Raw genomic sequence first — 55323 nt, 5'->3', positions numbered from 1 at the left:
ACTTGCCACCTGTGCTCACAGGTGTGAACCGGCGGAGGATGACCTACGGGATTGATGCGGGAGCAGGACCTCGTGAAGCGCGATCGTCGCGCGTGACGCGCAAGAGTCCTCAGTGGACTTCGATCGGGCAGCCCGCGGTTTCGTCGAACCGCGTTCGGCGTCGTGAACGCTCCTGGGCGTTCACGACGCCTCGATCGCCGACCGTCCGGGGTGAGCCGGTCAGTCCTCCAGGCCCGCGCCGACGAAGGTCGGCACTTCGGCGATCATCGCGGCGACCTCGGGGTTGTGCTCGTTGCGGCGCCGATGCAGCTCCTGGATCTTGGAGCTCAGCTCGGGGTCGTCGTCATCGCTGATGTCGAAGATGTCGAGCCGCTCGGCCAGGTGCAGCCCGATGCGGTCGGACTCGTAAGTCGACGGATGCGTCAGGTACGCGAAGAGCCCGTCGAGGTCCTCCACGGCGAACACCGCGCTGTACTCGAAGTCGCCTCCGTGGTCGCGGCCCACCACGAACGACTTGACGGCGGGGTTCGACCGGCCCTGGTTGCGCCAGGACTCCAGCGCCACCTCGATCTGCTCGGGCGTCGCCGTGGCCTTCAGGGTGGCTCGGTTGATGTGGTAGATCATTGCTCACGCCTCATTTTCTAACGTCGTTAGATCTTCTAACGTCGTTAGACTATGCATGGTTTCACACCCTTGTCAAGGTGGCGTCTAGGGTGCGAGCACTCCACTGAAAGCGAGCGACGACCATGGCGACGAGCACGAGGCGGGCCCTCGAACGAGCGCGCACCCGTGAACGGATCATCGAAACCGCGCTGCACGTCCTCGAGTCCGAGGGGGTGGCGGCTCTGACCATCAGGCGCATCGCGACTGAGATCGAGTACACCGCACCCATCGTCTACCAGTACTTCGCCGGCAAGGACGAACTCGTGCTGGAGCTGGTCACGCGCGGTTACCAGCTTCTGCTGAACGACATCCGGCTCGCCTCCGGGGAGCCCGACATCGACCGGCGCATGCTGCGGCTGGCGTCCGAGTACGTCCGGTTCGCCGGTGAGCACCCGTACCTCTTCCAGGTCATGAACGACGCCACGGTGAATGCGGACGAACGCCGGCGTGCGGCGGAACCGGGCACCGAAGTCCTCAGAGAACAACTCGCCTCTTGGGCGAGCGAGCACGATGTGGTGCTGACCGACTTCGACGAGGCCTGCGAGATCGTGTGGGGGACGCTGTACGGAATCGCCTCGCTCGGCCACCTCGGCACCGTCGGCAACGAGCGGGCCAGGAAGCTCGCCGAGCAGGCGTTTCGCGCGATACTTTCCGGCTGGTCGAACGGAGCACCGGGAACCGAGCAACCGGATCAGGGTGAGCCCGCGGAGTGATGTCCTACCTGCGGCTCACGGTTTCACAGCCCGGCGACCGACCCGACAGACGGCATGCACACGATGGATCGCCATGACGGTGTTATCGTCCGCACGCGGAGGCGGCCGCTTCGCACAAGCAGCCGGGCGAACGGAGGGTGGCTCCAGTGCCGGATCTCGCGGCGACAGGAGGCCGCACCCTGCTCCTCGCCCTCGAGGAGACGCCCGGCCATCTGATCCGCCGCGTGCAGCAGCGCCACACCCAGCTCTGGAGCCGCGAGTTCGACGGCACCATCACGGGCCCGCAGTACGCGGTGATCAGCGCCATCGGCGGTGATGGCGGACTGGATCAGCGAGAGGTCGGCCGGCGCGCGTCGCTGGACAAGTCCAGCACGGCGGACATCGTCGCCCGGCTCGAAGAGCTGAGCTGGCTCCGGTTCACCAAGGACCCCGCTGACGGGCGCCGCAAGTCGCTGCGCCTCACTCCTGTTGCCCGCACAGCGCTCGGCGAAGTCACCCGGCGCGCCGGGCTCGTCCAGGAGCGCCTGCTCGCGCCGCTCGCGCCGCAGGCCGTCCCCGCGTTTCTCGCGGCGCTGCAACTGGTCGCCTATGACGGAGCGCCTCCGGTCGCCGGGTCGACGGAGGAGGAGGTCCTGCTTCTCGGAAGCACGCCGGGGCACCTCATCCGGCGCGCTCAGCAGAGGCACACGGCGGCGTGGGGCGAGGAGGTCGGCCGAGCGCTGACAGCACCCCAGTACGCGGTGCTCAGCGTGCTGGGTGCCCGCCCGGAGGGTGCCGACCAGAGCACCGTCGGCGAGCTGGCGTCGCTCGACAAGTCGAGCATGACGGACATCGTCGCGCGGCTGGCGAAGCGAGGCTGGATCGCCCGCACCCGTGACCCGGCGGACGCACGGCGTCGCCTCCTCAGCCTCACGGACCTGGTCCGCGACGATCTGCCGGAGTTCACGCCCGCGGTTCGGCGCGTCCAGGAACGCCTGTTGCGACCGCTCCGGTCGAGCGCGGAACGCGCCGCGTTCCTCGACGGGCTGAAGACGCTCGCCTTCGACGACGACGTTCCGCCGGGAGCCTGACGGGCCAACCGGCCGAGTTCGTTCCGCATACGGATGATCTCGCTCTTCGATCTCCCTGCTGTGCCCTCCCTTGTCATGCTTCACACGCCAACCTACAGTGACCTTAAATTAGTACGTGTACGGACTATATGGCGCGGAGGGAAGATGACCACACGGCAGTTCAGTGCGGCCGATCACGAGCTCGACGGGCTGTACGCACAGCTCGCCGAACAGTCGTTGCAGCCGTTGTGGGAGCTGTCCGGCCTGCTCACCGAGGAACCGCGGACCCGGGCGATCCCCTTCCGGTGGCCGGGCCGGGAGCTTCGCGAGCTGGGCCGGCGCGCCGGTGATCTGGTGCCCGTCGACCGCGGGGGCGACCGCCGGGTGCTCGCCTGCTGCAACCCCGGGCTCGGCGGCGCGCCCTACGCGGTGCCGACGCTGTGGGCGGCCGTTCAGCACCTGCGGGGGAACGAGGTCGCGCCCGCTCACCGGCACACGCCTTCAGCCCTGCGGTTCGTCGTCGAGGGCGAGGGGGTCTGGACCGTCGTCGACGGGGACCCCCTGCACATGGGTGCCGGGGACCTGATCCTGACGCCGAGCTGGACCTTCCACGAGCACCACAACCCCGGCGACCGGCCGATGATCTGGCTGGACGTCCTCGACCTCCCGATCGTCTCCGCCCTGGACGCCGTGTTCTTCGAGGAGGGTCCGGACGGGCAGGACGGCCGGACCGGCTCCCGTTCGGCCTCCGAGAGGTGGTTCGGCGGGGGTCCGGGGCTCGTTCCCGTGGACGGCCCCGCCCTGCCCGAACACCGATCACCGCTGCTCGCCTACCGCTGGGCGGACACCGATCGCGCGTTGGCCGCACTGCTCGACGTCACCGGGTCGCGGTACGCCACCCTCCGGTACAGCGATCCCGTCCGCGGCGGCGACGTCATGCCGACGATGCGGTGCGAGATCAGCCGTGTCCCGGCGGGAATGGCGACCGACACCCTCAGGCAGACCGGCGGACGCGTGCTGTGCGTGCTGCACGGCTCCGGTGAGATCCGGATCGGGGCGCGGCGGTTCGCCGCCGAGCCCGGTGACATCTTCGCCGTTCCGTCCTGGACACCGTGGGCGGTGCACGCCGGCACCGAGATCGACGTCTTCAGCACCAGCGACGCACCCGTGCTCGAGGCCCTCGGCCTGATGCGCACGCAGAACCTCACCACCGGCGGGAACGGCGGAGTGACCGCACAGCTGACCGGTGCGGGCGAGTGACCGGCCACCGCGACATCCCCGCACTCGTGGTCGGCGGCGGCATCGGCGGCTTGGCCACCGCGCTCTCCCTCGCCCGGAGCGGTCAGCGCGTTCACCTCGTCGAGCGGGCGCCCGAGTTCGCCGAGATCGGGGCCGGCCTGCAGTTCGGCCCCAACGCCAGCCGCGCCCTCGACGCCCTCGGGGTCCTGGAGGACATTTTGCCGCTCGCCGTCGCACCGGCGCGGGCGGTGATGGTGGACGCACGCACCGGGCGGCGCCTGACCACGCTCGACTTCGGACCCGCGTTCGTCCGGCGCTACGGCTATCCCTACCTCGTCCTGCACCGGCACGACCTGCTCGAGAAGCTGGTCGAGCACTGCCGCAGACACCCCCTGATCACGCTCGAGAACAACCGCACGGTCGCCGATGTCGACCTGCGCGCCGACGGCGCGACGGTGGTGTGCACCGACGGCACGCGCTACGAGACCGCGGCCGTGATCGCCGCGGACGGACTGCATTCCGCACTGCGCCGGCACGTCGTCGACGACGACACCATCTGCAACGGGTACGTCGCCTACCGCGGCACCGTCACCCGGGAGCGAGCCGGCCGGTCCGCCGACGACACGTCGGTCCTGCTGTGGGTCGGCCCCGGGATGCACCTCATGCAGTACCCGGTCCGCCGCGGCGAGCTGTACAACCAGGTGGCGGTCTTCCGCAGTCGCCGGTACCGGCCCGGGCTGGAGCCGGGGACGTGGGGAGGCCACGACGAGCTCGACGAGGCCTTCGAGGACGCATGCCGGCCGGTGCGCGAAGCGGTGGCCCGGATCGGCCGCGCGCGGCATTGGGCGATGTTCGACCGCGAGCCCGCGACGACCTGGGTCAACGGCCCGCTGGTGCTGACCGGCGACGCCGCTCACCCGATGTTGCAGTACCTCGGCCAGGGTGCCTGCCAGGCCTTGGAGGACGCCGTCGAGCTCGGCCACCGCTTCCGGCTCCACACCCACGGCGGCGTGGTGGACCTGCGCCGGGCTTACCGGGAGTTCGAGCAGGTCCGCATTCCCCGGACGGCGCGGTGCCAGACCAGCGCACGGCCTTGGGGCGAGCTGTGGCACACGGACGATCCCACCGTGCTGGCGCTGCGCGACAGGCTGTTGGCCCGGCGCCCCGCGGACGACTACGACGAGCTCGACTGGCTCTACGCGCCCGCACCGGAGGCGACCGCCGGCTCGGCGCCGGACGCCGCCGAGCGGATCGACGCCACCCCCAGGACCTGACGTTCGGAGAGCGACCATGCGCTACCTGTCTTTTCTCGACGCCGCGAACCGGCCGCGGGTCGGTGCCGCCGACGCCGCGGATGTGCGCGATCTGACCGATTTCCTGCCACCGGGGGACACCAGCCCGATGCGCAGGCTGATCACCGCGGCCGCCACGAGCGACTTCGGCGCGCTGCTCGCCCGCGCGCCCGTCGTCGCCGGAGCCGACGTCCGGCCGCTGCCCGTCGTGCCGGACCCCTCCAAGATCGTCGCGGCACCGGTGAACTACCGGGCGCACCAGGCGGAGATGAACGAGGCCGCCCACATCGACTCGCTGGGTGTCTTCCTGAAGGCCCCCAGCTCCGTGCTGGGCGACGGCGGCACGGTCCGCCTGCCCTACGACGACCGCAGGTTCGACCAGGAGGGCGAGTTCGCCGCCGTCATCGGCCGGGTGTCGCGGAACCTGACCGAGGCCGAGGCCCTCGACGCCGTCTTCGGCTACACGTGCCTGCTGGACATGACGATGCGGGGCGGCGAGGACCGGTCCGTGCGCAAGTCGTTCGACACGTTCACCCCGATCGGCCCCACGATCGTCACACCGGACGAGCTCCCGCCGATCGACGAGCTGCAGATCCACCTCTGGGTCAACGGGGTGCTCCGGCAGCGCGCCGATCTCAGCGATCTCCTCTGGGGGCTGCCCCGCCTGATCGCCTACGCGTCCTCGGTGATGACTCTCCTGCCGGGGGACATCATCACCACGGGCACCCCCGAGGGCGTCGGGGAGGTGTTCGACGGCGACCGGATCGACCTGGAGGTCACCGGCATCGGCCGCCTCACCGCGCAGGTGTCCACCGCTGGAGCCACGCCGTGCCCGACCAGGGGAGCCAGGAGCGGTCCGGTCCCGCCCAAGACGTTGAGCCGCGTCGCGGAGCGCACCTCCGCACCGGCGAACCCGTAGCCGGGCTTCGTGTTTGCAGGTCACAGCGGAGCATGTAATCATTGATACCCTCAATGATTGAGGATGCCACATGACTGTGCGAACACGAGAACCCGAGCAGGCCCGGTCCCCCCTGCGCTACGACAACCGCATCACGCTGCAGAAGCTCGAGGTGTTCTGCTCCGTCGTCGAGCTGGACGGGGTCTCCAAGGCCGCCGAGCACCTCTGGGTCGCCCAGTCGGTGGTCTCCGGGCACCTGCGTTCCCTGCAGGAGCGGCTCGGGGTTCAGGTGCTCTACCGGGACGGTCAGAAGATGAAGCTGACCGCGGCCGGCGAACGGGTGTACCGGTGGGCGCGCGAGACCCTCTCCGAGACGCGAGAGCTCATGCGGCACCTCGAAGACCTGACGTCGGCCGAGAACGAGCGGCTCGTGCTGGCCGCCAGCATGACGACCGGCAGCTACCTCCTGCCGGCGGTCCTGGCCGAAATGGGCCAGGACCGGCCCGGCGCGGTCATCACGATGAGCGTCACCGACACCGACTCGGCCTTCGCCGCCGTCGCGTCCGGTGAGTGCGGCATGGGCATCGTCATCGCGGAGGAGGAGTACGGGCACCCTCATCTGCGGTGCGAGGAGATCGGCCGGGAGGAGATCGCGCTCGTGGTGGCAGCCAACGGGTTTCCGGGCGTCGGCCAGTTGCCGCTGGCCGACGTCGCCGCGCTCCCCCTCGTCACCGCGCCGGCCGGGAGCCGGGCGCGCAAGGCCGTCGACGGCCTCCTGGCCGGGTTCGGCACCGTCCCGCGGAACGTGGCGATGGAACTGGGGCACCCCGAGGCGATGAAACGCGTGCTCCGCAGCGGCACCGCCGCGTGCCTGCTCTTCCGGTGCTGCGTGCAGGACGAGCTCGCGGCCGGGACCTTGCGCGAGATCCCGGTGACCGACGCCCGCCTCACGCTGCCGGTGGTCAGCATCGTCCGCGCCGATCGGCGGCTGCCGTCCCTTCCCGCCCAGCTGGTCGAACGAACCCGTGCCCATCTGGCCGGACGGCGCCCGTCGTGACCGAGGACGTGAACCCCGGCTCGGTACGCCCGCCGACCCTCCTGGGCATCCCCTCCTACCTGGCCGGGAACGTCGCGCGCGCCACCACGCGGACCCTGACGCGCAGCCTCGCCGAGCACGGCCTGAGCCTCAACCAGCACGCCGTCCTCGTCGCCCTCCGCGACTTCGGCCCGATGGCCTCGCACGAGATCGCCGACCGCCTCGACGTGGACCGCAGCCAGGTCGTCGGTTTCGTCGACCGCCTCGAACGCGACGGCTTCGTCACCCGCAGCCGCGAGGCGCACGACCGCAGGCGCGTCCTGATCTCGGCCACCGCCAAGAGCGTCGAAGCCGAACGGCGGATCACCGAGGCCGCACGGGCCGCCGGGTCCTCCTTGTTCGACGTCCTCTCACCGGACGAACTGGCCCAGCTCGTCCGGCTGCTCCGGAAGGTGCTCGACGCGCACGACGACGCCCGGCTGGGGTAGCGGTCATCCGGGGACGACGGGCAGGAGCAGGTGACTGTCGGCGGTGCCGCCGGTGTGAACGCGATGCCGGCCGCGGTTGACCGACTGCTCGTGCGCCTGCGCCGGCCCGATGTCGTACCGGTGGACGTCCCGGCCCTGGACGACGAGCCGCACCGTCTCCCCTGCCTCGAACAGCGTCGACGACGGCCAGATCTCGATCTCGACGGGTTCGCGCTCCCCCGGCCGCAACGGCAGCAGCCGTTCGTGGCGAAGCCGTGGCTGCCACGGGGTGGACCGTTCCTCGTCGAGCTCGCGGTGGCTCGCGCGCAACCACCCCAGTGCGACCTGACCATCGTCCATCATGGACCAGTACGGGAAGTGCACCTGGCGACCGGCGCGGTCGAGCTTCTGCAGGGCGACGAAGAGGTCCATGTCGTCACCCTCGTCGGTCTCGACCCACAGTCGCAGCTTCGCGTGGCCGGTGATCTCGGTGCGGGTGTCGAACCGGAGGTCGAACACCGCTCGTCCGTCCGGGGCGTCCGGGTCGTAGTCGGTCACCGCTTCCACCGGCGCCGCCCCGGGAACGAGACGGCCCTCGCGGGCGTCCAGTGCGTAGCGGCGGTAGCTGGTGCGGGCCAGGGGCCATTCGTTCTCGGCCCGCTCGACTCCCTCGTAGTAGCGCTCGCGGACCTCGATGCGCACGGGTGGCCAAGTGCCGACCTCGTCGCCCGCGGCCTTGAGGAAGTGGTCGAAGAACGCCAGTTGGCGGCGCAAGCTCTCCGGGCGGTAGTAGTACTGCCACTTCTTGCGTCCGTGGACCTCGAGCCACCGGTGCTCGGAGCTGATCTCGCGCCAGGCTTCGATCGTCCCCCGCGTGTGCAGGCCGTGGTCCCCCCAGTCGGTCACGCAGTAGGCGGGCACGTCGATGACGGAGAGGTCGGCGACCGACTTGCTCAGGTTGTAGTCGTCGAGCAGGAGATGGGCTTCGTGCATCGCGGGCAGGTCCTCGACCCGCCCCGGCCCGCACCGGCAGGACCACTGGGTGAACCGGACGAACTTGGTCTCGGGAATGCCGCCGTGGAAGAAGTACTCGCGGTAGCAGTCGCTCCAGCCTTCCCACGGGTTGATGGCCGCGAGGTGCGGCGGCCGCGTCGCGGCGACGCGCCACTGGACGACCGCGAGGTACGAGACGCCCGTCATGCCGACCTTGCCGTTGCACCACGGCCGTTCCGCCACCCACTCGACGAGGTCGTGGCCGTCCTCGCCCTCCTGCTCGCTGAGCACGACGAGGTCGCCCTCCGACATCCACGAGCCGCGGGAGTCGGCGTTGACGACCGCGTACCCGCGCTTGGCCCACCACATCGGGTCGGGCCCCTCCCAGACGGTGTGCGAGGAGATGACGTCGCCGGGCACACCGGCGCCAGGGAACAGGTGGAAGCCTTTCGGCGCGTGCTTGCCGTAAGGGCTCAGCGTCAAGATCGCCGGGATGTCCGTCGTGAGGGGCGGGCGGAAGATGTCGACGTAGACCGTGACGCCGTCGCGGAGCACCACGGGCACGTCACGCTCGATGCGGACGCCGTCCTCTTCCTCGACCACGCCTGTCCGAAGGCCGGGGTGGCCGCCCTCGGCGGGATCGAGGCCGTCCATCCAGATCATCCCGGACAGGACGCGGTTCCCTCGGCGAGACGGTCGCGGTGAGTCGCTCATTGCTGTTCGAGCTCCGTTCCTGGCTTCACAACAGCTTGTCCAAGGTGATGGGGGCGATCGCCGCGCCCACCCCGGTGATGCCGATCTCGCCGGCTCCCCGCGCACCGGCGGGCGCGTGCGGATCGGGGACGCCGGTCCACAGGACGTCGATCTCCGGGACGTCCAGGTGGACGGGAACGTGGTACTCCGCCAGGCTCGCGTTCATGATCCGCGCGTTCCGCGGTCGAAGCGGGTCTCCTCCATCAGCGCGAGACCGAGGCCCATGATGATGCCGTCCCAGAACCTGCGGCACCCGAATAGTTCCTCTCCGCCGCGGTCATCTGCTTCCGGCTGTTGAGCGCCGAAAGGGAAAGCGCGGCTCGCGGGAGTCACTTGACCGCTCGCGCCGGCGCCAGCGTCACGTTGAGCGCCTCCAGCTCGGCGAACATCGACGTCGCCGCCGCGTCCATCTGCGCGTTGGCCACCAGTTGCCCGTTTTCGTCCAGCATGGTGTAGACGAACGGGATGTGGACCGAGGTGCGGACCGTCACCATCTGCAGAGCGCTGGTCACCTGCTGGAGCTGCTGGACGGCTCGCGTCCCGGCGGCGACACCACCGTAGGAGACGAAACCGAGAGGCTTGTGCCGCCATTCGTGACAGAGGTAGTCGAGTGCGTTCTTCAGCGGGGCCGGGTAACCGAAGTTGTATTCGGCCGTGACGAGCACGACGGCATCGGCGCTGTCGACGATCGAACTCCATTCGAGCGCGTGCGGCGTCGTGTAGTTGCGCAGCCCGGGGTGGTCCGGCTCGTCGAGGAACGGAAGCGCGAGCTCGGCGAGGTCGACGAGCTGGACGTCGAAGCGTCCGTCCGCGGCCGCCAGTTCCGAGAACCAGGTGGCCACCGGCAACCCGATCCGGCCCGGCCGCGTGCTGCCAATGATGATCAAGAGCTTGGGCATGACCCCTCCAGGTTTGGGAGTGCGGCCGCCATCACCACATGGTGAGGCCGCCATCGACGTTCAGCGTCTGGCCGGTGATGAAAGCGGCGTCGTCGGACGCGAGGAAGAAGACCGAGCCGACGACGTCGCCGGGGACCTCGTCGCGGTGGAAGGAACGCATGTTGCGCTGCATCGCCAGCAAGGGCTCCGGCAGGACCGCGGCAGCCGCGGGGGTCACGACGAGCCCTGGGGTGACGAGGTTGACGGTGATCGGGTAGTCGTTGCCCAGCTCACGGGCCAGGACGCGGGTCAGGCCCATGACGCCGGCCTTCGAGGCGATGTAGTGCGCCTGCCTCGGGACGCCGAAGAACATCCCGCCGGACCCGATGTTGATGATGCGCCCGCGCTCGCTCCGCTTGATCAGCGGGAGAAGCGCCTGGACGGTGTAGAAGGTGCCGCTGAGGTTGACCTCGACGACCCGGCGCCACTCCTCACCCGAGATCTTCTCGAAGGGCGTCTGGGGGAAGTGCCCGGCGGCGTTGATCAGGACGTCGACGGTGCCCAGCCGATCCCGCGCGGCTTCCACCAGGTCGGCCAGGCTCGCCTCGTCGGCGACATCGGCGGGGAAGGTGTGCAGCGACGGGTTCGGGGCGCCGGAGTCCCAGCGGGTGCGCCACTCGTCGAGCGTCTCCTGGTGCAGGTCGCTGGCGAGAACGGTGTCACCGTTGCGCAGGAACCGGTCGGTGATCTCGGAGCTGATGCCGCCGGCCGCCCCGGTGATCACGACGTTGCGTGCGGTGGTCATTGTGCTTCCTTCCGGTGGTGGGGTTGCGGCGTCACGCGGTCGCCAGCGGCGTGGTCATCGCCCCTCGCCGCCAGACGGCACGCGTCGCGAGGGTGTCGGAGATGACGCCGGTGGGGTCACCGTCCACCAGGAGCAGGTCGGCCCTGGCCCCTCGCCGGATCACACCGCGGTCCTCGAGTCCGAAGACCCGAGCGGGATGGGACGTCGCGGCGCGCAACGCCTCGACGTTCGACAGGCCCGCCTCGACGAGGAGCTGCAGCTCGTGGTGCAGGCTCGCGCCCTGGGCCAGCCCGCCGTGCTTCTCCTCGGCTCGCGCCGCGTCGGTCCCGGCGATGATCAGCACGCCGGCGCGGTAGAGCGCTTGCACCGTCTGCCGGGAGAACCGGTAGTCCCCTTCGGGGTAGGTGCTGAAGGAGCTGCGCAGCGCTCGCAGCCATTCCTCGCTCAGGCGCGAGGAGACGCGGCTGTCGGCCGCCAGGTCCTCGCCGGTGGTGCCCGTGATGGACCGGTTCAGCACCAGGCAGGGGATGACGAACACGCCGGCCCGTGCGATGGCCTCGACGATCTCGTCGGTCGGCGCCCGGTCGAGGAAGAGGTGGGCCAGCCCGTCGGCGCCGGCCCGCAGCATCGCCACCGTCGCGTCGTAGGTGAGCGCGTGGGCGACGACGAGCTTGCCGTGGCCATGAGCTTCCCGGACCGCGGCGGCGAACACGTCCTCGCCGAGCTCCGGCAGACCGGGCGCGTTCAGCACCGTGCCTTCCTCCGCCAGGAGCTTGATGAAGTCGGAACCTTCCCGCACTCGCTGGGCGATGAACGCCGGGAGCTCGTCGGGGTTCGCGAGGCCGGGCATGGGTGCCGCTTCGGGATGATGACCGCCATCCGGTCCGATGAGCTTCTCCATCGGGACGAACAGCTCGTTCGGGTGCCCGCAGACGGCGGTGAGCGGGAGACCCGCCGACCTGATGTCGGCCAGCCGGTCGTCACCGGCGATCCGGGCGCGGTCCTCCTGGCTGCGCGGGGCTCCGCCCATCTCCACGACGGTGGTCACACCGAACCGCACCGCCTGGGCGAGGCCGTCGTCATCGGGGTGGACGTGGGCGTCGATGAGGCCCGGCAGCAGCGTTCCACCGGCACCGTCGACCACCGTCGCCTCCGCCGGCGGGGAACCGTTGCCGACGTCGGTGATCACCCCGTCCGAGACGGTCACCGTGGAGGCGTCGATGGCTGATTCGCCATCGAACACCTTCACGTTGCGGATGGCGTAGCTCCTGTGGGTCATGACGACGTGCCTCGACTTTCGGCTGAGACCGGGCGGACCAACTTGTGTATGACCATACACATTATGTGTTTGCTTGTACACATCGCTTCGCCGGCACGGGCGCGAGCACGCGTCGGCCGACGGGAGGCATGTGTAGACTCACGCCGTTGTGTCTGGCCATACACATATCTCGGGAGCTGTCACGAAACCCACGGAGGACAAGCAGCCGTCCCGGCCGCGGAACGCGGCCGGGACGCGGGAACAGCTCCTGAAGGCCGCTGCCGCGTTGTTCGCGCGCAACGGGTACGAGGCGACCACGGTGAGCCAGATCGCCCAGGCTGCCGGCTTCTCGGCGAACCTGGTGACCCGGTACTTCGGCGGCAAGGAGGGCTTGTTCCTCGCCGCGATGGAAACCCGGCTGAACCTGGAGTCGACGTTGCCGGGCAGCATCGACAGCCTCGGACAGCGGCTGGCCGATCGGATCGTCGACCGCTGGGAGCGGGAGGGCGACGCCGATCCCCTGCTGGCCCTGCTGCGCTCGGCCTCGTCCCGCCCGGCGGCACTGGGCGACTTCCTCGAGAAGGAAGCGACCGGACCGCTGACCAAGGCGCTGATGTCGTGGGGTTTCTCCGACCACCAGGCGGTCGACACGGCGAACGCGATCCAGTCCTTCATCGTCGGAACCGTCGTGACCCGCAGGATGCTGAACACGGGTGCGATCGCTGCCGCCACCGGCCCGCAGCTGCGCGTCTGGCTCGCCGACGTCCTGCAGCGTCTCGTCGACGAGGGCGCCACGGCCGAGTCACCTCGCCTCCCGCACCCGTCGGCGTCAAGCGACGCCCGGTGAACCGGTGACACCGAGCTCCGCCGCGAACTCACGCGCGTCCGCGATCGTGAGGTCGAGGTCGCGGGCCAGGGCGACGGTTCGCTCGACCAGCGGCAGGTTCCCGTCGGCGAGGACACCACGACGCAGGTGCAGGGTGTCCTCCAGTCCCGCCCTGGCGTTCCCGCCCAGGGCGAGACCGATCGCCGTCAGCTCGAGGTTGCTCCGCCCGATCGCGATCACCTGCCAGATCGCGTCCGCGGGCAGCCGGCGCACCATCATGAGCAGGTTGTCGGCCGTGGCCGCCATCCCGCCGCGCACGCCGAGGACGATCGAGAACTGAAGGCGCTCCGGCAGCAGGCCCTCGTCGCGCAGCCGCAGGCACGCCTCCAGGTGACCCGTGTCGTAGATCTCCAGCTCCGGCAGGACGCCGAGGTCGCGCATGCTCGCGGCGAGCCGCCTCACGCCGTCGGGCGGGTTCAGGAACTGGCTGGTGCCGAACGACATCGAGCACGGGTTCAGCGTGGCCATCCGCGGCCGGAGCTCGACGAGCCTGGCCCGTTCTTCGAACGGCACGTCGAGACCGACTCCGGTCGAGAGCTGGACGAGGATCGGGCTCCGCTCTGCGATCAGCTCCATCACGCGGCGCCCGATCCCGAGATCGGCGGTCGGCCGTTGCCGAGCGTCGCGCAGGTGGATGTGGGCCACGGCCGCACCGGCCACGTACGCCTCGGCGACGGCGTCGGCGATCTCCTCCGGCGTCGTCGGGAGAGACGGGTTGTCCGCTGTCGTGGCGACAGGTCCGGTGGGTGCGACGGTGATCGCGACTGGCATGACGGGGACTCCGGAGCTCATGAGAGGTGCGACTGCGGGCCGGCCTGTTCCGGGGAACCGCCGGACCTGAGCGGGTGGAAGTAGCTGGTCTCCATCAGCTCACTGGCCGCGAGCCCCTCCGGGGTCAACCTGATCGTGCCGCCGCTCTCCAGCAACCAAGCCAGGTAACCGCCTTCGACGTCCTCCGAAGGACCCCAGTGCGCGACGGCCTTGGGAATCCAGAACCCGAGCCCCGGTTCGGTGAGTCCTCCGTAGGGACCCGGTCCGCGGAAGTAGAACACCAGCTCGTCGTAGTCGGCGTTGTGGTGCTGGGGCGGGCGTCCGCCGGGGCGGGCGCTCATCGTGTACAGGAGGAGGTCCTTGGTCGGGGTCTCGGCGAAGTGGGACGGCGGGCCGCCGAGGGGCAGGTAGGTGACCGGCTGCACCTCCGCCAGGTTGACCTTCCAGACCGGCGCCTGCCCGGAGACGATCGCCGTCAACGCCAGCGGGTCCTCGGGCATGGTGAACCGCGTGATCCCGTCCGCTGCTCTGATCAGCAGGGTCGTCTCGCCGCTCGCATCAGACGTGCGCGTCGCGTCCGGGCGGCTGACGGACCGCGCGGGGTTGATCATCCCGGGGACCGCCTGCGGGTTCAGCGCGATCGCCTCGGGGGTCTCGATGATGACCCGCAGAGCCGAGGTGGTGGTGGGGACCACCCGGTAGGACGCCGCCCGCGGGAGGAACACGAAGTCACCGGGCTTCGCCGTCAGGGTGCCCCAGTCGGTCACGTAGTCGAACTCGCCCTCCTGGACGAAGTGCACTTCGTCGTACTCGGCGTTGCGCCACACGAAGGGGGTCGGCTCAGTTCGCGCCGACACCGCGAGCGTCAGCTCATTTCGCGAGCGGGCGAAAACCGTGGGCAGTTCGGCGGAGTCCGTCGCGTCCAGCGCCTTGATCGCAGTGAGGTCGATGCGGCGGGGAGCGTGCGCTCCGGTGACTTCGGTGTACGCGATGATGGGATGCGGCCGCTGCGTGACCACAGCATCGCCGAGAAAACCCTCTCGGGTCCAGCTGTGGGGGTAGCTTCCACCGGCCATGTCGTCCTCACTCCCCTGTCCGACTTCGTTGACGAATCTATGCCGATCAATCACTTGATACGCCCACGAATTCCATTTGAGCGATAGGAATCGGCCGCCCGGCGATCGGCGGGCAGCGATGCCGCCCGGACCCCGGGTCACCACGCGGACCTCCGGGACATCGCCGAACAGCGATGACCGCGCGCCGAATGCGTATTTCCCAACCGGTCGATCCGGCCTCATATTCAGCGTGTCGTGCACGGAGAACCGACCACCGCACCGCACGAAACCCATCGATGAGGACCCGCATGAAGATCATCTGCCTCGAGGAGCACGTCTCCACCCCGGCTCTGGCCCAGGCGTGGACCGCGCGCTCGCGGGCATTCGGCGGCGAACACCTGCTCGACAAGCTCGCCGACCTGTCCGAGCGGCGCTTGGCCGACATGGACGACGCGGGCGTGGACGTGCAGGTGTTGTCGCTGACAGGGCCCGGGCTCGAGGCGTTGCCGGCCGACGAGGCCGTCCGGCTGGCTCACGACGCCAACGACCGGATCGCGGCTGCGATCGCCCGGCACCCCGAGCGGCTGCAGGGTTTCGTCAGCCTGCCCACGCCGGACCCCGCGGCCGCCGCGGCCGAGTTGCGGCGTGGTGTGGAGGACATGGGGTTCCGCGGCGGCTTCATGTTCGGCCGCGTCGGCGACCGCAACGTCGACCACCCCGCGTTCGACGAGCTGTGGGAGACGGCGGTAGCGCTGCGGTCTCCCATCTACCTCCACCCGGCTGAGCCTCCGCACTCCGTCAAGCAGGCCTACTACGCGGGACTCGGGACCGACGAGGCCGACTTCATGTTCGCCGGGGGCGGCATCGGCTGGCACTACGAGACGGGCGTCCAGCTGTTGCGCCTGATCTACGGGCGGGTCTTCGACCGGTATCCGGACCTGCAGATCATCGTGGGGCACTGGGGCGAGGTCGTGCTGTTCTACGCCGAGCGCCTCGCACTGCTGGACCGGTCGATGCGACCACCACTCGATCGCTCGGTGATGGACTACCTGCGGGAGAACGTCCACTACACGCCGAGCGGGATGTTCTCGCCGCGCTATCTCAAGTGGACGATTGACCTCGTCGGGATCGACCGGATCATGTTCTCCACCGACTACCCCTACATCCCCACGGTCGGCGGCGCCGCACGGGCGTTCCTCGAGGATCCGCACCTCGGTGAAGAGGATCGCCACAAGATCGCGCACGGGAACTGGGAGAGGCTCACCAGCCGGGTCGCGGGACGAGCCGCAGCCGGCAGCGGTTCACCCTGAACACCGTGTGCTCATGGCCCAGCGGGGCCTCGGAACGATAGCCACGGCCCGTCCGAGTCCGGTGAACGCGCCGCAACTGATGGCCGTTTCGCCCGATCATGCGACGAGACGCGCAGGGCGCTGCCTCGTTTTCTCGTCATCAGCAAGACGATGGCCAAGACGTGCCCTGCTGCCCATGTCACCACGAAATCCGGAGAGTCGAATGTCTCGTCCACTTCTTCCCGCGCGTGAAACGCCGGCACCTCCTGGCGTGGAGATCTCGGCGATTCCCAGGGTGCGGTTGCCGGGACCGGTGCAGACGCTGTGGTCCTTCGCCAGGCCTGACGAGTTCTTCGAGCGCATGACCGCTCGTCACGGCCGGACGTTCGAGATGAGCTGGTACCCGTTCGGCCGCACCATCGTGACCAGCGATCAGCGTGTCGTCCGTGATCTGTTCACACGGTACGGCGACAGCGGCCCCATCGGTATGAGGACGATCCCCGGCAACCTGGCGCACATGCTCGGGCAGCATCCCATCAACACCACCGATGGCGCCGCCCACGTTGCCGCGCGGCGAAAGCAGCTTGCGTTCTTCAAGCAGATGCTGCTGTCCGCGCGCATCGGCGAAGATCGGCTGCGCGACTCGCTCGACCGCGCGCTCTCCGCGAAGCCCGAGCGAGAGCCGTTCTCCTTCCGCGATCTCATCGAGGTCGTCGTGCTGGAGGCGCTGCTCGGTGACGGGCTGGACGTGCGCCCCGGCCCGGAGCGCGACCAGCTGGTTGCCGCTGGGCACAGTTGGGTGAGCTCCGGCGTCCACCCGCTCCTGCTGGACAGCAACGCCGAGCGGATCGCCGGCCGGTTCTCCCGCGCCAGGGCGAGGTTCACCTCCGCGGAGGCGGACCTCGACCGGTTGCTGCATGCCGAAGTGCTGCGACATGAGGACTGCGGCAACAACGGAACAACTCGCTGTGTGATCCGCATGGCGCTGGACGAGACGGCGGACTGGATGCCCGAAGATCCAGTCGGGGCCACCGTTTCCTACCTCAAGGCGGTGATCCTCGGCGGCTACTACACGACCGGGGCGACAACGGCCTGGACGCTGCTCCTCCTCCTGCGCACTCCGCCGGCGCTCGCGGCCGTCCGCGAAGAACTCGCGGCCGGCTCGACGACTCTGCTCGAAGGTGCGGTGCGGGAGTCGTTGAGGCTCTGCCCACCCGACCAGCTGGCGGTGGTGCGAGTGACCAACTCGGAGTGCGAGCTCGGCCCCCACCGCTTTCCCGCGAACGTCACCATCGCGGTCAACGCGCGGACCCTGCACCTCGACGAGTCGATCTACGAAGCACCCCGCGAGTTCCGGCCCGACCGGTTCGTCGGTCGCAAGCGGCCCGCACACGAGTGGCTGCCCTTCGGCGGCGGCATCAGGCGTTGCCTCGGTGAGGCGCTGGGGATCGAGCGCAGCGTTTCCATCCTCGCCGCGGTGTTGTCCCGCTTCACCCTTCAGCCGGTGCACGCTGAGCTCGAGCCCACCAGGTGGCACGGCTTCGTCCACTCGCCCAAGTACGGTGCGGAGGTCATGCGGGTCTGAAACCCCCTGTGGACCGCAGTGTACTCACCCGCGTCCATGCCACCGGATGATCTCCAGCGCCACTCCGACCCGCAAGACGTTGTCCGCCAAGGGGATCGGGCGGAGTTCGTCGGCGCGAGCCAATCGGCGAACCACGGTGTTGCGGTGGGTGAACAGGCGGCTGGCGGCTCTGGAGGCGTTGCACTCCTCGGCGATGTAGGTCCGGACGGCGTCGAGGATGTCGGCCGAGGCGTGTTCCAGGTCGCCGAGGCTGCGCCTGACGAACTGCTCGGCTCGCTCCGGCTCGTGCGTGACGAGAGAAACGAGTTCGATCTCGTCGTGGGTGGCGACCTGCTGCGACGCGGAGAACTGGGCGAGCATCCGTTGAGTGGTGAGCGCTTCCCAATGGCTCCGCCTGAACCCGTCGAGCCCGGCCCCGCGGGACCCCAGGGCGATGCGCACGGACGGCGCGATGACAGAGGCGATCCCGGCGATGTCAGGAACTCGGGGAAGCCACAGCCAGCGGGTCGCCGAGTCCGCGACCACGGTCAGCGGACGGGGTTCCCGGAGTCCCCGGTCAGAGCTTCCGCCGCCCGGTCGAGCTCGGCGAGGTCGGACGACCGGTCGTCGCTCCACACGATCGCGGCGGTGTGGTCGCCTGCCAAGCGGTATCCGAGCCGTGCCTCCGCACGCCGTTGGGGGATGGGCGAACCGTCCAGCAGCAACGCGACGACCTCGCGACGTTCGGCATGGGTGCCACTGGTCAGATGCGCGCGCTCGCGCTGCATCTGCGCGGAGATGGCGCCGACCGTGTCGTCGACGAACGTCGCGATCGACCGGTACGAGAAGTCGAGCAGCTCGCGCAGTTCTCCCGGGTCCGAGGTCAGGGAGAACGCGATGCCCGTCCACCGTTGGAGCGCAATGCTCTGACCGACGCGGTAGGCGTCCAGCGACGACTCGTTCAGGCCCCGGCGGACCAGGTCGCGGGCCACGTCGACGAGCTCGTCCGCCAGGTTGGCGGCCACCCAGGCTCCCGGATCGCGGACGTTCGAGGCCGCCCACTGCACGAGATTGGACCGGATCGTGCGCTTGGCCGAGGCCGCCAGCACCGGATCGACCGCGACCGGCGCCATGTTCGGTCCTCGCAGGACCGCCTCGCCGAGCTCGTCCAACCACTCCTCGCGCTGGTCGAGAGCTATTTCCGCTCCCGCACGAACGAGAGCTCGGATGCGGGCCTGTGGCAACGTCCAAGACACGCACGGACTCTAACGCCGTACGTGCGCACACAACGCACCAATCTGGCGTTGAACAGGTGCATTTTGACCTGTCATGGACGTGCCGGTGTTCGACACGATGGCTCTATCCCGTTGATCACCAGGCCAGGAGCTAGACCCCATGACCGCTGTTCCCGCGAGGTCCGAACACCCTGCGAGCGCCACCAGGCCTCCCACTCGCATCTCCCGGCGCAGCAAAGGGTTGCGGGCTCTGCTCAGCGCCCAGCCGTACCTCGCGGAGATGTGCCGAGCCCGAAAGGTGTGGGAGCTGCTCGTCGGCCCAGTCCTGGCAGGTGCTCTCGTCGGGCTCACTGCCGGTGTCAGCACGACGGCCTACGTGTTCGCCACCGCGGTGTCGACGCTCGGCGGTCTCCCCGCGGGCGCTCAGCACCGGACGTGGTCCGGTGCACTCGCCCGTGGCGGTGTCACCAGAACCTTGTGGGCATCGGCGGTGATCGGCACGCACCTGACCGCGAACGACACCGCGATCGCTCCTCTGCCCGACCCCGTCACGTGGTACCTCGTGCTGGGTTCGGTTCCCGCGTGCATCACCGCGGTGGCGGTGTGGTTCGTCGCCGCTCGCGGACGCCGCCACGCCCAGCCGCGGGCGCTCCCACCTCCACCGGTCGCAGGCGCTCGCCTCGGCCACTCCCCTCCCGTCACCGGCAAGGCGGTCATCGTGAACGAGTCAGTCCTTCCCGGCGCATCGCCGGCCGAGCCGGTGGCGAGTTCCCGGCTCAGGCACGACGTTGTCCTGCACGGGGCGACCGGGTTCGTCGGACGCCTCACCGCGAAGCACCTGGCCTCCGCGGCGCCCGGCGCCGACATCGCGCTCGCGGGACGGGACGAGGACAAACTCCTGGCCTTGCGGGACGAGCTCGGCGTTCGGCGGCCCGTGATCGCGCTGGACCTCGGCGATGGCGACGCGGTCGAGGAACTGGCGACGTCCACCCGCGCGGTCGCGTCCACCGTCGGACGCCACGGCCTGCCGCTTGCCCTCGCCTGCGCCCGGCAGGGCACCTCCTACGCCGATCTGAGCGGCGAGGTCCCGTTCGTCAGGCGCAGCATCGCCGAACTGCACGACATCGCCGTCGAGACGGGCGCCCGCATCGTCCACGCATGCGGCTTCGAGGCGATCCCCTCCGACATCGGGACCTTCCTGCTCGCCGACCGGGCGCGCGCCGACGACGAGGGCGGCCTGACCGACACGGTACTCATCCTCGAATCCTTCAAGGGTGGCATGAGCGCGGGAAACTTGGACTCCAACCACGCACTCGCCGCCGCACTCGAGGCCGACCCCGCGCTCCGCGACGCGATCGCGGATCCGTGGGCACTCGCCGCGACCCCGAGAAAAACGTCTACATGGGACGAAGATCCCCGGGCCGTCTTCAAAGACCGCCTGACCGGCCGCTGGCTCGCCCCCGCCCTCGGCGGTCCCTTCAACAGCAGGCTGGTGCGCCGCAGCGACTCGCTCACCCCGGGCGGGTACGGCGAGCACTTCCGCTACCGCGAAGGCATGGGTGTCGGCACGTCGCCGGTCGCGTACCCCAAGGCCGTCTTGGTCAAGTCCGGCCTGTCGCTGATGAAGTTCCTCCTCACCTCGCGATCCGCCCGACCCGTCATGACCAGGATCCTGCCGCCCGGCTCCGGCCCGTCGGAAGAACTCCAGCGCAACGGCCACTTCCGGGTCGCCGTCCACACCCGCACCTCCACCGGCGCGCGATACACCGCCACCGTCGCGGCGAAGGCCGATCCGGGCTACGCGGCGACTTCGACCATGCTGGGTCAAAGCGCGTTGTCGCTGGCCACCGACCGCCTCACGGCACGCGGCGGCGTGCTCACACCGTCCGTCGCGATGGGTCATCACCTCGTCAACCGGCTTTCCGCACAGGGATTCGAGATCTCGGTCGAGCGGGAACGAGCGGACGCCGACGACCTGTGAGGCGCTTCGCCACGAAGACAACAGGTCCCGGCATCACAAGACCGTGCCCGATGGCCACCCGACAGGCAGCGCACTCATCCCCGGGCCAGGCACGTCCACCTCAGGAGTCGGTGGGCAGGTCCCTGATGAGCCAGCCTGGGGAGTCGAGCCGCCCCACGTTGTCGCCCAGCAGCCGGCGCAGTGCGTCCTCGACGGTGTTCAGCGTGTCGGCGCCGACCTGCTTCTCCCACTGCTCGCGCATGTTGTCGAAGATCTCCTGACCTTCACGCCTCATGGCCAGCCCGCGTTCGGTGACGAGCAGGCGCATCCGGCGGCGGTCGACCGGGTCGGGCTCACGACTCACGAACCCGCGCTTCTCCAGGACGGCGACCATCTTCGCGGCGGACTGCTTGGTGATGAACAGCCGCCGGCCCAGTTCGGAGACGCTGTCGGCGCCCGCCAAGATCGCCGTGAGCGCGAAGTCGTGCACCGTGCGGACGTCCTCGTAGCCACGCCTGGCCAGCTCGTCGGTGGCGCGGTCAGCCAGGTTGCGGAACCCGCCGAGCAGGAGCAGAGCGAGGTCGGCGCCGGATCGAGACACGGGGGAAGTCTAGCAAGCACCCTTGACATCGACAGCCTGGCTGTCTAAATTTCGACAGCCAGGCTGTCCAACTTGAGGAGCCGATCGTGCCTGTCATCTCCCCCGCCGGTGCCACCATCCCGGAGGTCACCCACCACGTGGCTGCCGTGAACGGCACTCGGTTGCACTACGTCTCGGCCGGAACCGGCGGCTCTCCGGTGCTGCTGGTGCACGGGTGGCCCGAGACGTGGTGGGCGTTCCGCAAGCTGATCCCCCTTCTCGCGCGGAGCCACCGGGTCTTCGCCGTCGACCTGCGCGGGTTCGGCGACTCCGACACCGCGGGCGACGGCATCGACGCGGCCACCTACGTCGAAGACCTGCACCGGCTGATCGAGCACCTCGGCGTCGGACCGGTTCACCTCTCCTGCCAGGACATCAGCGGGAACACCGGCTTCCGGCTCGCCGCCACGCACCCGGCCGACGTGCTCAGCCTGACCGCGGTGGAGACGACGCTGATCGGTTTCGGCCTGGAGGCACTGGCCGACGTCAACAACGGCGGCTCGTGGCACGTCGGTTTTCTCGGCGCCCCGGGGATTCCCGAGCGGTTCCTGCCCGGCATCGAACGGCGGATGATCGCCGACTGGGCCTACCCCGTGATGACGGCGGCGGAAGGAGCCGTCACCGAAGCCGACCTCGACGAGTTCATCCGCACCTACGCCCGCACCGACGGCTGGAGCGGCACCGCTGTCCTCTACCGGGAGATCTTCACCGACAAGGGCACGACCAAGGCGCTGGCGGCATCGAGCCCTCTGTCCGTTCCGGTCCTCACCGTCGACGCCTTCGGCGGCTCGCTCACGGAGCAGACCTTCCGCGGTGTCGCCACTTCGGAGGTCACTTCGTTGCGGCTGCCGGAGGCCGGCCACCTCGTCGCCCAGGAAGCGCCGGACGAGCTCGCGGCAGCCATGCTGGAGTTCATGGCGCGCGCCGACCTACCCGCCGTTGCGCCCAGCAGCTGAGCAACGTTCCTGCACCGCGCTCCGCGGCTGACCCCCGTCGAACAGGAGAAGCAGGTCGAGATTCGCCTCGGCCTGCCTCTCCGCTTTCCGGCGCGCTCCTCCGGCCTCTCCGCCGCCACGCGCCGGACCGGCAACCGTCAGATGTGCCGCAACGGGGGGCCGAACCAAGCCCGCAACGCCGCGACGAGCTCACCGGACTCGGTGCCTGCCCACGCCACATAGCCGTCAGGCCGGACCAGACCAGGATCGCGTCACCTCGACAAGTGGTGCAGCGCAGCAGGCGCCGACGGCCTCAAGGCCGAACGATCCACTGTGGACGATCCAGCTCCGCCGGAGCGTCCGAGGCATTCCCCGTCAACGGTGTCGCGCTGGCGTGGCACCACGACGGCGGAACCTCGGCGGCAAGGTCGCGCCGCCCACGATCCACCTGGGACGACTCAGGCGTTCGCCCCTTCGAGGATGGCGGCCGAGGTCGTGAACACCTGAAGGACCTCGGCGGCGACGGCGTCGAGGTCCATCGCGGCTTCGCCCCCAACACCCAGCAGTGCCGCCACGGCAGCCGCGAGGACATCCTCGGGCGGCATGGTGGTGTCAGGGCTGACGTGCTTGCGCACCTGGATTTCCAGGTGCCCGAGAGTAAGGCTCTGCAACGCGTACGCCTGGTCACCCAGCTCCCAGTCCGTGCGAACCAGGCCGTGCCGGCGCCAGATCGGCAGAAGAGCCTTGATCAGGGCCGGCGCCCCGTGGTGCTTGACCAGCTCCTGACTGCGGGGATGGTCGACGACGAGGCCGAGCACGTCGGCGTCGTTCGCCTGCAGAGCCCGGACCAGGGGCCTTTCGAGCGCGGACCGGACGAGGTACGGACAGAGCCGGTGCGGCAGGGTGAGCTCGAGGTTCCGCGTCGCCGCCTCGCGGAAGCCGTTGATGAGCGTGAGGACGTCGCGGGTGAGCAGTTCGAGGAAGACGTCTTCCTTCGTGCTCCAGTACAGGTAAACCGTGCCCTTACCGACGTGCGCGCGTTCCGCGATGTCGGCGATGGTCACTCCGCGGAAGCCGCGCTTCAGAAGGAGCTCCTCGGCGGAACCGAGGATACGCGCGACCTTGTCCGCACTCCGTCCCGTACGCGTCGCCATGTGTCGTCAACTCCGATTCCGCCCGATGCCAGACGTATCTCGCGGCGCTCCACGCAAGCGACGCCCTGGCGTGGCACGTCTTACCACATTCGTAGCTCCCGACTGATCAGCCCACCACGCTCCGATAGTGACCCACAACACTAACTGACTAGATGACGCACGTGGTCAGTTAGTCATACGATCGTGGCATGACTTCCTCCCACGGCTCCCGCAAGGCCCTCGTCGTCGGCCTCGGGATCAGCGGCATCTCCGCAGCCATCGCGCTGAGGAAGGCGGGCTGGACTCCAGTCGTGATCGAAAGGGCGCCGGGCCGGCGGAGGGGCGGTTACTTCATCGGCCTGTTCGGCGTGGGGCGCAACGCGGCGCAACGGTTGGGGATCTCGCACGGGCTCGAAGACCGCACCCCGGCGAACGGGATCACCTACCAGCTGGACCGGAAGGGCAACAAGCGGCCGACCACGGGGTTCTCGGACCAGCCTGGAGGCCCGGCGCTCATGGTGCGAGGCGATGTGGAGCAGGCGGCGTTCGCCGCGCTGGATCCAGGCGTCGAGATCCGCTACTCGACCGTCCCCGTCGTGATCCACCAGCATGCCCGCGGTGTCGAGGTCGTCACCCGCAACGCGGTGGACGGGACGGAGCACACCGAGCGCTTCGACCTCGTGATCGGGGCGGACGGCCTGCGCTCCACCGTGCGCAAGCTGGTGTTCGGGCCGGATGAGGACTACCTGCGCCGGCTGAACTACATGATCGCGGCCTACCAGCTCCCGGGGAACCTTCCCGGTCTCGCGCAGGGTGAAGGGGCGACCCTGGCCGAGCCCGGCCGCTCCTTCTGGCTGTTCCCGTTCACGGACCAGCCGCCGGCCGCGCTGTTCTCCTACCGGACCACCGACGTCGACGCGGAGTTCGCGGTCCCGGCGGCTCAACGCATCCGCGAGGTCTACGGGCCGGAGCCCCTGGGGGCGACGCTGGAACAGGCCGTGCGGTTCCTGGAAGACACCGACCAGTACCTGTTCGACTCGGTCGAACAGGTGCACCTCGACTCCTGGCATCGCGGCCGCGTCGTGCTCGTCGGCGACTCGGCGTGGTGCGTCACCCTCTACGCGGGCATGGGCGTGTCCAACGGGATCGCCGGCGCGGAGCTCCTCGGGACGATGCTCACCCGCTACCCGGAAGATCCGGGGAGAGCGCTGGTCGAGTGGGAGAAGACGACACGTCCCTACGTGGAGTACTTCCAGACCTTCGCATCGCGCGGTCGGTTGATCTTCACTCCGGCCAACCGGCCGGAGACCGCACTCCGCTCGGCGATGCTGCGCCTGGCGCGCTCACCGCTGGCCGGCACGGTGCAGCGGCTGGTCGGTGTGAACGGCAAAGCATTCGCGATGCGCAACACCGACCTCGAGGAGGCCGCCCACCTGATCAAGCGCTGAACCCGGAGTTCCCGTGGGCGGAAGCCGACTTGGCGAGTGCGCGGGGAAACACATCATCGAGACAGATCGATCTGTTGAGGAGATTGACGAATGACGGTGACCGGGCGGCATCGGTACGCTTTCCCGCTCTCGCGCTCCTGTCCGTTCGCTCCGCCGCCGGAGTACCGCGAGATCCGCGAGGAACACGGAGTGGTCAAGGTCGACCTGCCGTTCGGCGGGTGGGCCTGGGTCGTGTCCCGCCACGAGGACGTGCGGCGGGTGCTGGCCGACCGCCGGTTCAGCTCGAACCGCCTGCACCCCGACTTCCCCGTCATCGCACCAGGTGGGCTGTCCGACGAGAAGTCCATGATCATGATGGATCCGCCGGAGCACGGACACGCTCGGCGCGCCGTGCTCGGCGACTTCACGGTTCGCCGCGTGGACCTGCTGCGGCCGCAGATCCAGCAAATCGTCGACGAGCACGTGGCCGCTCTGCTGGCCGGACCGAAACCGGCCGACCTCGTCCGCGCGCTGGCGTTGCCGGTGCCGTCCCTGGTCATCTGCGACGTCCTCGGCGTTCCCCATGCCGACCAGGACTTGTTCCAGCGCAACTCGGCGAAGTTCCTGCTGCGGGAAACACCGCCAGAGGAACGGGTAGCCGCATTCGGTGCGATCAGCTCGTACCTGGACGAGCTGATCGGCGCGAAGGAGACCAACCCGGACGAACAGCTGCTCAGCCGCCAGATCCAGCGGCGCAGGACCGATGGCGGCTACCGACGTGAGTCATTGGTCGCGGAAGCGTTGCTGCTCCTGGTCGCCGGACACGAGACAACCGCGAACATGATCGCGCTCGGCACTCTGGCCCTGCTGGAGAACCCCGACCAGCTCGCCACGATCGTCGCTGATCCGGCCAAGACACCTGGTGCTGTCGAGGAGCTGCTGCGATACCTCACCATCGTCGACATAGCGGTGACGCGGCTGTGCGTCGAGGACTCCGAGATCGGCGGCGTGACGATCCGCGCGGGCGAAGGCGTGCTGGTTCTGGGCCACGCCGCCAACAGAGACCCCGCGGTGTTCGACCACCCGGACGACTTGGACCTCGAACGCGGCGCCCGCCACCACGTCGCCTTCGGCTACGGCCCTCACCAGTGCCTGGGCCAGAACCTCGCCAGAGCGGAGCTCGAGATCGTCTTCGACACCCTGTTCCGCCGGGTTCCCACACTGGCACTGGCCAAGCCGGTCACAAACGAGACGCTCAAGAACGACGCGGCCGTCTTCGGCCTCCACGAACTCATGGTCACCTGGTAGCAGACGACACCCGCGCACCGCCTTCGCGACCGGCTCGATCCCATCGCGACCACACTGGACGATCGTCCGACAGGAGCTGTTCATGCCCCCCGTAGACCATGACCAGATGGCGGAGAGCGAGATGCGTGCGGCGCTTTTCGACCGCTATGGCCCGCCATCGGTGCTGTATGAGGCGAAGGTGCCCATCCCGCGCCACACATCGAAAGAGATCAGGGTGCGCGTGCACGCCACGACCGTCAACGGTGGCGAGCTCGCCGCTCGCGCCGGAGGCCTGAGGCTGTTGATGGGGCGCCGGTTCCCCAAGGCCATCGGCATGGACTTCGTGGGCGAGGTCGTGGATGTCGGCAGCTCGGTCACCGATGTCCGGAACGGCGAATTCGTGTGTGGCGTGCTGCCGCGCTCCACCGAGCTGGTCGGACGAAGGGGAAGTGCGGCGGAATACGTCACCGTCGAGCCGAAGCGGGTCACCCGGAAGCCGCGGAACCTGACGTCTGCCGAGACTGCTTCCATCCTGGGCGGGGGCACCACATCGATCACCGCGCTGCGCGATGTCGCTCATCTCCGGCCGGGTGAACGCCTGCTGGTCCGCGGAGCCAGCGGAGGTGTCGGGAGCATGGCCGTTCAGATCGGCAAGGCGTTCGGCGCGCACGTGACCGGCCTGGCCGGGAAGGCCAACCTGGACTTCGTGCGCGATCTGGGCGCTGACGAGGTCTTCGACTACCGCACGACGCAGCCTGGGCAGCTTGAACGCTTCGACGTCGTGCTGGACACCGTGGGCTCGGATCACGCCGCGTACCGCCGGTTGTTGACCCCAACCGGCCGCATGGTCGCCATCGCGTTCGACACATCGCACGTCGTCCGCAGCATCGGCTACCTGCTGACGTCCACTGTGCACGGTTCCAGGAGAGTCCGTTTCTTCAGCGGCAACCCACAACGCGAGTTGTTCACCGAACTCGTGCGGCTGGCCGAAGACGGCGAGGTGCGCCCGGTCGTGGACACCGTGCACCAGCTCTCGGACATCGCAGCGGCACACGCGGCGCTCGAAGCGGGCGGCGTCCGGGGAAAGCACGTCATCGAAGTCACGCCGGACCCGAGGTGACGATGAGGAACGGTGCCGCCACTCGTCCACCGTGACTGGCCACGGGTCCGTCGTCAGGAGCGACCGGGTGCGTCGAGCGGGCCGTGGTCGAACCAGTCGAACCACGCGCTGCCCTCGGTGACGTACATGCCGATCACCCGGCCGGTGAACCCGGTGGCGACCTCCGTGGACAGGTACCTGCCGTCGAGCTCGGCCAGCGGCTCGGGGTCCGTGCCGACGTGGAAGGCGACGAAGTCGGGTGCGGCGACGTGGAGGCCCGACCGCCTCTCCTCCCCCACCGACCACTTCCGGGCGGACCTGGTGCTGATCACGAGGACCACCGGGCCCGCCGGCACGGTGCGGGTGGCCACGACTTGGCGCAGGGGTCCGATGCGGGCGATCACGCTCGCCTGTCCGCCGGCCACCTCCAGGTCGTAGTGGTGGCCCTCGTCCAGGCGCACCGACAGGCCGGCGCGACCGGCGCCGTGGTCCAGCAGCACCGCGGTCCGGCTCTCGGGGTGCTGCTGGCGGCGGCCGGCGAAGGTGCAGCCCGGCTGGTCCAGCGTGCCGCCGGTGGCGTGCAGGGCGAGCCACCCCGGCCGCTCGGTCAGCGACCACGAGCCGTTCGGGCGCGACCGCGGCGAGATCAGCCGGGGCTCCAGCTCCGGCGCGTCGAAGTCGTCGCGCCGCGGTGCCGGCTCCTGCGGTCGCGGGGCGCCCGGCGCCCGCTCCCGCAGGTTGACGGGTCCGACGCGCGGCCAGCCGTCCTCCCACCGAACGGGGGTGAGGAACGTTTCCCGGCCCAGGACGTGGAACTTGGGGCTGTACCCGGCCGGGCGGGTGGCCAGCAGGACCATCCACCACTCGCCGTCCGGTGTGGTGACCAGGTCGGCGTGGCCGGTGCTCTGGATCGGGTGGTCGGTGCTGCGGTGCGACAGGATCGGGTTGGCCGGCGCCGGCTCCCACGGACCGCGCGGCGAACGGGCGCGCGCCATGGCCACGGTGTGGCCGCGTTCGGTGCCGCCCTCGGCGATCAGCAGGTACCACCACTCGCCGACGCGGTACAGGTGGGGCGCCTCCGGCCACTGCAACCCGGTGCCGGCCCAGGCGGGGAACGGGCCCTCCAGCACCTTCCCGCTCTCGGGATCGATGCGGGTGATCTGCACGCCGGAGTAGCTGGGGCCGTGGGCGCCGGCGAAGGCGCACCAGCAGTTGCCCTCGTCGTCCCAGGCCAGGTCGGGGTCGATGCCGGGCAGGTCCAGCCACAGCGGATCCGACCAAGGGCCTTCTGGCCGTTCGGCGATGACGAGGAAGTTGCCGCCTTGCGACACGTTCGTGGTGATCATCCAGAACCGGCCGCCGTGGTGCCGGATCGTGGGGGCGTAGATGCAGTCGGACGCCATGGCGTCGACCGGCAGCGGCAACTGCGCCGGGCGGTCGAGGACGTTGCCGATCTGCCGCCAGTGCACCAGGTCGCGGCTGTGGAAGATCGGCACGCCCGGGAAGTACTCGAAGCTGGAGCACACCAGGTAGTAGTCCTCGCCGACGCGGCACACGCTGGGATCGGGGTGGAACCCGGGGATCACGGGGTTGTCGTAGAACGGCGCGCCGGAGCTCGGTGAGTTCATGTTTTTCCCTGGTGTGCGGGGGCTTCAGCCCTTGAAGGCGCCTTCGAGGATCCCGGCGACCATGCGGCGGCCGACCAGGACGAACAGCACGACCAGCGGGACGGTGGCCAGGAACGAGCCGGACATGGCCAGGCCCAGGTCGACGTCGTAGCTGTTCTGCAGCGCCTTGATGGCGATCTGGGCGGTGTAGCGCTCGGGTGACTTGAGCACGATGAACGGCCACAGGAAGTCGTTCCACGCGGTGACGAACCCGAACAGGCCCAGGACGAACGCGGCCGGCCGCACGATCGGGAACGCGATGCGCCAGAACACCTGCCCGGTGCTCGCGCCGTCGATGCGGGCCGCCTGCATCAGCTCGTCGCTGATGGTGGCCGAGATGTGCTGGCGCATCCAGAAGATGCCGAACGCGCTGGCCAGGCCGGGCACGATCAGCGCCTGGAGGGTGTCGACCCAACCCAGCTCGGACATGATCAGGTACTGCGGGATGACCGAGAGCTGCGTCGGCACGGTCATGGTCAGCACCACCACCAGGAACAGCGCGTTGCGGCCGGGGAAGCGCAGTTTGGCGAAGGCGAACCCGGCCAGCGAGCACAGCACCGCCTGGCCGATGCCGATCGCCGTGGCCACGGCGAGGCTGTTGAGCAGCGCCTGCACGAACGGCACCGTCTCCATGACCAGGCCGGCGAGGTGGAGGAAGTTGCCGCCGGGCACGACCTCGGGCGGCATCCGCGTCGCGGTCGCGGTGTCCGTGGTGGCCACGATGAACATCCAGTACAGCGGGAACAGGCACGCGACAGTGGCCAGGACCAGCAGCAGGTACGTCCACCAGCGAACCCGGTCGAGGTGCCGGCGGCGCGGCGCGGTGGTCGTCATCGGTCCGCCTTGATCCGGGTGGACAGCAGGTAGTTGATCGCGGCGATCACCACGACCATCACGAACAGGGCGACGCCCACCGCCGAGCCGTAGCCGAACTCGAACTGCCCGAAGCCCTGTTCGTACAGGAACAGCGTCAACGTCTGGCACTGCCGCACCGCCCCGCACGTGAGCGGCGCACCCGAGGCGATCAGCAGCGGTTCGGTGAAGATCTGCAGGCCGCCGATGGTCGAGGTGACCACGGTGAAGATGATCACCGGTCGCAGCGAGGGCACGGTGATGTGGCGGAAGCGCTGCCACGGGCCCGCGCCGTCGATGGCCGCGGCCTCGAACACCGACCGGGGCACTGACTGGAGCGAGGCGAGGTAGAGCAGCGTGGTGTAGCCGAACCACCGCCACATCACCATCGTCGCGATCAGCAGGTGACTGCCCCAAGTGGACTGGACGAAGTCGATCGGCTCCACGCCGACGAAGCCGAGCAACCAGTTCAACAGGCCGTAGTCCCGGTCGAACAGTTGCACGAACACGATCGCCGTGGCCGCCACCGAGGTGATGTACGGGACCAGCACCGACATCCGGAAGAACAGCGCGAACCGCAACCGGGCGTGGTTGAGCACGTGCGCCAGCACCAGCGCGAGCAGGAGCTGCGGCACGGTGGACAGCGCCCAGATGCTCACGGTGTTGCCGGCGGCGTTCCAGAACCGCGGATCGCCGAACATCCGGACGAAGTTGTCGAAACCGATGAACACCTGGTCGCCGATGGGGTTCCAGTCGAACAGGGCCACGTAGAACGTGAAGGCGAACGGGAACAACCCGAACACCCCGAAGATGAGGAAGAACGGGGCGATGTAGGCGTACGCCGACAACCGCTCGCCCAAGCCCATCGTCTTGCGGGCCTTGGGCGGCGGTGGCGCCGTGTCGAGCGGAGGGGAGAGCGTGACGGTCACGGCAGTCACTCGCCGATGGCGGTCTTGATGTTGCGCAGCGCGTCGTCCCACGCCGTGGCCGGGTTCCCGCCGCTCTGCTCGACGTTGGTGATGGCGTTGAGGAACTCCTGGCCGATGGCCGCGCTGTCGGGGCCGATGTAGAACGGCTTGAGCCCGAGCAGCGAGTCGGTGTAGATCTTGCCGGTCGGCGCGCCGGAGAAGAACGGGTCCTTCTCGCCGGTGAGCTTCGAGTCCTGGTAGACCGAGGGTGTCGAGGGCAGCGCGCCGACCCGGGCGAAGTGCTCGAGCTGGCCCTGCGGCGACTGCATCTCCTTGACGTACTCCCAGGCGGCCTGCGGGTTCTTCGCGCGCTTGGGGATGGCCAGGTAGCTGCCGCCCCAGTTGCCGGAGCCGCCAGGGATCTTCGCGATGTCCCACTTGCCCTTGGTGTCAGGGGCGGTGCTGCGGATGCTGTTGAGCATCCACGACGGCGCGGACACGGCCGCGTACTGGCCCTGCGCCATGCCGGTGCTCCACGCGCTCTCGAACGAGGACTGCCCGGAGGTGATCCCCGCGGTGGCCGCCTTGATGCCGAGGTCGAACGCGGCCTTCACCTGCGGGTTGGTGTCGTAGACCAGCTTGCGGTCCGCGCTGTGGTACTTCTCCGAGACCTGGTTGACCGCCTGGTAGAAGACGCTCGTCGCCGCGTTGTCGGTGAACGCCTTGCCGGTGGCCTGCTTGTAGCGCTTGCCCGTCTCGATGAACGCGTCCCACGTCGGCCACAGCGCGCTCACGGCCTCCCGGTCGGTGGGCAGCCCGGCGGCGGCGAACAGGTCGGTCCGGTAAGCCACGGCCATGCCGCCCACGTCGGTCGGGATGCCCAGCACCTCGCCGTCCTTGGCGACGCTCTGCTTCCACACCCAGTCCAGGTAGTCGCCCTTGATCTCGTCGGCGCCGAGCGTCCTCAGGTCCACGAAGTTCTGCGGCTGCTCCACGAACTGCGGCAGGTTGTCGCCCTGGATGAGCACCAGGTCCGGCACCTTCCCGCCGGCCAGCGCCGTGGTCAGCGACTGGGCGGTCTCCGTTGAGGTGCCCACCTCGGTCAGCTTGATCCGGATGTCCGGGCGCTTCGCCTGGTACGCGTCGACGGTCAGCTTCTGGTTGATGGCGGAGAACGACCAGAACTCGAAGGACTTGCCGTCGCCTCCCCCGCCGCCTCCACCGCCGGGTGTGCAGGCAGTGAGAAGGGCCGAGATCGCGGCGGCGCGGAGCAGGAGCGAGCGGAGTTTCACGACGCTTCTCCAAAATGTGCGAGAACAAACGGCACGCCCCGGTGGGCCACCGCATGCGGGCGATCGCGTGAATCGGGTCGAGCTCCTGCCGCACCGTGCGGTCGAAACTCTCTGTCTCACCTCAGATTGTTAGCGTTCACGACAGTAAGCTGCGTCACAGTCTTCGTCAAGAACCGTTGTGACACTCGAAATCGCCCAACGGGCAAGTGCACCACGGTGGACTTTTGCCACACACTTTGTGAACGCGAACTATCCAAGGGTTTCGAAAAGTCTCCGGCTTCGAACAGTTCGACGGATTCGACGCAGACCTTCTGCTTCGGGCGCGGGAGTTCCGGCCGGCGTCGGTCTTTCCGATCCGGTATGTGAATTTCTTTCGAATTAAGCCCTCTTTCGGGCCGACTACTTGACCCGCGAGTAGGTAGTGGTCCAGACTCTGCCGCTGTAAGCATGGTCCACAGAGGACTCTCTCCACCAAGTCCTTGCCACCTGGGAAGAGCACACCATGTCCCTGAGGTCTCCCCTGTCCCGCCACGCCTTGGTCTTCGCCGCGGTGGTCGCCCTCACCACGTCCGGCTCGATCGCCGAGGCCGCCGAGAACCCCTACGAGCGCGGCCCGGCGCCGACCACCGCGAGCATCGAGGCCACCCGCGGCCCGTTCGCCACCAGCCAGGCCACGGTGTCGGCGGTGAGTGTGCGCGGCTTCGGCGGCGGCACGATCTACTACCCGACCAGCACCGCCGAGGGCACGTTCGGCGCCATCGCGGTCTCGCCCGGCTACACGGCCAGCCAGTCCAGCCTCTCGTGGCTCGGCCCGCGCCTGGCCTCACAGGGCTTCGTCATCTTCATCATCGACACCAACTCCCGGTACGACCAGCCCGCCTCGCGCGGCGACCAGCTGCTGGCCGCGCTGGACTACCTCACCACCAGCAGCTCCGTGCGGACCCGCATCGACTCATCGCGGCTGGGCGTCATGGGCCACTCGATGGGTGGCGGTGGCGCGCTGGAGGCCACCAAGGACCGGCCGAGCCTGCAGGCCTCCGTCCCGCTGACGGCCTGGAACACCACGAAGACGTGGTCGACCGTGCAGACGCCCACCCTGATCATCGGCGCCGAGGACGACTCGACCGCTCCGGTCTCGTCGCACTCCGAGCGGTTCTACACCGGCCTGCCGTCCACGTTGGACAAGGCCTACCTGGAGCTGGCGAACGCGAGCCACTTCGCGCCGAACAGCTCCAACACCACGATCGCGAAGTACAGCATCGCGTGGCTCAAGCGGTTCATCGACAACGACACCCGGTACGAGCAGTTCCTGTGCCCCGCGCCGCGGGGGACGGCGATCTCCGAGTACCGCGACACCTGCCCGCACTCCTGATCGTCCGGCGAGGCCGTTCGCGCTGTTCAGCAGCGTGAACGGCCTCGCCGTACCGTCGGCCCGCGCGAACGAGCCGAATCGCGCGGCAGGACGTCTGCGTCGACGACGTCCACTACGTTCCGACTCGTGGGCTGAAACCCTCGGCAGGGCAACCGTTCGCATCAGGTCGCAGCGCGTGAGCGTCAGTGCGCCCGACCACGGCAGGAACCCACGGGGCCTGCGGACTCATCGTCGGCCACACGTCGCGAGAACAACCTGTCCTCGCCGGAGTCCACCACGCATGGTGGTGCCCCGCCTGTCGCCCGGCAATCCGTTCAACGACATCGCCGAGGACGACATCGCCGAGCTGCATCCGGCGCCGGTTCGGGCTCTTGCCCAGGTGAAACTCTTCCACCTGCACGTGGTGTACGGCGGTGACGAGGATCTGGTGCGGGACTGCGATCGCTGTGACCTACGGCGTTCCTGCTCAACCGGCCCGGAGCAAACCTCGACGCGCGGGTCCGCGACGCCACCTCGGGGCCGGCCGACGTGATCGCGGCCGACGTGATCGCGGCCGACGTGATCGCGGCCGACGTGATCGCGGCCGACGTGATCGCGGCCGACGTGATCGCGGCCGACGTGATCGCGGTCGGCGCGATGGCGCTGGCCAACCCTGACCTGGTCCACCGGCTGCGCACCGGCGCTCCGCTGAGTCCAGCGGACCCGGAGACCTGAGCCGCACACCTTCTCCCGGTTGGGACAGGCCAGTCTGCGGCGACTTGACATTCGGCTTGAACCCTTACTTGGACGGCGTTGCCGCACACCCGGCCCGCCGCTCGTGACCTTGCGGTGGTGCTGCGGGGCCGATCGGGCCCCGCAGCACCCGGGATCACCGCTGGTTGGCGTCGGCCGACGACACCCGTTGCCGCACAGGCACCTCGGCTGACATGACCACCAGGGCCGCGGTGATCAAGACCAGGTTCTTGACCACGAACTCACCGGTCATGGTCAACAACAGTGGATTTCCCGTCTGGAACGCGACGGCCGGTTGCATGAGCAGCGTCAAGAACGTGCCGAACAGGTGGAGCACGACCAGCAGCGCCACCCAGCGCAACCGACGACCCACGACCAGGGCTATCCCCAACACCACCTCGACCGCCCCCAGCCCGACCACGACCACACCTCCGTCGAGCCAGGGGACGGTCCGGGTGACCAACTCGGCCACCGGTGTCGTGCCGGTCAACTTGAGGGCGCCGAACCACGCGAACACCAGGCCGAGCGACCCCCTGAGGAGGGGAATGCTCAACGGCCGCAACGCATTCGCACGCGCATCCAGACGGGACGAGATCTCGGTCATCCACATCACTTCCTTCGCGAGCGGGTCCTCGTCGACCCGCGTCGGAGTTCCATTCCCTCGCGGTCCACACCGGCGAAGGGAACTGGGAGCGCTCCCAGAACTGTAACGTTCAGGACACGGCATGTGAAGGACTCATTTCGCTCCGCTGCACCCAGCAGCCCGATCGCGGCACATGGGCGAACAGCGCAGAACCCCTGGCCCAGAAGAAGATTTAGCGGCTCTGGGATGAACGCGGGGTCGAGCAGTTCGGCGGGATGCAGCGCTCGGCGCGACCGGGTCGAGTGCGGGCTGCCGTCGGCGTCGAGCATGAGGGGCACCGGCCCCGCGAGGGCCGAAGGGCCTCACGAGCAGCCGCCGATCCGCTCCACGCACTCGGTCCACCTGGCCGCTTTATCGCCACTTTCCTGTCCCATGACCCGAATGGCAGATGCCGACCAGGTGGCACGACCTGACACTGACACCGATCTGGGAGCGCTCCCAGAAACGGGCGGAGACACCCGCGAGAGTCCATCGTCGATCAACGAAGATTTGGCGGTACACATGCTTCGCTTCTTTGCAGACGTCCCCGACCGACACCGCCGGGTCCCGGGGACCCCGGCAGTGGCACGGCCAGCCCGCGACAAGGCCGCCGCCTGGCGGGCGTTCACGGTCCTCGGCACCTGCCTGACCCTGTTGGCGGCCGTGCTGGTCACCTTCGGCGCGGGCAACGCCTCGGCGCACGGCGCGGTCAGCGACCCGCCGTCGCGCCACTACGGCTGCTACAACCGCTGGCCCAACGGTCCGTCGCAGCAGATGGCCACCGAAGACCCCATGTGCTACCAGGCGTGGCAGGCCGACCCGGCCGCGATGTACAACTGGAACGGCCTGTTCCGCGAAGGCGTCGCCGGCAACCACCAGGGAGCCATCCCCGACGGACAGCTGTGCAGCGGCGGACTGACCTTCAACGGTCGCTACGCCGCGATGGACAAGCCCGGCGCATGGGTCGGGCCGAACCGGCCCAGCCGGTTCACCCTCAACCTGAACGACACGTCCTCGCACGGCGCCGACTACATCCGCGTCTACGCCACCAAGCAGGGCTTCGACCCCAAGACCCAGGCCCTGAAGTGGAGCGACCTGGAGCTCGTCGGCCAGACGGGCAGGATCCCCACGGGCACCCGGACGCCCGTCGAGGTCAACGCGCCCGGCCGCACCGGCCACCACGTCCTGTACACGGTGTGGCAGGCCAGCCACCTCGACCAGAGCTACTACGCGTGCAGCGACGTGAACTTCACCGATGGCGGCACCACGACCACCCCGACCAGCACGACCACCACCACCACCACGACCGGCAACCCCTCGGCGGGCTGCTCGGCCAGCTTCCAGGTGATCTCGCAGTGGTCCGGTGGCTTCCAGGTCGAAGGGCGCGTGACCGCCGGCGCGACGGCGATCTCCGGCTGGGCGGTGAGCTGGGCGTTCTCCAACGGTGAGCGGATCAACTCCTCGTGGAACGCGGCCCTGACCACGAGCGGGTCCTCGGTCACCGCCCGCAACGCCGCTCACAACGGCGCCGTGGGCGCGGGCGCCAGCACCACGTTCGGTTTCGTCGCCTCCGGAACCGCGGCTCCCCCGACCCTCACCTGCACCGCGTCCTGATCGCGCACCGGTCCGCCCGCTGCCTCGACGGCAGCGGGCGGACCGGCTCGGTTCAACCAGCCTTGGGGGCTGAGATGCTCCTACCTGGCGAGTCCGGCCGCGGGCGCCCGTTCCAGCTCCCGGACATGTCGTGCTCGTTTGGTTTCGGGCACTGCGCTCGGTGGACGAGACCCTGTGCCGCTCGAAAAGTCGTCACCGGCTCAACCGAGCAGGCTGCTCACCAACCGGCGCGCGTACGCGGGCTCGAGCGGTCCGGGGCGGAACAGGATGCGGTACATCATCGGTGCCACCACGCTGTCGAGCACGGTCTCCACGTCCGGCACCGGCTCTCCCCGCTGCGTCGCCCTGGCGAGGATCACGTCGACCTGGTCGGCCGCGTACGCCGAGCACTGGCCGGCGTTGCTCCCGTCCGGGTCGCCCAGCAGCGCGTCGCGGATGTAGGCGCGGCCCGGCGGCGAGGACATCTCGTCGAGGAACTGCTCGGCCCACGCCTCCAGGTCGGCCGCAAGACCGCCCCGGTCCTCCGGCGGGGTCTCCGGGCGCAGCCGCTCCACCGCGACGTCGGAGAGCAGCTCACGCAGGTCGCCCCAGCGGCGGTAGATCGTCGACGGGGTGACGCCTGCGCGTGCCGCGATCTGGGGCACGGTCAGGGTCTCGCGCCCGCCTTCGGCCTCCAGGTCGCGGACGGCCTCGTGCACCGCCTGCTGAACCCTGGCGCTGCGGCCACCGGGGCGCACCATCGGCTTCCGACTCATCCTCTCACCTTAAAGCAAAAATCTTGCTTCAAGAGTCACGCCAACCTAAGCTCCCTAAAGCTAACTTTTAGCTTTAGGAGGTCTTGTGTCCGAGTACCGCTGGAACCGTCTGACCGCGCCGGAGCTGAGGGACCTGGCGGCCAGGAACGCGATCGTGTTGTTGCCCGTCGGGTCGACCGAGCAGCACGGCGCCCACCTGCCCACCGGGGTGGACGACTTCCTCGCCGCGGAGGTCTGCCTGCGGGCTGCCGCGGTGGCGAGTGAGCGCGTGCCGGTGGTCGTGGCCCCGTCGACGTGGTGCGGACTGGCCGAACACCACATGGCCTTCGGCGGCACGCTGACGTTGTCACTGTCCACTTTGCACGCATTGCTGCGGGACCTGTGCCGTTCGGTGCTGCGTGCCGGGTTCCGGCGCATCCTGCTCGTCAACGGCCACGGCGGCAACGCGACCGCCCTGCACGCGCTGGCCACCGAGCTGACCGCCGAGCTGGGCACAGTCATCGCTGTCACCAGCTACTTCACCGCCGGGGCGGCAGTGCTCGCGAGCACGCTGGAAACCCAGCGCCAGCTGATGCACGCCTGCGAGGGCGAGACGTCCATGATGCTGGCCGCGTTCCCGGAACTGGTGCGCCAGGAACTCGTGCCGCAGGCGGTCGGTCCCGCGATCGCGCTGCAGCCGGAGGACCCGGCGGCGGTGTACCACCCGACGCCGTTCGAGCGCGTCTCACCCTCGGGCGTCGCCGGGGACGCGCGCACCGCCACGGCCGTCAAGGGCGAGGCCCTCCTCGACGGGTGCGCGCGTGCCCTCACCGAGGAGCTCCTCAGGCTCCCGTGACCGTGACCCGTTGTTCGCAGGCATGTCCCACTCGCAGCAGGAGCGACTCGGCCAGCGGTCGTCCGAGCAGCTGCAGCCCGATGGGCAGGCCGGCCCGGTCGGCACCCACCGGCACCGTCAGCGCCGGCACGCCGGTGATGTTGGCGGGCGCCGACAACCGGACGTAGGCGTCGGACACGCTCTCCGTCACACCGTCCAGCCAGGTGACGGTCTCCTGTCCGACTGGAACAGCCGTCATCGGAACGGCGGGAGCAGCGAGCACGTCGACTTCTTCCAGCACGCGCAGCCACTCGCGCCGCAGGAGCGTGCGGGCCCGCCGGGCCCGCAGGTAGTCGCCGGCGGGCAGCAGCTCCCCGGCTTCGAGGAGCACGCGGACGTCGGCCGCGTACAGCTCGGGCGTCGTGCGCAGCGTCCGTTCATGGGAAGCGGTGGCCTCCGGGATCATCAGCCCCCACTGGATCGCCTGGACGTACCGCGTCATCGGCAGCTCCACCTCGACGAGGACGGCGCCCAACGACTCCACCCGTTCGATCGCCTGACGCACAACGGTTTCCACCTCGGGGTCCACGTGGTCGAAGTAGTAGTTGCACGGCACGCCCACGCGCAGCCCGGTCAGCTCTCCGTCCACAGTGGCCGGATTCCCGCCGGTCAGGGCGGGCAGGACGAGTGCGACGTCCTCGACCGTGCGGGCGAGTGGACCGACGTGGTCCAGCGACCAGGACAGCGCAACGACGCCGTCGCGCGGCACCAGGTCGTACGTCGGTTTGAGGCCGACGACCCCGTTCAACGCCGCGGGCACGCGGATGGAACCTCCGGTGTCGGTCCCCAGCGCGAAGGCCGCCGTGCCCGCCGCCACGGCGACGGCCGAGCCGCCACTGGAGCCCCCGGCGATCCGCCCGGCGTCGTGCGCGTTCGCGGTCTGCGGGGTGATCAGTCCGTAGGCGAACTCGTGCGTGTGGGTCTTGCCCACCAGCACCGCGCCGGCGTCGGCCAGGCGCGCCGCCACCGCGCTGTCGGCGTCCGCGCGGTGCCCGGCCCGGACCCGCGAGCTGCCGCTGGTCGGCAGGCCGGCGACGTCGATCATGTCCTTGAGGCCCATCGGCATGCCGTGCAGCGGACCGCGGAGCTCACCCGCGGCGATCTCCCGCTCGGCCCGGCGAGCCGCCGCCCGCGCCCGGTCCGCGGTCACGGCGACGTAGGCGTTGAGGCGGGGTTCGACCTCCTCCAGGCGCGCCAGCGCCGAGTCGAGGAGCTCGACAGGAGACAGCTCGCGGGACGCGACGGCGCGCGAGGCCGCGGCGAGGGTCAGCTCATGCGGTCGCATCGGTGTCTCCCTCACGGAACGGCGCCGTGTTCCCGAAATCCAGCTCCCGCAGCACGGAGACGACCGAGTGGACTTGGTCGGCCGTGGCTGCCACGAGGGCGTGGCGGTCGTCGGGCAGGGACAACCCGGCGCGGGTGGCCCAGCGCGCCGCTTCCCCAGGGGTGAGGACGGACATCAACACCTCCAAAAGCTAAGACTTTGCTTTAAGCGAGGTTAAGACCTACGGTGTCTTAAAGCAAACGAATCGCTTTAGCAGGAGGAGAGGTATGACCGTCCCGGAGTGGACCATCGGCGAGTTCACCGTACGGCGGGTGGACGAGGTGGTACTGCCGCCCGCCACCGGTCCCTGGCTGCTGCCGGGGGCGACCCCGGACGTCGTCCTCCGGCACGACTGGCTCCGGCCCGACTTCGCCGGGCACGACGGCGTCCTGCGCCTGGCCAGCCACAGTTTCGCCGTGTCGGCGGGCGGGCTGCGCATCCTCGTGGACACCGGGATCGGCAACGGCAAGCAGCGCGCGAACCCGGCGTGGCACGACCTGCGCACCGGCTACCTGGACCGGCTCGCCGAGGCGGGCTGCACGCCCGAGTCGGTCGACCTGGTCGTGCTCACCCACCTGCACACCGATCACGTGGGCTGGAACACGCGGGCGGTCGACGGCGCGTGGGTGCCCACGTTCCCGAACGCGCGTTACGTGACCTCTCGGGTGGAACGGGAATTCTGGGCCGGCTTCGCGATGGACGAACCGCGCCGGCAGATGTTCCGCGACTCGGTGCTGCCGGTCGAGGACACGGGCCTGCTCGACCTCGTCGACGTCGCGGCGGACGGCACCGAGGTGGCGCCAGGGGTGCGGCTGGTACCGACGCCCGGCCACACACCGGGACACGTCGCCGTGCGCCTGGACAGCGGCGGGCAGACGGCGCTGATCACCGGCGACTGCGTGCACCACCCGGTCCAGGTGCCGCGGCCGGACATCACCAGCTGCGTCGACATCGACCCGGCACTGGCGGAGCGCACCCGCCGCGACCTGCTCACCTCCCTCGCCGGGACCGCAACCCTGGTGCTGGGCACGCACTTTCCGCCACCGACGGCCGGACACGTCGTCGCGGACGGCGACAGCCTGCGCTGGACGCCGGTCGCGGCCCGCCACGGGTAGCCGGACCTGTGCGGTGGTCCGTCCGCGGCGCGGTCCGGTCGCTCGTGGCGGGGCGCGCTCGACGTGGCGATCGGGTTGGGTGCACCGCGAGGCCTCGGGACCGGAGTGCTCGTGTCCGTGGTCATCGGACTCGACCACCTGTCGCCGTGGTGGACAGCGCCCACCCGTGTGCGGGCCAGGCGAGCGTCGGGGTCGGTCCCGGACCGTCGCGCACGCGGATCGCCGCCCGTCCCGGCACCTGGTTCTGCGACGTGGGCCGCGCACTCGACCGCCGCCCCGGCCCACGCTGAGCACAGGTGGGAGTTCCAGGGCTGGAGACCAGAGCCGCACCAGGGCTCGGATCGACGCCCGGCTCGTCCTGCTCGGTCGATTCCGTTGCGATCGAGCGGACGCCCTTGCCGGGAGCCATGAGTGACCGCTCGCGCCGGGCGTGCGGAAGAGCCTCTCCAGTTCGATGCTTGACCGCCGTGCCCCGGCCCGCCGTGCCCCGGCCCCGGCAACAGGCTCCGCAGATGGCTGGAGACGACCGGGGGGCGGACAGGTCCAGCAGCTCGCCGCAGGCAGTTCGCCGAGCAGCCGCTCGTCACGCCGCCACGATCGCTGTCGTCACGTACGGCTGTTCTGCTGGGCGGCGTGCGCGGCGAGGTCATCGGCCAGCCCCTGCACGAGGCGCTGCAAGAAGCGCTGCGTGAACCAGCGCGACCACCACGACGTGGTGTACTGCCCCCGCCAGTGGATGAGGGTCCCACCGTCGGTGGGCTTCAGTTCGATTCGGGCCCGGTAGTCATGGATGATCGGCAGGAACTCTGCTTCGTAGGTGAACAAGGCCGGTTCCTGGAGTTCCGTGATCTGCTCCCGGCTGACGTTCTTGCCCTTGCGGAATGCCCGAACCGCTCCGACCTGATCACGGCCAGCCGGGTCGAGGTCCGCCGAGCGCTCTCGATCCAGCTCGCCCAGCGACGACCACCGCGGCCACGACTCGGCATCGACGAGTAGCGCCCAAACCGCTTCCCGGGGCGCTGCGGAGAAGGCAGACACGGCGTAGTGAAGCATGATGTCCTCTTGTTCATCGCGTGGTTGCGGGGTTCCTACTGGTCGGCGGCGGACGGCCGCAACGGATAGCGTTCCGATGGGCGGTAGCAGGGCCCGCCGACGAGTGACGACTGTTCCCGATCAGGCAGCCTCGTCGACACCGGCCGTGACGCCGATCTGGGCTGCACGCTGACCGCCGGGCGCACCACTGTCCTGAGTGGATGGACGTCGGTGGTGCGCGCACGGAGGCGGGGCCGCGAGGCTCGTGTTCCGAACCGGCAGAGTGGAGCCGGGTCTGCAACCGCCTCGAACGGTCCAGATCGCCGGGTGCCGACTGCGAGAAGAGCTGCGGCCGTCACCGCCGTGCCGGTCGGTGTCGCGGGACAGCACGGCCAACGCTCCGGCGGAGGTCGTCACCGAGCCGTACCGGACACGGCCGGAGCCGGATGTCCAGACGACTCGGCGACGAGCCGACGGTGAATGATCCTGCGGGCGACACCGAGGATGAACGCGCGCAACGCCGCTGCCGCCTTGCTCGAAGGAACGAACCTCTGCTGCTTGATCTTCGCGGTGCGCTGTTGCTCGGTGATGAACGGACGAAGCCCGGTCTCCCACGCGTTCAGGGCGTCGTCGAGATCCTCGGGGTGCTCCTGCACGGCCTTGCCGAGAGCAGCGCCTCCACACAACGAGGCCGAGGCTCCCATACCCGAGTAGGTGGTCAGGCACCACGCCGCATCACCGAGCAGGACCACCCGGCCCGAGCTCCACCGCGACATCTGCACCTGGTGGACCGAGTCGAACAGGACGTCGGGGGCATCCTCCAGGGAGTCCAGGACGTGACGCACCACCGGATCGTCCATTCCCGAGTAGACCGACCGCAGCTGCTCGATCCGCGACCCGCTGAACTGCTTCTGGATGTCGTCGGTCCGGTACGTCAGCAGCGTCGTGGGCGCGTGATCAGCGAATCCGAACACCCATGCCGCGCGCTTGGCGCGCGGGACGACGACGGTGTCGGTCGGAGCGAACGAGGGCACGTGCTCCTTGAGCTGGAAGGCGCACACCATCGCGTTCCAATCCGTCAGGTAGTCCTCGTCCGGGCCGAACACCATCCGGCGCACGGTCGAGCGCAACCCGTCCGCTCCGACCACGAGATCGAACGTCTCGCGGTACTGCGCGCCGGAACCGGCGCTCTCGAGCAGGACCTGCACTCCGTCGGCGCTCTGGACGATCTCGATCGGGGTGGTGGCGAACCGCACCTCGACCGGGTCCGCAACACCATCGTGGGTGATGCTCCGCCACAGCGCGGCCTCGATGTCGCCACGCAACACCGCCGCCGGACCGGGTTGGTCCAGGAACCCCAGTTCCGGCTTCGGGTTGCCGCGACGATCCAGCGCCCAGGTGTTCCCACCCTTCTTCCACGCCGGGTTGCGGGTGTGCAGGTGGTCGGCGATGCCCAGGTCGGCGGCTGCCTGCCGGCCTTCCGGGAACAGGAAGATGAAGTAGCCCCCGGTTCGACGCTCGGCAGCCCGCTCGATGATCACCGGCGTCCACCCCGCCCGGCGCAGCCCGATCGCCGCGGACATGCCCGCGATTCCCAGACCGACGACCAACGCACGCTTCTGCATGATGTGTTTCCTCTTCTGATCCAGCTGGTTGTTCCGATGGCGGAGGCGATGCCCAGCGCCTGACCGACAGCCGTTCCGCCGACTCCGGAAGCTGTGGCTGGCCGCACTGACCGGTCGTGCATCCAGGACCGGGCGCGAGTCCTTAACTAAGTTCAACTCGCCTGGAACCAGGGTGCCTGAACTTTGTTAAGGTGTCAATCGTGGCAAAGGGCATCAACAAGGAACGGATCGTGGCGGCAGCGCTCGAGCTGCTCAACGACAAGGGCATGGACGCACTCACCGTCCGTGCGCTCGCTGCGAGGCTCGACGTGCAAGCACCCGCGCTGTACTGGCACGTGCGCAACAAACAGGAACTGCTCGACGAGATGAGCACGTTCGTCATGCGCCGCGTCACGGATGCGCTGTCGAGGATCCCGCCTGACGCCGGCTGGCGCGCCAGCCTCGCCGAGTACGGCCGCATCCTGCGCGCGGAATACCTGTGCCATCGGGACGGGGCCCGGATCTTCAGCGGCACGCGCCTGTCCGACCCGGACGTGGTGAAGGCGAAGGAGGCCTGGCTCGCGCGCTTCATGGCGGCCGGCTTCACCCTTGTCGATGCCGACGATGCTCTCGACGTGGTCACCGCGTTCGTCGTCGGCTTCGTCATCGAGGAACAGGAGCGGGCGCAGTCGGATGAGACCGCCCCGGATCGCTACTCAGCCGTCGGACGCGATGCCTGGCTGGGCGAGGGGGCCGATCTGATCAAGGCCGTGGGTCGCCTGCGCGATGACCGCCACGCACGGTTCGGGCGGCACCTCGACATCGTCCTCGATGGGCTCGCAGCCCGGCTGCAACGCTGATCGCCATGACCTCGCTCGGCGAGAACGACCTCGAACATGATCCGCCGCACGGTCAGCGCCGCCTGTCCTTCGCCGCTGAACAGGTTCTTGGCCGCGCCGAGAACGGCCGGCCGGACAACGCCGCGCAGTGCGAAGATCAGGCGGTGATGAAGACGTCTTCGTACTGAAGACGAGGTGGACGCGGATAGCCGGGCGAACCTGGGACCGGCACGCCCACGTTGACCACGGCCACCGCTCGAAGCTTGCCGCCGGGAAAGAAGTCCGCGTCCAGAGCCTGGTGGTCGAACCTGGTGACGGGCGCCGCAGCGAGTCCGGCCGCGCGAACGCCGATGATGAAGTAGGCGAGCTGGATGTGGGCGTTCATGACCGCCGAAGCGGTGCGAACCTCCGACTTGGCCTCGGCGTACACCTGTTCGGCATTGGGCAGCACCGGGAAGGTTTCGGAGAACCTGAGGTGGAAGTCCAAGTCGGCGGCGATGACAACCGACAACGGCGCTGCCAGGGTCTCGGCCTTGTTGTTGTTCTCGACGATGTGCTCGAGCAGACGCCCGCGCGCAGGTTCGGATCGGACGAGGACAGCGCGCATCGGCTGCTGGTTCATCGCGGTCGGGCCGTGCTTGACCAGTTCGTAGATGGCCCGCACCTGAGCGTCCGACACCGGCACGTCCTGGAACTCCGTGGCTGTGCGGGCATCGCGGAAGAGCATGTCCTGCGCGTCCTCGGCGAGAACCAGCTCCGCCAGATCGGGGTGTTCCACTTTCGACTCCTCATGTACAACAGTGGACTGGGGAACAGCAGACGGTGGCAGCACGGGCGTCCTTCGCTGCCAGCCATCACGTGGAAGGGCGGGGGAGGTCGGGCCGGTTGATCACGCCGGCCCGCTCGGCACCCCTTCCCGGACACGGGCGAGGTTGCCGCGACTGCCGAAAGCACGTCGCACTTGTCGAGGACATCCCCGTTCAACACCGAACTCGCGCTGGTCGGCACGCCACCGACGATGTCCGGGGGGAGGTGTTGCGACAACGCGCGAGCAGCATTCACCGCTCGCCCTGCTACCCCCGCGAGCCGGCCGGGTAGGTGATGCCGGTGAAGCCGGGAAGCTCGACGAGTTCAGGCCGGTTTCCGTTGGCGCTCAACTGGTCGAGCACGAACTGCATGCCGGCGGTCGCGATCTGCGCGCCGGGGTCTTCCATCACGTAGCGAAGCCTGGTCACGATGGCCCGCTTGTCGTGGACCGACCGGACGCGCGGCATGGCGTCGACCACCTCGGTGTCGGGGTCCACCACGGGTGCCTGGTCGATCCTCTTCTCGAAAGCCGGGTAGTCCGGCCACAGGAGACGGCTCATCTCGACCGACGACAGGCAGCCGTACCAGAACTTGCGGTACTGCGCCTCGGCCCGGGCGCAGAACTCGGTGTCGGCGAGCTGCTCGGGCTCGACGGCCGGGGCGGTCGGGGCGATGATCAGCCGGGCCGGGTCGAGCTCGTGGCCCGACGCTTCGTACAGCAGCGGGCACACGTTGTTGCTCTGCCAGGTCAGGCCGGCGCTCGGGCGTCCGGCACCACCGGCGACGATCACCATCAGCCGGGCCCAGTCGATGGACTGCTCGTGGAGCCACTTCAGGCTCCGGTGCACCGAGTCCAAGGCCGAGAGCGCGAAGGTCGCCGCCATCATGTCGTTGAACGGCACCGGTACCGCGTCCGGCCCGTCGCCTTCGAGCAGGTTCGCGCGCAGGTACTCGAAGTCCAAGAGCTTCGGGTTCTCGATCGCGCGTTCCAAGTAGTCCGCGGTGGTCGCACAGGTGTAGTCGACGAGATCGGTGATCTTCTCCTCGTGCCCCCGCCACGCGGTGACCGCGACCTCGTCACGCCAGTACGAGACGCTGTTGAAGTCCTGGACGACGCGGCATTGCGCGATGAGCTCCCTGGCGGCGGTCTTGCAGCCGGCGTCGCCGAGTTCGCGCAGCCGGGCCAGGTACGGGATCGCGAGGCCGAGGTGCGACACCGCGGTGATCTCGAAGAACCCCCTGGTGCCCTTCCTGAAGTCGACCGACGTGGGCGGGCGTCCGCCACCGGGGAACAGCACCAGGTCGGTGCCCGTCGCCAGCAGCAGCGGGGAGTCGGAACGGGCCTCGCCCAGTCGCCGTTGCAGGTTCTGGCCGATGCTGTCCGGCGCGGAGGTGAACATCTCGAACAACCGCATGAAGTGCGAGTTGGGCTGGTAGCGCATCGAAGTCTCCTTGTCGGTTCGGGTCAGGCGTTGTCGGGTGAGAGTTCGTAGACGATGCTGTCCTGGCGGAACCGCACGTCCGGGGTGAGGCTGTTGGCGACGACCAGGAAGGTTCTGCCGTCGGCCTCGAAGAAACCCGCGTCGGTGCCGCCGAAGGTGGGGAACTCCTCGACCACCTCGAACTTGCCGTCGTGCCACCTGTACAGCTGCGACATCAAATCGGTCTTGGCCACGGGAGGCCTTCCCTGGATGAAGCAGATGCGGACGAGGAACAGCTTGTCGCCGTGCCGGTGGAGTGCGAACTCGCGGCCTCCGAGTCCACCGAGTGACTGGTGCGGCTCGAAGAGCTCACCGTTCCAGCGGTAGAGCGTCGAGTCACCGTTGATGCACGCGAAGGCCAGCCACTCCTCGCCGTCCTGCGAGAAGTGCAGGAAACTCCGGCCGAACTTCTCCGCGAACGTCTGGTAGGGGATGAAGGAATCGCCGTCCCAGCGGTACACGACACTGGGCGTGACCTGGTCCGCATAGGCCAGGAAATGATGTCCGCCAACGCGGAAGTAGTCCCAGTTGTAACCCCAGCGCCCTCCCAGGACCTGGAACTCCCGCCACCGCCCGTCGACGCGCTCGAAGATGACCGAACGTCCGTGGCCCTTGGGCGAGAGGCCAGGCATGGTCAGCCCCTGGGCCAACGCCAGGAACTCGCGGTCGCCGATCGAGAAGTGGTGCCACTGCTTGGCTCCGAAGGTGGGCACCGTCTCGTCGACGATCCACTCCCCGTCTTCGTCCTCGCGGTAGATGAGCGAGTTCACGTCCGTCTCGTACGGGCCCTTCCCGGTGCGGAGGTTGGCGAACGCCAGGTAGTTCCTCCCGCCACTGGTGAAGCTCAGCGCGTCTTCGCCGCTCGGACAGGGCAGGCGGTCCACCTCGACGAACTGCGCTCCCTCCCAACGGTAGAGAAGAGCGTCGACGTCGGCGTCTCCACCGTTCATGTCCGGGGCTCGATCCAGCAGATCTTCGGCCAACTGGGGAACAACGAGGTGCAATCCGCGATCAGTCCGGAAAACGTGTGCGCTGCGAGCGCCGGACGTGGCGAGGCGCTGATGAACCGACAGGACCTTCACGCTCAGCGGGCTTGGGTTGGTATGCGACACCGAAACTCCTCAACTAGATCAAGGTGATAAAAACCGGAATTACTCGACGTTGACGATTGAATCAACGGACAGGCAGATCGCTTTTCTCTCGGCGAATGGCACGAGTTGCACGGTCCCCCGCACCGTTACTGATCGTCTGGGAGCGACGAGCGTGCCCAGCGGATCGAGCTCAGGCCGCCAGCGCGATGAGGGGCGCGGTGCGGCCCATCGCCCGTGCGTAGAGGCCTTCGAAGCGTTCCGGGGTCGCCGCGAGCGTGTGGCGGGAGATGATCTCGCTGCTGGCGGCGCCCATGCGGGCCCGCATCGGTGCGTCGTGCACGAGCGTGTGCAGGCGCTGGGCCAGTGCGTTGACGTCGCCGGGTTCGAACCGAGGGTGACGAGCGAGGGCGAACACACCGCTGGCTGCGGCGAGCGCGCAGGCGATCAGCGCCGCGCCGGTCCACGGGGACAGGTGCGCGGCCGCGCCGAGGAGGAAGGTGCCGAGGCCGCCCTGCTGCACCGACTGCGACACAACGCATATCAGCACCGACACATACGCGTACGCGACACCACCGACCGACGCGAACGCCACGGCACGAACACGCGCGTTCAACGTGAGAGCGGCGACCACTCCGGGGACGGTGGTCAGGCCGATTGCGGCCACCCCGATCGGCTGCACGACCGTCAACCCTGAGGCCGGGAACTGCTCGGGCACGTCAGCCAGTCCTTTGTGGCCGCTCGGCACGGCGGTGGACGAGCAGCAGGAAGGCGAGCACAGCGGCGATCGCGAACAACCCGGCTGAGGTTGCGATGTAGCTGTACACGCCTGTGGCGGAGTTGACCGTGGTCCCGTCGACCGTGACGCGCGTGGCGGAGAGGACCGCCGCACCGGCGAAGCTCACCCCCACCGAGCCGATCGCGCTCATGACCGAGACCATGCTCGCGGTCACGCCCTGGCGGTGTGGTGCGGTGAGGACGGCCGCCATGTTGAACCCGGAGGCCAGCAGCGACCCCATGCTCAGGTTCAGCAGGAAGGCGAAGAGGACGGCGACGGGGAAAGAGGACGCGCCGAGGAACATGCCGAGGGCTCCCACCGTGCCCACCAGGACACCCGCGGTCAGGGCCACGGCAGGGTCGGTGCGGGCCGCGAGCCAGCCCGAGAGCAGTCCTCCCGCCATGATCGCGATGGCGGGCAAGCCGAACAGCAGCGCGAGCGAGCCCTGCGCGTCGAGCCCGTAGCCGAGTCCCCGGTCCGACGAGACCTGGGCGATGAGGCTGAGCAACTGGTCCATGCTCTGCCCCGCACCGGTGGCGAGCACGACCACGAGCAGGGTGAGCACCATCGGCCTGCCGAGGTTCCTGATGTCGATCACCGGCTCGGGCACGCGGCTCGAGACCAGGTACCACCGGGCCAGCGCCACGACGCCGGCGGCGAGCAGCGCGAGCGCGAGCGGGCTGAGCCAGCCGATGTCCGATCCGAGGCTGATGTAGCCGAGCACCCCGACGACGCCTCCGCCGAGCAGGAGCGTTCCCCCGACGTCGACCCGCCCCGGCGTCCTCACCTGCGACTCCGGGACGAGGGCGCGGATGCAGGTCACCGCGACGGCCGCGGCCAGCGCCGCGGCCACGAACACGACCCGGAACCCGAACTCCGCCACGAGCGACTCGACGCTGGTGGTCAGGGCGATACCCACCACGCCCGCACAGGTGGTCACCGCACCCACCGCGGGCATCGCGATCCGTGGTGTGCACAGGTCCCGGACGAGCGAGACGGTCAGGAACACCCCCGCCACCGCGGCGCCTTGCAGCAGGCGCCCGAGCACGAAGATCCAGAGGTTGGGCGCGACGAGGCAGACCACGGCACCGCCGAAGGCGATGAGCAACGCGACGGTCAGCATCCGGCGTTTGCCGTGGATGTCGGCGCTCTTGCCGAACAGCGGCGCCCACATCGCCCCCGCGAGCATCGCGGTGGAGCCGATCCACGCGGACTGGGTGGTGTCGAAGTGGTCGAGCACCTGCGGCAGGACGAACAGGGGCATGACGATCACCGAGTCCGCCGCGACGTTCGCCAGGAGCAGCACGGCGATCTGCCCGACGAGTCGCGGGTTCCAGCGCGTGTGCGGTGGAGTGCCCGGCGGGGCGTGGGTGCTCATGGTGGTATCCACGGAACTCCTTCGGTGAGGGGATGCAGCACACGGCGACCAGCGGGAGAAGTGCTCGCTCGTGACCGAATCTAGGAATCGCCCTCACCCGGCGGCAATGGCGAAAGGCGCCTCACCGGTGGATTCTCACCAAGCTCCTACCCTTCTCAGGGCGAACTTTCGTGTGGCGCGGCGTGTCGCTCGGCGAGAATCATCCACAGTGGCCGAGCCGGGAGAAGGAACTGGATGACGTGCACCGTGTTGATCGCCGATGACGACCGTGCGATTCGTGAGTCGCTCGTTCGCGCGCTGGAACTGGAGGGCTATTCGGTCGTCGACGTCGACGACGGGGTGAAGGCGGTGACCAGGATCCGCCGGGAGAAGTTCGACGTCCTCATCCTCGACGTGCTCATGCCAGGCCTCGACGGGCTCGGCGTCGTCCGGCTCCTGCGGGCCGAAGGTGACCGGGTGCCGGTGCTGATGCTCACGGCGAGGGTCGAGACCTCCGACCGGGTCGCCGGCCTCGACGCGGGCGCCGACGACTACCTGCCCAAACCCTTCGAGCTCGACGAGCTGCTGGCCCGCCTGCGGGCCTTGCTGCGCAGGGCAGTCCCGGCGGAGGACACCGACGACCGCGCCCTGTCCGCCGGGGCGCTGCGGCTCGATCCCGCCAGCCGGCGCGCGTGGTGGGCCGCGACCGAGCTGAACTTGAGCAAGACCGAGTTCGACCTGCTGGAACTGCTCATGCGCAACGAGGGCGTCGTGCTCGACCACACGTCGATCTACGAGCAGATCTGGGGCTTCGACTTCGGCGGGGACTCGAAGAACCTCGCGGTCTACGTCGGCTACCTGCGCCGCAAGCTGGCAGCGGCGGGCGCCTCCGCCGTGATCCACACGGTGCGCGGCATCGGCTACACGGTGCGGCGCCCGTGAACCTCGGAACCCGGCTCTCCCTCGCCTTCGCCCTCGTCGTCGCGCTCACCGCGGGGGTGGTCGGCGTGCTCGCCTTCCGTTCCGGGGTCGAGCGCGTGACCGGTGAGGTGAACCGCGGCCTGCACACCGCCTCCGCCGCGATCATGGACGGACATCACGGCGTGCTGCACGACCCGGCCGGCGATGTCATCGGCGACGCGGGACTGGAGCAGCCGCTGCCGCTGACCGCGCAACGCATCGAACCTGGCGGCGGCGTCACAGCGCTCGGCGGGCGCGCCGTGGTCTTCCCGGTCAGCGACGCCGATCGCGCCCTCGCCACCGGATCCGCGCGTGGCTCCACGAGCACCGCGGAGGTGATCGTGCAGCACGACACCTACCGGGTGCTGACCACCTCGCTGGGAGGCGGTGCCGGTGCGGTGCAGGTCGGGATCGACGTCAACCAGTCACGGCAGGTGATGAGCGGCATGGCCAAGGAGATCGCCGTGCTCACCCTGCTCGTGACCGCGGTCGCCGCGGGCCTCGGCTGGGTGCTCGCACGCCGGATCACCCGGCGGCTGGTCCGGCTGACCGCGATCGCCGAGAACGTCAGCGCCACCGGGCTCGGCGCCGATGAGGTCCCGGTGGCCGGGCGGGACGAGGTGGCTCGGCTCTCGTCGTCGTTCAACACCATGCTGCGCAGGCTCGCGGACTCACGGGAAGCGCAGGAACGACTGATCCAGGACATAGCGCACGAGCTCCGCACCCCTCTGACGAGCCTGCGCACCAACGCCAGCGTGCTGCACCACCTCGACCGGCTCGGGCCGGACTCCCGCGCGCGCCTGCTCGCCGACGTCGAGGGAGAGACCAGAGAGCTCTCCCACCTCGTCAACGAACTGATCGCCCTCGCACTCGCCCGAGGGACCGACGAGGAGGAGACCGACGTCGAAGTCGCCGAAGTCGTCCGCAACGCGGCCGCGCGGGCACAGCGCCGGACCGAACGCCAGATCACCATCGACGCCGACCGGACACGGGTGCGCGGACAGCGCCTCGCCCTGGAACGCGCCGTCGGCAACCTGCTGGAGAACGCCGCGAAGTTCGACACCGGCGGCACCGCCCCGATCGACGTCGAGGTCCGCGCGGGCACGATCGCCGTGTCGGACCGCGGACCCGGTGTCGGCACTGATGACCTCGGCAGGATCTTCGACCGGTTCTACCGCGCGGACACCTCGCGATCACTACCCGGCTCCGGTCTCGGCCTGGCCATCGTGGCCGGCATCGCCGAAGCCCACGGCGGAACGACCTTCGCCAGGAACCGCGCCGGGGGCGGAGCGACAATCGGCTTCACCATCGCCGGCAGCCGGGTACTGCCTGATCGCTGACGTCACCGAAATCCGTCTGCCGAAGATTCCGTCCGCTTGCTCCTGGGTCCCAGGTCGGCCGCACTGCCCGTCGACCACATTTTCCGGCCATAGAGGCAGCACCCGCTCCAGCGCGGACCTGACAAAGAGAAAGCTCCCATTACTATGCGATCATGTAGCGCCATGGACCGTTACGAGCAATTCCGCCAGGCGGCGATCAGTCAGGGCATACCGGACGACGAGATCGGCAAGTTCGCGGATCAGCTCCGATTCGCCGTCTGGCTGGGCGGCGCACGCACCGGCGAGAGGGTTGTCGGGCAGGAGGGAGGGCTGCCCCGGTTACCGGTGGGCACGGAATGGCCGACCGACGGGGACGGGTACGCGTTGCCGTTCATCGCCTCCATCGACTGTGCGGCCCTTCCGCGGGCCGAAGGTCTTCCCCTGCCGGCGGACGGCTCACTGCTGCTGTTCCTGCAGCACGAGGAAGACGTGCTGGCTCCCTTCAGCGCTGACGAGCAGCCGGAGCACGCGCGGGTTCTGTACGTCCCGACCGGCACGGAGACAGCAGTGGCGCCATTGCCAACCGAACTCGAAGGGACGAACATCGACGGCACGCCGCTGCTCATTCCCGAGCACGAGCTTTCCGCGTGGGTCGAGGCGGATCTTCCGGACTGGATGGGAGAAACCGATGAGCTCGAAATGGAGTTCCAGCCGGATTACGTGAAGCAACTGTTCGACGACCTGAAGCACTTCGACCAGTTGTGTGAAATCGTCGACAGTCTCTGGCCGGGGCCTGGCAAAAGGATGTCCACCATCCGCGTCGGCGGGCACTGCATGGAGATAGGCGGCAACGACAGCCCATGGCACGAGATGGCGACCGCGAACCTCAAGAACCGGCCTGAAGCCGGCCTCGATCGTGCGGAGACGTGGGATTACTCCCTGATCGAGACGGAGGAGCACCGGCTGATCCAGGACTGGGTGCCACTCGCCCAGTTCTACACGCAAAGCGACGTCCACTACGGCTGCTTCCTGATCAGCTTCGAGGACCTCGCGGCCAAGCGCTTCGACAAGATGCGCTCGTTCACCATGTTCTCCGAATAGGTTCTCGTCCCTGACGGCGTCGAGGCACCCGCGTCCGGTTCGGCGATCCAGACCGGCCGGCGGGTGCCCCCGTTCAGCCGAGTTCGAGGGTGAAGCACCTCGCCAGCGGTTCGCCGGCGTACGGTCCGTAACCTTCGATCGGGCGATAGCCCTCACGCTCGTAGAACCGGACCGCATCAGGCTGCTTCACTCCGGTCGACAGCACCACCGAGCCGGTCCCGTGCCGCCGGGCGTGGTCCTCCAGCCCACGCAGGATGCGGGTCGCCACGCCGGTGCCGCGGGCCTCCGGGACCACGTACATCCGCTTGATCTCGGCTCTGCCGTCGCCCAGCAGGCGCAGCGCGCCACAGCCTGTCGCGTCGCCTCCCGAATCGCGCGCCACGAGGAACACGCTGACGGTTTCGGCGGTGGGCGGCTCGGTTTCCCGGTCAGGCAAGTTGTACCGGGCGGCCAGCTCGGTCTGCATGGCCCGGCGCAGCCTGAGGCCGTCCGCGCTCTCCCACGGTTCCTCCGCGACAGTCACAGCCATAATGCGCTTCCTTTCACGGACGTTTTGATGACGACGCCAGGAGCCCTATGCCGGGCCCCGGAGTTCACCCGGCTGATGAAGTAGATCGAGTCGGTCCAGTCCTCCTCCGGCGCCGGCATCGTGGCGCCGAGATCCGCGACCGGATTCACCACTGCCGGGGATCCGCCGGCGGCAACCGTCTTCTCGAATGCGGGGTTCCTGTCGTCGGGCTTTCGCATCGGAACTTTCCCCTCACGCGAAGGCCGCGCCGATGGCGTCGCCGACCTCGTTCAGCACGTCGCGCGAGATCTGGACGTCGCGGGTGAAGGACAGGAATGCGTGGGGCACGCCCTGGACCGCTCGGTGCGCCACCGGCACTCCGGACTCGCGGAGAGCGTCGGCGTACCGGATGCCCTGGTCGCGCAGCAGGTCGAGCTCAGCGGTGACGATGAACGCGGCCGGGAGCCCGGTGAGGTCCTCCGCGCGCAGCGGAGAGACGCGGGGGTCGGCGCCCTCGTCGGGCGTGTTCAGGTAGGCGCCCCAGAACCACTCGAGCCAAGGGCGCGTCAGCAGAGGGCCGGCGGCGTAGTCGTACATCGATGCGCTGTCGTCGAAACGGTCGGTCGCGGGATAGGCGAGAGCCTGGAAGGTGACGGCCGGTCCGCCGCGTCGCTTCGCTTCCTGCGCGGTGACGGCGGCGAGGTTGCCTCCCGCGCTCTCGCCGAACAGAGCGATGCGCTTCGGATCGGCACCGAAGGCGCTCGCGTTCTGCTCGACCCACCGCAGCGCCGCGTAGGCGTCCTCGACGGCTGCCGGGAACCGGTGCTCCGGCGCCAGCCGGTAGCCGACGGAGACGACGATGGTCTTCGACCGCGTCGCGACGACCCTGGCGAAGTGGTCCTGGCTGTCGAGGTCGCCGAACACCCAGCCGCCGCCGTGGAAGAACACCGTCACCGGAGCGGGCGAGCCCGCCGGGACCGCCTCGGAGGTGTAGATGCGGACCGCGACGTCGTGGTCGCCGCTGCGGAAGGTCATGTCGCGAACCTCGCGCATCGGGACGACGTCACCGGCGAACGAGGCGAAAGCGAGGCCGGCGGCGCGGTTCTCCGCCACGGTGAGGGTGTTGGCCGCAGGCGCGGGGGTCGCGGCCAAGTCGTCGAGCACGGCCTGGATCTGAGGGTCGAGCGCCATGAGCGTCACCTATCGCGAACGGAAATGATCTTGGAATGAACACTCCAACCGTAGGCAGCGCGAGATTGGAAAGTCAATTCCAATCTGGATAGGCTGAGCCCATGAAGACGAGTGGTGTCGAGCCGCAGGCGAAGGCAGCGAGCACGGAGGGTGGCCGTCGCACGCGAGACCGCATCCTGCAGGCCGCCGCCGAGCTGATGTTCAAGCAAGGCGTCGCCGGTACGAGCATCCCCGACGTGCAACGCAGTGCCCGGGTGAGCGCCTCGCAGATCTACCACTACTTCGGAGACAAGAAGGGCCTCACGGCGGCGGTGATCGAGTACCAGAACACCGTGAAGCTCGAACAGCAGCGGCCTCTGCTCGACCACCTCGACAGCATCGACGCACTGCGTGAATGGTGCGAACGCGCCGCCGTCCGCCTGGATGCGGTGCACTGCGCCGGAGGGTGTGAGATCGGCTCGCTGGCGAGCGAGCTGTCGGACATCGACCCCTCAGCTCGTCTCGGCCTGGCCACGGGATTCGCCGCGTGGCAAGCAGCGATCGAATCCGGGCTCACTCGCATGCGCGAGCGCGGCGATCTCGGAGCCGACGAGGACGTTTCGGCGCTCGCGGTCGCACTGCTGGCCGCGATCCAAGGCGGCATGCTCCTGTCCCAGGTGAACCAAGACGCCACCCCGTACCGCCGCGCGGTCAACGTGGTCATCGACCACATCGCAGACCGCGTCGCAGCGGCTCAAGCTTCGCCGTCCACCAGCCGCTGAGCTCGTCACAGCCCGGAGAGGCGCGATCGAGCTGGCGGAAACGTC

At 69.1% G+C, this 55323-nt stretch carries 59 protein-coding genes (1 of these 59 running past the window's edge); 27 read left to right on the top strand and 32 right to left on the bottom strand.

Annotation, left to right across the window (positions count from 1 at the left end):
• Window positions 1-219 precede the first annotated feature (219 nt).
• Window positions 220-624, bottom strand: coding sequence for a Dabb family protein (locus BMW88_RS22455; RefSeq protein WP_089953570.1), 405 nt, complete (start codon window positions 622-624; stop codon window positions 220-222).
• A gap of 122 nt (window positions 625-746) precedes the next feature.
• On the opposite strand from BMW88_RS22455, the gene BMW88_RS22450 reads away from it, so the two are divergent.
• The 7 genes from BMW88_RS22450 to BMW88_RS22420 all read left to right on the top strand — a co-directional run bounded on the left by BMW88_RS22450 (window position 747) and on the right by BMW88_RS22420 (window position 7378).
• On the top strand, window positions 747-1376 hold the full coding sequence (locus tag BMW88_RS22450) for a TetR/AcrR family transcriptional regulator (protein ID WP_089953569.1): 630 nt from the start codon (window positions 747-749) through the stop codon (window positions 1374-1376).
• A 146-nt stretch (window positions 1377-1522) separates the two neighbouring features.
• Window positions 1523-2446: a MarR family winged helix-turn-helix transcriptional regulator gene (locus BMW88_RS22445; protein ID WP_177221237.1), complete on the top strand. Its 924-nt coding sequence runs from the start codon at window positions 1523-1525 to the stop codon at window positions 2444-2446.
• A 144-nt stretch (window positions 2447-2590) separates the two neighbouring features.
• Window positions 2591-3685 (top strand): cupin domain-containing protein, encoded by a 1095-nt coding sequence (locus BMW88_RS22440; RefSeq protein WP_089953565.1) that lies wholly within the window; start codon window positions 2591-2593, stop codon window positions 3683-3685.
• Window positions 3682-4938 (top strand): FAD-dependent monooxygenase, encoded by a 1257-nt coding sequence (locus BMW88_RS22435; RefSeq protein ID WP_089953564.1) that lies wholly within the window; start codon window positions 3682-3684, stop codon window positions 4936-4938. Before BMW88_RS22440 ends, BMW88_RS22435 begins: the two co-directional genes overlap by 4 nt.
• A gap of 16 nt (window positions 4939-4954) precedes the next feature.
• Window positions 4955-5875, top strand: a complete 921-nt coding sequence (locus tag BMW88_RS22430; protein ID WP_089953562.1) for a fumarylacetoacetate hydrolase family protein — start codon at window positions 4955-4957, stop codon at window positions 5873-5875.
• Between the two features lie 70 nt (window positions 5876-5945).
• Window positions 5946-6911, top strand: coding sequence for a LysR family transcriptional regulator (locus BMW88_RS22425; protein ID WP_089953561.1), 966 nt, complete (start codon window positions 5946-5948; stop codon window positions 6909-6911).
• Entirely contained in the window at window positions 6908-7378 is a 471-nt protein-coding gene (locus tag BMW88_RS22420; protein ID WP_245777976.1) for a MarR family winged helix-turn-helix transcriptional regulator, read from the top strand. The genes BMW88_RS22425 and BMW88_RS22420 overlap by 4 nt, the downstream gene beginning before the upstream one ends.
• Window positions 7379-7381: 3 nt before the next feature.
• On the opposite strand, the gene BMW88_RS22415 is transcribed toward BMW88_RS22420, so the two are convergent.
• The 5 genes from BMW88_RS22415 to BMW88_RS22395 all read right to left on the bottom strand — a co-directional run bounded on the left by BMW88_RS22415 (window position 7382) and on the right by BMW88_RS22395 (window position 12065).
• A complete protein-coding gene (locus tag BMW88_RS22415; protein WP_177221236.1) occupies window positions 7382-9013 on the bottom strand; it encodes a CocE/NonD family hydrolase in 1632 nt (543 codons plus the stop codon).
• 76 nt (window positions 9014-9089) lie between these two features.
• Window positions 9090-9269, bottom strand: a complete 180-nt coding sequence (locus BMW88_RS22410; RefSeq protein WP_218148168.1) for a hypothetical protein — start codon at window positions 9267-9269, stop codon at window positions 9090-9092.
• Between the two features lie 163 nt (window positions 9270-9432).
• Entirely contained in the window at window positions 9433-10002 is a 570-nt protein-coding gene (locus BMW88_RS22405) for an NADPH-dependent FMN reductase (protein ID WP_089953559.1), read from the bottom strand.
• Between the two features lie 31 nt (window positions 10003-10033).
• On the bottom strand, window positions 10034-10786 hold the full coding sequence (locus BMW88_RS22400; protein ID WP_089953557.1) for an SDR family NAD(P)-dependent oxidoreductase: 753 nt from the start codon (window positions 10784-10786) through the stop codon (window positions 10034-10036).
• A 31-nt stretch (window positions 10787-10817) separates the two neighbouring features.
• Complete coding sequence (locus BMW88_RS22395; RefSeq protein ID WP_089953556.1) at window positions 10818-12065, bottom strand: amidohydrolase family protein; 1248 nt, start codon at window positions 12063-12065, stop codon at window positions 10818-10820.
• A gap of 148 nt (window positions 12066-12213) precedes the next feature.
• On the opposite strand from BMW88_RS22395, the gene BMW88_RS22390 reads away from it, so the two are divergent.
• Window positions 12214-12891, top strand: a complete 678-nt coding sequence (locus BMW88_RS22390) for a TetR/AcrR family transcriptional regulator (RefSeq protein ID WP_089953554.1) — start codon at window positions 12214-12216, stop codon at window positions 12889-12891.
• Here BMW88_RS22390 and BMW88_RS22385 read toward each other — a convergent pair.
• Window positions 12874-13701: a beta-keto acid cleavage family enzyme gene (locus BMW88_RS22385; RefSeq protein WP_089953552.1), complete on the bottom strand. Its 828-nt coding sequence runs from the start codon at window positions 13699-13701 to the stop codon at window positions 12874-12876. The genes BMW88_RS22390 and BMW88_RS22385 overlap by 18 nt on opposite strands.
• Window positions 13702-13718: 17 nt before the next feature.
• A complete protein-coding gene (locus BMW88_RS22380; protein ID WP_089953551.1) occupies window positions 13719-14720 on the bottom strand; it encodes a hypothetical protein in 1002 nt (333 codons plus the stop codon).
• 344 nt (window positions 14721-15064) lie between these two features.
• On the opposite strand from BMW88_RS22380, the gene BMW88_RS22375 reads away from it, so the two are divergent.
• Both BMW88_RS22375 and BMW88_RS22370 read left to right on the top strand, forming a co-directional pair.
• On the top strand, window positions 15065-16066 hold the full coding sequence (locus tag BMW88_RS22375; protein WP_089953549.1) for an amidohydrolase family protein: 1002 nt from the start codon (window positions 15065-15067) through the stop codon (window positions 16064-16066).
• A gap of 250 nt (window positions 16067-16316) precedes the next feature.
• Window positions 16317-17630, top strand: coding sequence for a cytochrome P450 (locus tag BMW88_RS22370; protein WP_177221235.1), 1314 nt, complete (start codon window positions 16317-16319; stop codon window positions 17628-17630).
• Between the two features lie 24 nt (window positions 17631-17654).
• Here the strand turns inward: BMW88_RS22370 and BMW88_RS43425 are convergent, their stop codons facing one another.
• On the bottom strand, window positions 17655-18071 hold the full coding sequence (locus BMW88_RS43425; RefSeq protein ID WP_245777975.1) for a PucR family transcriptional regulator: 417 nt from the start codon (window positions 18069-18071) through the stop codon (window positions 17655-17657).
• A gap of 86 nt (window positions 18072-18157) precedes the next feature.
• Entirely contained in the window at window positions 18158-18865 is a 708-nt protein-coding gene (locus BMW88_RS43420) for a hypothetical protein (protein WP_245777974.1), read from the bottom strand.
• Between the two features lie 259 nt (window positions 18866-19124).
• Here BMW88_RS43420 and BMW88_RS22360 point away from each other — a divergent pair, with 259 nt between their 5' ends.
• Window positions 19125-20825 (top strand): saccharopine dehydrogenase family protein, encoded by a 1701-nt coding sequence (locus BMW88_RS22360; RefSeq protein ID WP_089953546.1) that lies wholly within the window; start codon window positions 19125-19127, stop codon window positions 20823-20825.
• Window positions 20826-20925: 100 nt separating this feature from the next.
• Here BMW88_RS22360 and BMW88_RS22355 read toward each other — a convergent pair whose 3' ends face one another.
• A complete protein-coding gene (locus tag BMW88_RS22355; protein WP_089953545.1) occupies window positions 20926-21405 on the bottom strand; it encodes a MarR family winged helix-turn-helix transcriptional regulator in 480 nt (159 codons plus the stop codon).
• A gap of 86 nt (window positions 21406-21491) precedes the next feature.
• Between BMW88_RS22355 and BMW88_RS22350 the strand changes: the two genes are divergently transcribed.
• Window positions 21492-22400, top strand: coding sequence for an alpha/beta fold hydrolase (locus tag BMW88_RS22350; protein ID WP_089953543.1), 909 nt, complete (start codon window positions 21492-21494; stop codon window positions 22398-22400).
• Between the two features lie 137 nt (window positions 22401-22537).
• Here the strand turns inward: BMW88_RS22350 and BMW88_RS44345 are convergent, their stop codons facing one another.
• Together BMW88_RS44345 and BMW88_RS22345 are read right to left on the bottom strand one after the other, a co-directional pair.
• Window positions 22538-22639 carry an aromatic-ring hydroxylase C-terminal domain-containing protein gene (locus tag BMW88_RS44345; RefSeq protein WP_342715176.1) on the bottom strand — a complete coding sequence of 34 codons (102 nt, stop codon included), beginning with the start codon at window positions 22637-22639 and terminating at the stop codon, window positions 22538-22540.
• Window positions 22640-22837: 198 nt separating this feature from the next.
• The gene (locus BMW88_RS22345; protein WP_089953542.1) at window positions 22838-23533 is read right to left on the bottom strand and encodes a TetR/AcrR family transcriptional regulator; all 696 of its coding nucleotides are present in this window, start codon (window positions 23531-23533) and stop codon (window positions 22838-22840) included.
• Between the two features lie 188 nt (window positions 23534-23721).
• Here BMW88_RS22345 and BMW88_RS22340 point away from each other — a divergent pair, with 188 nt between their 5' ends.
• The 3 genes from BMW88_RS22340 to BMW88_RS22330 all read left to right on the top strand — a co-directional run bounded on the left by BMW88_RS22340 (window position 23722) and on the right by BMW88_RS22330 (window position 27346).
• Entirely contained in the window at window positions 23722-24960 is a 1239-nt protein-coding gene (locus tag BMW88_RS22340; protein WP_089953540.1) for an FAD-dependent monooxygenase, read from the top strand.
• Window positions 24961-25050: 90 nt separating this feature from the next.
• Window positions 25051-26247 (top strand): cytochrome P450, encoded by a 1197-nt coding sequence (locus tag BMW88_RS22335; protein ID WP_089953539.1) that lies wholly within the window; start codon window positions 25051-25053, stop codon window positions 26245-26247.
• A 106-nt stretch (window positions 26248-26353) separates the two neighbouring features.
• Window positions 26354-27346, top strand: coding sequence for an NAD(P)-dependent alcohol dehydrogenase (locus tag BMW88_RS22330; RefSeq protein WP_245777973.1), 993 nt, complete (start codon window positions 26354-26356; stop codon window positions 27344-27346).
• A 53-nt stretch (window positions 27347-27399) separates the two neighbouring features.
• Here the strand turns inward: BMW88_RS22330 and BMW88_RS22325 are convergent, their stop codons facing one another.
• Genes BMW88_RS22325 through BMW88_RS22310 form a run of 4 tightly spaced genes read right to left on the bottom strand, consistent with a single transcriptional unit; the run spans window position 27400 to window position 32044 of the window.
• Window positions 27400-28953, bottom strand: a complete 1554-nt coding sequence (locus BMW88_RS22325; RefSeq protein ID WP_089953538.1) for a glycoside hydrolase family 43 protein — start codon at window positions 28951-28953, stop codon at window positions 27400-27402.
• Window positions 28954-28977: 24 nt separating this feature from the next.
• Entirely contained in the window at window positions 28978-29826 is an 849-nt protein-coding gene (locus tag BMW88_RS22320) for a carbohydrate ABC transporter permease (protein ID WP_089953537.1), read from the bottom strand.
• Window positions 29823-30782, bottom strand: a complete 960-nt coding sequence (locus BMW88_RS22315; RefSeq protein ID WP_245777972.1) for a carbohydrate ABC transporter permease — start codon at window positions 30780-30782, stop codon at window positions 29823-29825. Before BMW88_RS22315 ends, BMW88_RS22320 begins: the two co-directional genes overlap by 4 nt.
• Window positions 30779-32044 (bottom strand): ABC transporter substrate-binding protein, encoded by a 1266-nt coding sequence (locus BMW88_RS22310; protein WP_089953536.1) that lies wholly within the window; start codon window positions 32042-32044, stop codon window positions 30779-30781. The genes BMW88_RS22315 and BMW88_RS22310 overlap by 4 nt, the downstream gene beginning before the upstream one ends.
• A 502-nt stretch (window positions 32045-32546) precedes the next feature.
• Here BMW88_RS22310 and bdeA point away from each other — a divergent pair.
• From bdeA to BMW88_RS42000, 3 genes are all read left to right on the top strand, one after another.
• A complete protein-coding gene (bdeA, locus tag BMW88_RS22305; protein WP_089953534.1) occupies window positions 32547-33416 on the top strand; it encodes a bis(hydroxyethyl) terephthalate hydrolase in 870 nt (289 codons plus the stop codon).
• A gap of 280 nt (window positions 33417-33696) precedes the next feature.
• Entirely contained in the window at window positions 33697-33948 is a 252-nt protein-coding gene (locus BMW88_RS42005) for a hypothetical protein (protein WP_177221233.1), read from the top strand.
• On the top strand, window positions 33945-34130 hold the full coding sequence (locus tag BMW88_RS42000) for a hypothetical protein (RefSeq protein ID WP_177221232.1): 186 nt from the start codon (window positions 33945-33947) through the stop codon (window positions 34128-34130). The genes BMW88_RS42005 and BMW88_RS42000 overlap by 4 nt, the downstream gene beginning before the upstream one ends.
• A 154-nt stretch (window positions 34131-34284) precedes the next feature.
• Here BMW88_RS42000 and BMW88_RS22295 read toward each other — a convergent pair whose 3' ends face one another.
• Window positions 34285-34701: a DoxX family membrane protein gene (locus tag BMW88_RS22295; RefSeq protein ID WP_177221231.1), complete on the bottom strand. Its 417-nt coding sequence runs from the start codon at window positions 34699-34701 to the stop codon at window positions 34285-34287.
• A 651-nt stretch (window positions 34702-35352) separates the two neighbouring features.
• Between BMW88_RS22295 and BMW88_RS44340 the strand changes: the two genes are divergently transcribed.
• The gene (locus BMW88_RS44340) at window positions 35353-36384 is read left to right on the top strand and encodes a lytic polysaccharide monooxygenase auxiliary activity family 9 protein (RefSeq protein ID WP_342715174.1); all 1032 of its coding nucleotides are present in this window, start codon (window positions 35353-35355) and stop codon (window positions 36382-36384) included.
• A gap of 200 nt (window positions 36385-36584) precedes the next feature.
• On the opposite strand, the gene BMW88_RS22285 is transcribed toward BMW88_RS44340, so the two are convergent.
• On the bottom strand, window positions 36585-37139 hold the full coding sequence (locus BMW88_RS22285) for a TetR/AcrR family transcriptional regulator (protein ID WP_089953529.1): 555 nt from the start codon (window positions 37137-37139) through the stop codon (window positions 36585-36587).
• A gap of 85 nt (window positions 37140-37224) precedes the next feature.
• Between BMW88_RS22285 and BMW88_RS22280 the strand changes: the two genes are divergently transcribed.
• Window positions 37225-37974 (top strand): creatininase family protein, encoded by a 750-nt coding sequence (locus BMW88_RS22280; RefSeq protein WP_089953528.1) that lies wholly within the window; start codon window positions 37225-37227, stop codon window positions 37972-37974.
• Here BMW88_RS22280 and BMW88_RS22275 read toward each other — a convergent pair.
• A complete protein-coding gene (locus BMW88_RS22275) occupies window positions 37961-39298 on the bottom strand; it encodes an amidase (protein WP_089953526.1) in 1338 nt (445 codons plus the stop codon). The genes BMW88_RS22280 and BMW88_RS22275 overlap by 14 nt on opposite strands.
• On the bottom strand, window positions 39285-39473 hold the full coding sequence (locus BMW88_RS22270) for a hypothetical protein (RefSeq protein WP_177221248.1): 189 nt from the start codon (window positions 39471-39473) through the stop codon (window positions 39285-39287). The genes BMW88_RS22275 and BMW88_RS22270 overlap by 14 nt, the downstream gene beginning before the upstream one ends.
• 91 nt (window positions 39474-39564) lie before the next feature.
• Between BMW88_RS22270 and BMW88_RS22265 the strand changes: the two genes are divergently transcribed.
• Window positions 39565-40452, top strand: a complete 888-nt coding sequence (locus tag BMW88_RS22265) for an MBL fold metallo-hydrolase (protein WP_089953525.1) — start codon at window positions 39565-39567, stop codon at window positions 40450-40452.
• Window positions 40453-41058: 606 nt separating this feature from the next.
• Here the strand turns inward: BMW88_RS22265 and BMW88_RS22260 are convergent.
• Both BMW88_RS22260 and BMW88_RS22255 read right to left on the bottom strand, forming a co-directional pair.
• Window positions 41059-41505: an SRPBCC family protein gene (locus BMW88_RS22260; RefSeq protein ID WP_089953523.1), complete on the bottom strand. Its 447-nt coding sequence runs from the start codon at window positions 41503-41505 to the stop codon at window positions 41059-41061.
• A 392-nt stretch (window positions 41506-41897) separates the two neighbouring features.
• Complete coding sequence (locus BMW88_RS22255; protein WP_089953522.1) at window positions 41898-43109, bottom strand: FAD-dependent monooxygenase; 1212 nt, start codon at window positions 43107-43109, stop codon at window positions 41898-41900.
• A gap of 200 nt (window positions 43110-43309) precedes the next feature.
• Between BMW88_RS22255 and BMW88_RS22250 the strand changes: the two genes are divergently transcribed.
• Together BMW88_RS22250 and BMW88_RS41995 are read left to right on the top strand one after the other, a co-directional pair.
• On the top strand, window positions 43310-43948 hold the full coding sequence (locus tag BMW88_RS22250; protein WP_089953520.1) for a TetR/AcrR family transcriptional regulator C-terminal domain-containing protein: 639 nt from the start codon (window positions 43310-43312) through the stop codon (window positions 43946-43948).
• 5 nt (window positions 43949-43953) lie between these two features.
• A complete protein-coding gene (locus BMW88_RS41995) occupies window positions 43954-44115 on the top strand; it encodes a hypothetical protein (RefSeq protein WP_177221230.1) in 162 nt (53 codons plus the stop codon).
• On the opposite strand, the gene BMW88_RS22245 is transcribed toward BMW88_RS41995, so the two are convergent.
• From BMW88_RS22245 to BMW88_RS22225, 5 genes are all read right to left on the bottom strand, one after another.
• Entirely contained in the window at window positions 44085-44654 is a 570-nt protein-coding gene (locus BMW88_RS22245; RefSeq protein ID WP_245777982.1) for a malonic semialdehyde reductase, read from the bottom strand. The genes BMW88_RS41995 and BMW88_RS22245 overlap by 31 nt on opposite strands.
• A 346-nt stretch (window positions 44655-45000) precedes the next feature.
• A complete protein-coding gene (locus BMW88_RS22240) occupies window positions 45001-46176 on the bottom strand; it encodes a DUF5624 domain-containing protein (protein WP_089953517.1) in 1176 nt (391 codons plus the stop codon).
• Window positions 46177-46199: 23 nt separating this feature from the next.
• Window positions 46200-47165, bottom strand: a complete 966-nt coding sequence (locus BMW88_RS22235; RefSeq protein ID WP_089953515.1) for a hypothetical protein — start codon at window positions 47163-47165, stop codon at window positions 46200-46202.
• Between the two features lie 331 nt (window positions 47166-47496).
• Complete coding sequence (locus tag BMW88_RS22230) at window positions 47497-48021, bottom strand: hypothetical protein (protein ID WP_089953514.1); 525 nt, start codon at window positions 48019-48021, stop codon at window positions 47497-47499.
• 1 nt (window position 48022) lies between these two features.
• On the bottom strand, window positions 48023-49459 hold the full coding sequence (locus BMW88_RS22225; RefSeq protein WP_089953512.1) for an MFS transporter: 1437 nt from the start codon (window positions 49457-49459) through the stop codon (window positions 48023-48025).
• A 234-nt stretch (window positions 49460-49693) separates the two neighbouring features.
• Here BMW88_RS22225 and BMW88_RS22220 point away from each other — a divergent pair, with 234 nt between their 5' ends.
• The 3 genes from BMW88_RS22220 (at window position 49694) to BMW88_RS22210 (ending at window position 52818) form a co-directional block, all read left to right on the top strand.
• Window positions 49694-50380: a response regulator transcription factor gene (locus BMW88_RS22220; RefSeq protein WP_089953510.1), complete on the top strand. Its 687-nt coding sequence runs from the start codon at window positions 49694-49696 to the stop codon at window positions 50378-50380.
• Window positions 50377-51738, top strand: coding sequence for a sensor histidine kinase (locus tag BMW88_RS22215; RefSeq protein WP_089953508.1), 1362 nt, complete (start codon window positions 50377-50379; stop codon window positions 51736-51738). The genes BMW88_RS22220 and BMW88_RS22215 overlap by 4 nt, the downstream gene beginning before the upstream one ends.
• 162 nt (window positions 51739-51900) lie before the next feature.
• A complete protein-coding gene (locus BMW88_RS22210) occupies window positions 51901-52818 on the top strand; it encodes a DUF1963 domain-containing protein (RefSeq protein WP_089953507.1) in 918 nt (305 codons plus the stop codon).
• 73 nt (window positions 52819-52891) lie between these two features.
• On the opposite strand, the gene BMW88_RS22205 is transcribed toward BMW88_RS22210, so the two are convergent.
• From BMW88_RS22205 to BMW88_RS22195, 3 genes are read right to left on the bottom strand one after another with little or no spacing between them, the layout of a single operon-like run.
• Window positions 52892-53284: a GNAT family N-acetyltransferase gene (locus tag BMW88_RS22205; RefSeq protein WP_245777971.1), complete on the bottom strand. Its 393-nt coding sequence runs from the start codon at window positions 53282-53284 to the stop codon at window positions 52892-52894.
• A gap of 53 nt (window positions 53285-53337) precedes the next feature.
• Window positions 53338-53565: a hypothetical protein gene (locus tag BMW88_RS22200; RefSeq protein WP_089953503.1), complete on the bottom strand. Its 228-nt coding sequence runs from the start codon at window positions 53563-53565 to the stop codon at window positions 53338-53340.
• A gap of 13 nt (window positions 53566-53578) precedes the next feature.
• Window positions 53579-54517 (bottom strand): alpha/beta hydrolase, encoded by a 939-nt coding sequence (locus tag BMW88_RS22195; RefSeq protein ID WP_089953502.1) that lies wholly within the window; start codon window positions 54515-54517, stop codon window positions 53579-53581.
• A 101-nt stretch (window positions 54518-54618) separates the two neighbouring features.
• Here BMW88_RS22195 and BMW88_RS22190 point away from each other — a divergent pair, with 101 nt between their 5' ends.
• Entirely contained in the window at window positions 54619-55278 is a 660-nt protein-coding gene (locus BMW88_RS22190) for a TetR/AcrR family transcriptional regulator (protein WP_089953500.1), read from the top strand.
• Between the two features lie 5 nt (window positions 55279-55283).
• On the opposite strand, the gene BMW88_RS44490 is transcribed toward BMW88_RS22190, so the two are convergent.
• A protein-coding gene (locus tag BMW88_RS44490; RefSeq protein WP_425434676.1) for an NmrA family NAD(P)-binding protein crosses the window boundary here: on the bottom strand, window positions 55284-55323 show its end. The gene runs 320 nt beyond the window's last position; 40 of the gene's 360 nt are visible here — the last part of the coding sequence; its start codon lies off the right edge, out of view — the gene reads right to left on this strand; its stop codon occupies window positions 55284-55286.

This window comes from Lentzea xinjiangensis (assembly GCF_900110955.1).
GTDB lineage: Bacteria > Actinomycetota > Actinomycetes > Mycobacteriales > Pseudonocardiaceae > Lentzea > Lentzea xinjiangensis.
Note: the sequence above shows the minus strand (reverse complement) of the source record. Positions and strands in the feature narration are given on the sequence as shown.

Coding starts and splice junctions, on each gene's coding strand:
- BMW88_RS22455 (WP_089953570.1), bottom strand. CDS start 624: ATGATCTACCACATCAACCGAGCCACCCTGAAGGCCACGGCGACGCCC.
- BMW88_RS22450 (WP_089953569.1), top strand. CDS start 747: ATGGCGACGAGCACGAGGCGGGCCCTCGAACGAGCGCGCACCCGTGAA.
- BMW88_RS22440 (WP_089953565.1), top strand. CDS start 2,591: ATGACCACACGGCAGTTCAGTGCGGCCGATCACGAGCTCGACGGGCTG.
- BMW88_RS22430 (WP_089953562.1), top strand. CDS start 4,955: ATGCGCTACCTGTCTTTTCTCGACGCCGCGAACCGGCCGCGGGTCGGT.
- BMW88_RS22425 (WP_089953561.1), top strand. CDS start 5,946: ATGACTGTGCGAACACGAGAACCCGAGCAGGCCCGGTCCCCCCTGCGC.
- BMW88_RS22415 (WP_177221236.1), bottom strand. CDS start 9,013: ATGATCTGGATGGACGGCCTCGATCCCGCCGAGGGCGGCCACCCCGGC.
- BMW88_RS22410 (WP_218148168.1), bottom strand. CDS start 9,269: ATGAACGCGAGCCTGGCGGAGTACCACGTTCCCGTCCACCTGGACGTC.
- BMW88_RS22405 (WP_089953559.1), bottom strand. CDS start 10,002: ATGCCCAAGCTCTTGATCATCATTGGCAGCACGCGGCCGGGCCGGATC.
- BMW88_RS22400 (WP_089953557.1), bottom strand. CDS start 10,786: ATGACCACCGCACGCAACGTCGTGATCACCGGGGCGGCCGGCGGCATC.
- BMW88_RS22395 (WP_089953556.1), bottom strand. CDS start 12,065: ATGACCCACAGGAGCTACGCCATCCGCAACGTGAAGGTGTTCGATGGC.
- BMW88_RS22385 (WP_089953552.1), bottom strand. CDS start 13,701: ATGCCAGTCGCGATCACCGTCGCACCCACCGGACCTGTCGCCACGACA.
- BMW88_RS22375 (WP_089953549.1), top strand. CDS start 15,065: ATGAAGATCATCTGCCTCGAGGAGCACGTCTCCACCCCGGCTCTGGCC.
- BMW88_RS22360 (WP_089953546.1), top strand. CDS start 19,125: ATGTGCCGAGCCCGAAAGGTGTGGGAGCTGCTCGTCGGCCCAGTCCTG.
- BMW88_RS22345 (WP_089953542.1), bottom strand. CDS start 23,533: ATGGCGACGCGTACGGGACGGAGTGCGGACAAGGTCGCGCGTATCCTC.
- BMW88_RS22340 (WP_089953540.1), top strand. CDS start 23,722: ATGACTTCCTCCCACGGCTCCCGCAAGGCCCTCGTCGTCGGCCTCGGG.
- BMW88_RS22335 (WP_089953539.1), top strand. CDS start 25,051: ATGACGGTGACCGGGCGGCATCGGTACGCTTTCCCGCTCTCGCGCTCC.
- BMW88_RS22330 (WP_245777973.1), top strand. CDS start 26,354: ATGGCGGAGAGCGAGATGCGTGCGGCGCTTTTCGACCGCTATGGCCCG.
- BMW88_RS22325 (WP_089953538.1), bottom strand. CDS start 28,953: ATGAACTCACCGAGCTCCGGCGCGCCGTTCTACGACAACCCCGTGATC.
- BMW88_RS22320 (WP_089953537.1), bottom strand. CDS start 29,826: ATGACGACCACCGCGCCGCGCCGCCGGCACCTCGACCGGGTTCGCTGG.
- bdeA (WP_089953534.1), top strand. CDS start 32,547: ATGTCCCTGAGGTCTCCCCTGTCCCGCCACGCCTTGGTCTTCGCCGCG.
- BMW88_RS42005 (WP_177221233.1), top strand. CDS start 33,697: ATGGTGGTGCCCCGCCTGTCGCCCGGCAATCCGTTCAACGACATCGCC.
- BMW88_RS22285 (WP_089953529.1), bottom strand. CDS start 37,139: ATGAGTCGGAAGCCGATGGTGCGCCCCGGTGGCCGCAGCGCCAGGGTT.
- BMW88_RS22275 (WP_089953526.1), bottom strand. CDS start 39,298: ATGCGACCGCATGAGCTGACCCTCGCCGCGGCCTCGCGCGCCGTCGCG.
- BMW88_RS22270 (WP_177221248.1), bottom strand. CDS start 39,473: ATGTCCGTCCTCACCCCTGGGGAAGCGGCGCGCTGGGCCACCCGCGCC.
- BMW88_RS22265 (WP_089953525.1), top strand. CDS start 39,565: ATGACCGTCCCGGAGTGGACCATCGGCGAGTTCACCGTACGGCGGGTG.
- BMW88_RS22260 (WP_089953523.1), bottom strand. CDS start 41,505: ATGCTTCACTACGCCGTGTCTGCCTTCTCCGCAGCGCCCCGGGAAGCG.
- BMW88_RS22255 (WP_089953522.1), bottom strand. CDS start 43,109: ATGCAGAAGCGTGCGTTGGTCGTCGGTCTGGGAATCGCGGGCATGTCC.
- BMW88_RS41995 (WP_177221230.1), top strand. CDS start 43,954: ATGACCTCGCTCGGCGAGAACGACCTCGAACATGATCCGCCGCACGGT.
- BMW88_RS22245 (WP_245777982.1), bottom strand. CDS start 44,654: ATGCTCTTCCGCGATGCCCGCACAGCCACGGAGTTCCAGGACGTGCCG.
- BMW88_RS22240 (WP_089953517.1), bottom strand. CDS start 46,176: ATGCGCTACCAGCCCAACTCGCACTTCATGCGGTTGTTCGAGATGTTC.
- BMW88_RS22235 (WP_089953515.1), bottom strand. CDS start 47,165: ATGAACGGTGGAGACGCCGACGTCGACGCTCTTCTCTACCGTTGGGAG.
- BMW88_RS22225 (WP_089953512.1), bottom strand. CDS start 49,459: ATGAGCACCCACGCCCCGCCGGGCACTCCACCGCACACGCGCTGGAAC.
- BMW88_RS22220 (WP_089953510.1), top strand. CDS start 49,694: ATGACGTGCACCGTGTTGATCGCCGATGACGACCGTGCGATTCGTGAG.
- BMW88_RS22210 (WP_089953507.1), top strand. CDS start 51,901: ATGGACCGTTACGAGCAATTCCGCCAGGCGGCGATCAGTCAGGGCATA.
- BMW88_RS22205 (WP_245777971.1), bottom strand. CDS start 53,284: ATGCAGACCGAGCTGGCCGCCCGGTACAACTTGCCTGACCGGGAAACC.
- BMW88_RS22200 (WP_089953503.1), bottom strand. CDS start 53,565: ATGCGAAAGCCCGACGACAGGAACCCCGCATTCGAGAAGACGGTTGCC.
- BMW88_RS22195 (WP_089953502.1), bottom strand. CDS start 54,517: ATGGCGCTCGACCCTCAGATCCAGGCCGTGCTCGACGACTTGGCCGCG.
- BMW88_RS22190 (WP_089953500.1), top strand. CDS start 54,619: ATGAAGACGAGTGGTGTCGAGCCGCAGGCGAAGGCAGCGAGCACGGAG.